Origin of the sequence: Arthrobacter sp. (genome assembly GCF_048266065.1) — a bacterium.
GTDB lineage: Bacteria > Actinomycetota > Actinomycetes > Actinomycetales > Micrococcaceae > Arthrobacter_H.
In genome coordinates this window covers 1-56407 of the sequence record NZ_JBLXAH010000004.1, presented here as the reverse complement: position 1 = coordinate 56407, position 56407 = coordinate 1, and the positions used below count along the sequence as shown (strand labels likewise).

At 68.0% G+C, this 56407-nt stretch carries 51 protein-coding genes (1 of these 51 cut by a window edge); 28 read left to right on the top strand and 23 right to left on the bottom strand.

Annotated features, from left to right (window positions below):
• Window positions 1–588 carry the 5' portion of an enoyl-CoA hydratase/isomerase family protein gene (locus ACN0TP_RS07750; protein WP_417218276.1) on the bottom strand. Its footprint begins 513 nt before the window's first position, so 588 of the gene's 1101 nt are visible here — the first part of the coding sequence; it begins with the start codon at window positions 586–588; its stop codon lies beyond the left edge, outside the window.
• 137 nt (window positions 589–725) lie between these two features.
• On the opposite strand from ACN0TP_RS07750, the gene ACN0TP_RS07745 reads away from it, so the two are divergent.
• From ACN0TP_RS07745 to ACN0TP_RS07725, 5 genes are all read left to right on the top strand, one after another.
• A complete protein-coding gene (locus tag ACN0TP_RS07745) occupies window positions 726–1931 on the top strand; it encodes a thiolase family protein (RefSeq protein WP_417218275.1) in 1206 nt (401 codons plus the stop codon).
• 12 nt (window positions 1932–1943) lie between these two features.
• A complete protein-coding gene (locus tag ACN0TP_RS07740; RefSeq protein WP_417218274.1) occupies window positions 1944–2618 on the top strand; it encodes a 3-oxoacid CoA-transferase subunit A in 675 nt (224 codons plus the stop codon).
• Window positions 2615–3271 carry a 3-oxoacid CoA-transferase subunit B gene (locus ACN0TP_RS07735; protein ID WP_417218273.1) on the top strand — a complete coding sequence of 219 codons (657 nt, stop codon included), beginning with the start codon at window positions 2615–2617 and terminating at the stop codon, window positions 3269–3271. Before ACN0TP_RS07740 ends, ACN0TP_RS07735 begins: the two co-directional genes overlap by 4 nt.
• Before the next feature lie 124 nt (window positions 3272–3395).
• Window positions 3396–4220, top strand: coding sequence for an IclR family transcriptional regulator domain-containing protein (locus ACN0TP_RS07730; protein WP_417218272.1), 825 nt, complete (start codon window positions 3396–3398; stop codon window positions 4218–4220).
• A gap of 152 nt (window positions 4221–4372) precedes the next feature.
• Window positions 4373–5560: an SH3 domain-containing protein gene (locus tag ACN0TP_RS07725; RefSeq protein ID WP_417218271.1), complete on the top strand. Its 1188-nt coding sequence runs from the start codon at window positions 4373–4375 to the stop codon at window positions 5558–5560.
• 45 nt (window positions 5561–5605) lie between these two features.
• Here ACN0TP_RS07725 and ACN0TP_RS07720 read toward each other — a convergent pair whose 3' ends face one another.
• From ACN0TP_RS07720 to ACN0TP_RS07710, 3 genes are all read right to left on the bottom strand, one after another.
• Window positions 5606–6532 carry a LysR family transcriptional regulator gene (locus ACN0TP_RS07720; RefSeq protein WP_417218270.1) on the bottom strand — a complete coding sequence of 309 codons (927 nt, stop codon included), beginning with the start codon at window positions 6530–6532 and terminating at the stop codon, window positions 5606–5608.
• Between the two features lie 50 nt (window positions 6533–6582).
• Window positions 6583–6864, bottom strand: coding sequence for a hypothetical protein (locus ACN0TP_RS07715; protein WP_417218269.1), 282 nt, complete (start codon window positions 6862–6864; stop codon window positions 6583–6585).
• A 136-nt stretch (window positions 6865–7000) separates the two neighbouring features.
• Window positions 7001–7993 carry an LLM class flavin-dependent oxidoreductase gene (locus tag ACN0TP_RS07710; protein ID WP_417218268.1) on the bottom strand — a complete coding sequence of 331 codons (993 nt, stop codon included), beginning with the start codon at window positions 7991–7993 and terminating at the stop codon, window positions 7001–7003.
• Window positions 7994–8103: 110 nt separating this feature from the next.
• On the opposite strand from ACN0TP_RS07710, the gene ACN0TP_RS07705 reads away from it, so the two are divergent.
• Window positions 8104–8739 carry an ArsR/SmtB family transcription factor gene (locus tag ACN0TP_RS07705; protein WP_417218267.1) on the top strand — a complete coding sequence of 212 codons (636 nt, stop codon included), beginning with the start codon at window positions 8104–8106 and terminating at the stop codon, window positions 8737–8739.
• Entirely contained in the window at window positions 8736–8993 is a 258-nt protein-coding gene (locus ACN0TP_RS07700; RefSeq protein WP_417218266.1) for a hypothetical protein, read from the top strand. The genes ACN0TP_RS07705 and ACN0TP_RS07700 overlap by 4 nt, the downstream gene beginning before the upstream one ends.
• Window positions 8994–9011: 18 nt before the next feature.
• Here the strand turns inward: ACN0TP_RS07700 and ACN0TP_RS07695 are convergent, their stop codons facing one another.
• Together ACN0TP_RS07695 and ligM are read right to left on the bottom strand one after the other, a co-directional pair.
• Window positions 9012–9635: a PadR family transcriptional regulator gene (locus ACN0TP_RS07695; protein ID WP_417218265.1), complete on the bottom strand. Its 624-nt coding sequence runs from the start codon at window positions 9633–9635 to the stop codon at window positions 9012–9014.
• Window positions 9636–9728: 93 nt separating this feature from the next.
• Complete coding sequence (ligM, locus tag ACN0TP_RS07690) at window positions 9729–11135, bottom strand: vanillate/3-O-methylgallate O-demethylase (RefSeq protein WP_417218264.1); 1407 nt, start codon at window positions 11133–11135, stop codon at window positions 9729–9731.
• Between the two features lie 276 nt (window positions 11136–11411).
• Here ligM and ACN0TP_RS07685 point away from each other — a divergent pair, with 276 nt between their 5' ends.
• Window positions 11412–12389, top strand: a complete 978-nt coding sequence (locus ACN0TP_RS07685) for an ABC transporter substrate-binding protein (protein WP_417218263.1) — start codon at window positions 11412–11414, stop codon at window positions 12387–12389.
• A gap of 48 nt (window positions 12390–12437) precedes the next feature.
• On the opposite strand, the gene ACN0TP_RS07680 is transcribed toward ACN0TP_RS07685, so the two are convergent.
• A complete protein-coding gene (locus ACN0TP_RS07680) occupies window positions 12438–13304 on the bottom strand; it encodes a methylenetetrahydrofolate reductase (RefSeq protein WP_417218262.1) in 867 nt (288 codons plus the stop codon).
• Window positions 13305–13531: 227 nt separating this feature from the next.
• On the opposite strand from ACN0TP_RS07680, the gene ACN0TP_RS07675 reads away from it, so the two are divergent.
• Complete coding sequence (locus tag ACN0TP_RS07675; RefSeq protein ID WP_417218261.1) at window positions 13532–14521, top strand: ABC transporter substrate-binding protein; 990 nt, start codon at window positions 13532–13534, stop codon at window positions 14519–14521.
• A gap of 91 nt (window positions 14522–14612) precedes the next feature.
• Here ACN0TP_RS07675 and ACN0TP_RS07670 read toward each other — a convergent pair whose 3' ends face one another.
• Both ACN0TP_RS07670 and ACN0TP_RS07665 read right to left on the bottom strand, forming a co-directional pair.
• Window positions 14613–14816 (bottom strand): cold-shock protein, encoded by a 204-nt coding sequence (locus ACN0TP_RS07670; protein WP_343901574.1) that lies wholly within the window; start codon window positions 14814–14816, stop codon window positions 14613–14615.
• A 251-nt stretch (window positions 14817–15067) separates the two neighbouring features.
• Window positions 15068–16657, bottom strand: a complete 1590-nt coding sequence (locus tag ACN0TP_RS07665; RefSeq protein ID WP_417218260.1) for an MFS transporter — start codon at window positions 16655–16657, stop codon at window positions 15068–15070.
• A gap of 113 nt (window positions 16658–16770) precedes the next feature.
• Here ACN0TP_RS07665 and ACN0TP_RS07660 point away from each other — a divergent pair, with 113 nt between their 5' ends.
• Window positions 16771–17313 carry a TetR/AcrR family transcriptional regulator gene (locus ACN0TP_RS07660; protein WP_417218259.1) on the top strand — a complete coding sequence of 181 codons (543 nt, stop codon included), beginning with the start codon at window positions 16771–16773 and terminating at the stop codon, window positions 17311–17313.
• Window positions 17313–18608, top strand: a complete 1296-nt coding sequence (locus ACN0TP_RS07655; RefSeq protein WP_417218258.1) for a CynX/NimT family MFS transporter — start codon at window positions 17313–17315, stop codon at window positions 18606–18608. Before ACN0TP_RS07660 ends, ACN0TP_RS07655 begins: the two co-directional genes overlap by 1 nt.
• Window positions 18609–18615: 7 nt before the next feature.
• Here ACN0TP_RS07655 and ACN0TP_RS07650 read toward each other — a convergent pair whose 3' ends face one another.
• Window positions 18616–19158, bottom strand: coding sequence for a DUF1697 domain-containing protein (locus ACN0TP_RS07650; protein WP_417218257.1), 543 nt, complete (start codon window positions 19156–19158; stop codon window positions 18616–18618).
• A 46-nt stretch (window positions 19159–19204) separates the two neighbouring features.
• On the opposite strand from ACN0TP_RS07650, the gene ACN0TP_RS07645 reads away from it, so the two are divergent.
• Complete coding sequence (locus tag ACN0TP_RS07645; RefSeq protein ID WP_417218256.1) at window positions 19205–21208, top strand: prolyl oligopeptidase family serine peptidase; 2004 nt, start codon at window positions 19205–19207, stop codon at window positions 21206–21208.
• Entirely contained in the window at window positions 21205–21525 is a 321-nt protein-coding gene (locus ACN0TP_RS07640) for an acylphosphatase (protein WP_417218255.1), read from the top strand. Before ACN0TP_RS07645 ends, ACN0TP_RS07640 begins: the two co-directional genes overlap by 4 nt.
• Here ACN0TP_RS07640 and ACN0TP_RS07635 read toward each other — a convergent pair.
• On the bottom strand, window positions 21522–22892 hold the full coding sequence (locus ACN0TP_RS07635; RefSeq protein WP_417218254.1) for an NAD-dependent succinate-semialdehyde dehydrogenase: 1371 nt from the start codon (window positions 22890–22892) through the stop codon (window positions 21522–21524). The genes ACN0TP_RS07640 and ACN0TP_RS07635 overlap by 4 nt on opposite strands.
• Window positions 22893–23011: 119 nt before the next feature.
• On the bottom strand, window positions 23012–24709 hold the full coding sequence (locus ACN0TP_RS07630; RefSeq protein WP_417218253.1) for an ABC-F family ATP-binding cassette domain-containing protein: 1698 nt from the start codon (window positions 24707–24709) through the stop codon (window positions 23012–23014).
• A 143-nt stretch (window positions 24710–24852) separates the two neighbouring features.
• Between ACN0TP_RS07630 and ACN0TP_RS07625 the strand changes: the two genes are divergently transcribed.
• On the top strand, window positions 24853–25362 hold the full coding sequence (locus ACN0TP_RS07625) for a ferritin (protein WP_417218252.1): 510 nt from the start codon (window positions 24853–24855) through the stop codon (window positions 25360–25362).
• Here ACN0TP_RS07625 and ACN0TP_RS07620 read toward each other — a convergent pair.
• The 4 genes from ACN0TP_RS07620 to ACN0TP_RS07605 form a co-directional block, all read right to left on the bottom strand.
• Complete coding sequence (locus ACN0TP_RS07620) at window positions 25359–25739, bottom strand: RNA-binding S4 domain-containing protein (RefSeq protein WP_417218251.1); 381 nt, start codon at window positions 25737–25739, stop codon at window positions 25359–25361. The genes ACN0TP_RS07625 and ACN0TP_RS07620 overlap by 4 nt on opposite strands.
• A gap of 12 nt (window positions 25740–25751) precedes the next feature.
• A complete protein-coding gene (locus ACN0TP_RS07615) occupies window positions 25752–26906 on the bottom strand; it encodes a glycerate kinase (protein ID WP_417218250.1) in 1155 nt (384 codons plus the stop codon).
• Window positions 26907–26970: 64 nt separating this feature from the next.
• Window positions 26971–28086: a CdaR family transcriptional regulator gene (locus tag ACN0TP_RS07610; protein WP_417218249.1), complete on the bottom strand. Its 1116-nt coding sequence runs from the start codon at window positions 28084–28086 to the stop codon at window positions 26971–26973.
• A 9-nt stretch (window positions 28087–28095) separates the two neighbouring features.
• Window positions 28096–28881 carry a DeoR/GlpR family DNA-binding transcription regulator gene (locus tag ACN0TP_RS07605; RefSeq protein ID WP_417218248.1) on the bottom strand — a complete coding sequence of 262 codons (786 nt, stop codon included), beginning with the start codon at window positions 28879–28881 and terminating at the stop codon, window positions 28096–28098.
• Window positions 28882–29168: 287 nt separating this feature from the next.
• Here ACN0TP_RS07605 and ACN0TP_RS07600 point away from each other — a divergent pair, with 287 nt between their 5' ends.
• The 8 genes from ACN0TP_RS07600 to ACN0TP_RS07565 all read left to right on the top strand — a co-directional run bounded on the left by ACN0TP_RS07600 (window position 29169) and on the right by ACN0TP_RS07565 (window position 41702).
• Window positions 29169–30530, top strand: a complete 1362-nt coding sequence (locus tag ACN0TP_RS07600; RefSeq protein WP_417218247.1) for an ABC transporter substrate-binding protein — start codon at window positions 29169–29171, stop codon at window positions 30528–30530.
• Between the two features lie 20 nt (window positions 30531–30550).
• On the top strand, window positions 30551–31462 hold the full coding sequence (locus tag ACN0TP_RS07595; RefSeq protein WP_417218246.1) for a carbohydrate ABC transporter permease: 912 nt from the start codon (window positions 30551–30553) through the stop codon (window positions 31460–31462).
• The gene (locus ACN0TP_RS07590) at window positions 31459–32391 is read left to right on the top strand and encodes a carbohydrate ABC transporter permease (RefSeq protein ID WP_417218245.1); all 933 of its coding nucleotides are present in this window, start codon (window positions 31459–31461) and stop codon (window positions 32389–32391) included. Before ACN0TP_RS07595 ends, ACN0TP_RS07590 begins: the two co-directional genes overlap by 4 nt.
• Before the next feature lie 9 nt (window positions 32392–32400).
• Complete coding sequence (locus ACN0TP_RS07585) at window positions 32401–35562, top strand: glycoside hydrolase family 2 TIM barrel-domain containing protein (RefSeq protein WP_417218244.1); 3162 nt, start codon at window positions 32401–32403, stop codon at window positions 35560–35562.
• A complete protein-coding gene (locus ACN0TP_RS07580; protein ID WP_417218243.1) occupies window positions 35559–37676 on the top strand; it encodes an alpha-galactosidase in 2118 nt (705 codons plus the stop codon). Before ACN0TP_RS07585 ends, ACN0TP_RS07580 begins: the two co-directional genes overlap by 4 nt.
• Entirely contained in the window at window positions 37673–38833 is a 1161-nt protein-coding gene (galT, locus tag ACN0TP_RS07575; RefSeq protein WP_417218242.1) for a galactose-1-phosphate uridylyltransferase, read from the top strand. The genes ACN0TP_RS07580 and galT overlap by 4 nt, the downstream gene beginning before the upstream one ends.
• Window positions 38830–40047: a galactokinase gene (gene galK, locus ACN0TP_RS07570; protein WP_417218241.1), complete on the top strand. Its 1218-nt coding sequence runs from the start codon at window positions 38830–38832 to the stop codon at window positions 40045–40047. Before galT ends, galK begins: the two co-directional genes overlap by 4 nt.
• A 335-nt stretch (window positions 40048–40382) precedes the next feature.
• Window positions 40383–41702 carry a short-chain fatty acid transporter gene (locus ACN0TP_RS07565; protein ID WP_417218554.1) on the top strand — a complete coding sequence of 440 codons (1320 nt, stop codon included), beginning with the start codon at window positions 40383–40385 and terminating at the stop codon, window positions 41700–41702.
• Between the two features lie 155 nt (window positions 41703–41857).
• Here the strand turns inward: ACN0TP_RS07565 and ACN0TP_RS07560 are convergent, their stop codons facing one another.
• The 5 genes from ACN0TP_RS07560 to ACN0TP_RS07540 all read right to left on the bottom strand — a co-directional run bounded on the left by ACN0TP_RS07560 (window position 41858) and on the right by ACN0TP_RS07540 (window position 47806).
• A complete protein-coding gene (locus ACN0TP_RS07560) occupies window positions 41858–42787 on the bottom strand; it encodes an AEC family transporter (protein WP_417218240.1) in 930 nt (309 codons plus the stop codon).
• 78 nt (window positions 42788–42865) lie between these two features.
• Window positions 42866–44194, bottom strand: coding sequence for an enolase C-terminal domain-like protein (locus ACN0TP_RS07555; protein WP_417218239.1), 1329 nt, complete (start codon window positions 44192–44194; stop codon window positions 42866–42868).
• Entirely contained in the window at window positions 44191–45798 is a 1608-nt protein-coding gene (locus tag ACN0TP_RS07550; protein ID WP_417218238.1) for an aldehyde dehydrogenase (NADP(+)), read from the bottom strand. Before ACN0TP_RS07550 ends, ACN0TP_RS07555 begins: the two co-directional genes overlap by 4 nt.
• A 40-nt stretch (window positions 45799–45838) precedes the next feature.
• Window positions 45839–46786, bottom strand: coding sequence for a 5-dehydro-4-deoxyglucarate dehydratase (kdgD, locus tag ACN0TP_RS07545; RefSeq protein ID WP_417218237.1), 948 nt, complete (start codon window positions 46784–46786; stop codon window positions 45839–45841).
• A 90-nt stretch (window positions 46787–46876) separates the two neighbouring features.
• Window positions 46877–47806, bottom strand: coding sequence for a LysR family transcriptional regulator (locus ACN0TP_RS07540; RefSeq protein ID WP_417218236.1), 930 nt, complete (start codon window positions 47804–47806; stop codon window positions 46877–46879).
• 149 nt (window positions 47807–47955) lie between these two features.
• Here ACN0TP_RS07540 and ACN0TP_RS07535 point away from each other — a divergent pair, with 149 nt between their 5' ends.
• The 4 genes from ACN0TP_RS07535 (at window position 47956) to ACN0TP_RS07520 (ending at window position 51516) form a co-directional block, all read left to right on the top strand.
• Window positions 47956–48927, top strand: a complete 972-nt coding sequence (locus ACN0TP_RS07535; protein WP_417218235.1) for a tripartite tricarboxylate transporter substrate binding protein — start codon at window positions 47956–47958, stop codon at window positions 48925–48927.
• Between the two features lie 76 nt (window positions 48928–49003).
• Window positions 49004–49561 (top strand): tripartite tricarboxylate transporter TctB family protein, encoded by a 558-nt coding sequence (locus ACN0TP_RS07530; RefSeq protein WP_417218234.1) that lies wholly within the window; start codon window positions 49004–49006, stop codon window positions 49559–49561.
• Between the two features lie 24 nt (window positions 49562–49585).
• On the top strand, window positions 49586–51118 hold the full coding sequence (locus ACN0TP_RS07525) for a tripartite tricarboxylate transporter permease (protein ID WP_417218233.1): 1533 nt from the start codon (window positions 49586–49588) through the stop codon (window positions 51116–51118).
• The gene (locus ACN0TP_RS07520; protein WP_417218232.1) at window positions 51115–51516 is read left to right on the top strand and encodes a universal stress protein; all 402 of its coding nucleotides are present in this window, start codon (window positions 51115–51117) and stop codon (window positions 51514–51516) included. Before ACN0TP_RS07525 ends, ACN0TP_RS07520 begins: the two co-directional genes overlap by 4 nt.
• A gap of 183 nt (window positions 51517–51699) precedes the next feature.
• Here ACN0TP_RS07520 and ACN0TP_RS07515 read toward each other — a convergent pair whose 3' ends face one another.
• Both ACN0TP_RS07515 and ACN0TP_RS07510 read right to left on the bottom strand, forming a co-directional pair.
• A complete protein-coding gene (locus tag ACN0TP_RS07515) occupies window positions 51700–52389 on the bottom strand; it encodes a FadR/GntR family transcriptional regulator (protein WP_417218231.1) in 690 nt (229 codons plus the stop codon).
• A gap of 61 nt (window positions 52390–52450) precedes the next feature.
• Window positions 52451–53584, bottom strand: coding sequence for an L-talarate/galactarate dehydratase (locus ACN0TP_RS07510; protein ID WP_417218230.1), 1134 nt, complete (start codon window positions 53582–53584; stop codon window positions 52451–52453).
• Between the two features lie 341 nt (window positions 53585–53925).
• Between ACN0TP_RS07510 and ACN0TP_RS07505 the strand changes: the two genes are divergently transcribed.
• Together ACN0TP_RS07505 and ACN0TP_RS07500 are read left to right on the top strand one after the other, a co-directional pair.
• The gene (locus ACN0TP_RS07505) at window positions 53926–55272 is read left to right on the top strand and encodes an MFS transporter (RefSeq protein WP_417218229.1); all 1347 of its coding nucleotides are present in this window, start codon (window positions 53926–53928) and stop codon (window positions 55270–55272) included.
• Window positions 55273–55307: 35 nt separating this feature from the next.
• Window positions 55308–56375 carry a lactonase family protein gene (locus ACN0TP_RS07500; protein ID WP_417218228.1) on the top strand — a complete coding sequence of 356 codons (1068 nt, stop codon included), beginning with the start codon at window positions 55308–55310 and terminating at the stop codon, window positions 56373–56375.
• Window positions 56376–56407 lie beyond the last annotated feature (32 nt).

Genomic DNA, 56407 nt, shown 5'->3' with positions numbered 1-56407 from the left:
ATCGGCGGCACCCATGGTGGAGGCGGTGAGGGCAAGATGTTCGCCGAGCCGGCCCGGGGCCAGCCCCAGCAGGTGGGTGCCACCGACGTCGGGGGAGTAGCCGATGTGCGTTTCCGGCATGCCGATCGCCGAGCGGGGCGTGACGATGCGGACCGATGCATGGCCGGCCAGGCCGACCCCTCCGCCCATGCACAGGCCTTCCATCAGCGCCACGACGGGTTTGGGGTAGGTGGCGATCAATCCGTCGAGTTGGAATTCCTCGGCCAGGAACGAGAGGAACTCATGCTGCTTGCCGGTGGTGATGGCGGTGTGGAAGGCCAGGATGTCGCCTCCGGCGCAGAATCCGCGGTCCCCGGCACCACGCAACACCACGATTCCCACCGACGGGTCCTCGCGCCAGGCCCCGAGCCTCCGGGTCAGCTCGGTGACCATGGGGCGGGTGAGGGCGTTGATCTGGTGGGGACGGTTCAAGGTCAGCAGGCCCAGGCCGTCCACGACGTCGGCCAGGACATGGTCCTGCTCGGCGGTTTCCTGTTCCGTCGACTCCGTCATGGTTGCCCGCCCCTTCATCATGCTGTCCTGTCCCATTCAATGACGCTACTCCCGCGCCCCCGGGCAAGCCAGCCGATCCGCCGGAGTTCCCCATTGTGTCGCGCGAGACAACACGCTAGAGTTCAATATACGAACTTAAGTTCATTCAGTGAACATTTGATGGCGGGAGTCCCATGCAACAGGCCTACATTTACGACGCGGTACGCACCCCGTTCGGCAAGATCGGCGGGGCGCTGTCCTCGCACCGGCCCGACGATCTGGCCGCCCACATCGTCAAGACCCTGGTGGGCCGGTCCCCGGATCTGGACGTCGAGCAGATTGACGAGGCCATCTTCGGCAACGCCAACGGCGCCGGCGAGGAAAACCGCAACGTGGCACGCATGGCCACCCTGCTGGCCGGACTCCCCGTCTCCCTGCCGGGCACCACCGTCAACCGGCTCTGCGGCTCATCCCTGGACGGCGCCATGATCGCCTCCCGCCAGATCAATGTCGGCGACGCCGACCTGATGCTGCTCGGCGGCGTCGAATCCATGTCGCGTGCCCCGTGGGTCCTGCCCAAGACCGAACGCCCCTTCCCGATGAACAACCTCGAACTGGCCAACACCACCCTGGGCTGGCGGCTGGTCAACCCCGAAATGCCCGGGGCCTGGACCGTCTCCCTGGGCGAGGCCACCGAACAGCTGCGCGAACGCGAGGGCATCGGCCGCGAACGCCAGGACGCCTTCGCGGCCCGCTCCCACCAGCTGGCCGACGCCGCCTGGAACGCCGGGCACTATGACGACCTGGTGGTCCCCATCGAGCCGAACACCCGCAAGGGCGTGCGCCTGGACCGCGACGAGACCATCCGCCCCGCCTCCACCCCCGAATCGCTGGCCGGCCTGCGCACCGTCTTCCGTTCCGAGGACGGCACCGTCACCGCCGGCAACGCCTCCCCGATGAACGACGGCGCCTCAGCCGCCTGGCTCGGCAGCGAGAAGGCAGCGGGCCTGCTGGGCCGTGAGCCGCTGGCCCGCATCGCGGGACGCGGTGCCGCCGCCCTGGAACCGCAGTACTTCGGGTTCGCACCGGTCGAGGCCGCCAACCGGGCCCTGGCCAAGGCGGGGATCGGCTGGGAGGATGTCTCCGCCGTCGAACTCAACGAGGCCTTCGCTGCGCAATCGCTGGCCTGCGTGGATGCGTGGGGCATCGACGAGGAGATCGTCAACGCCTGGGGCGGCGCCCTGGCCATTGGCCACCCCCTCGGCGCTTCGGGCCTGCGGATCCTCGGCACGCTCGCCCGGCGGCTGCAGGCCTCCGGCCAGCGCTGGGGCGTCGCCGCCATCTGCATCGGCGTCGGCCAGGGCCTGGCCGTCGTCCTCGAAAACACCACCAGCAAGTAAAGGGGTACCACCGTGGCACCACGTATCGCCACCAACGCCGCCGATGCCGTCTCCGGCATCCACGACGGCGCCACCGTCCTCATCGGCGGGTTCGGCAATGCCGGCCAGCCGATGGAACTGATCGACGCCCTGCTTGAATGCGGGGCCACTGACCTGACGGTGGTGAACAACAACGCAGGACAGGCCGACGCCGGATTGGCACTGCTGATCAAGGAACGCAAGGTCAGCAAGGTCATCTGCTCGTTCCCGCGCCAGTCCGACTCCTGGCACTTCGATGAGGCCTACCGGGCCGGGGAGATCGAGCTCGAACTGGTCCCGCAGGGAAACCTGGCCGAACGGCTGCGCGCCGCCGGTGCCGGGATCGGCGGGTTCTTCACACCCACCGGTTACGGCACGCTGCTGGCCGAGGGCAAGGAGACCCGTGAGATCGACGGCGTCGGCTACGTGCTGGAGACGCCGATCAAGGCCGATGTCGCCCTCATCAAGGCGTTGACGGCCGACGAATTCGGGAACCTCGTCTACCGCAAGACCGCCCGCAACTTCGGCCCCGTCATGGCCACCGCCGCCGCACAGACCATTGTCCAGGTCGAGCAGATCGTACCGGTCGGCGGGATCGACCCGGAGGTCGTGGTGACCCCGGGCATCTACGTCGACACGGTCGTCCAGATCGCAGGAGAGAACAAATGAGCACCTACACCTCCACCGACGCGGCACTGACCCGCGATGAGATGGCAGAACTGGTCGCCGCCGACATCCCCGCCGGCGCCTTCGTGAACCTGGGCATCGGCCAGCCGACCAACGTCTCCAACTACCTCACCGCCGACCAGGGTGTCACCCTCCACACGGAGAACGGCATGCTGGGCATGGGCCCGGTGGCCACCGGGGACGACATCGACGGCGACCTGATCAACGCCGGCAAGATCCCCGTCACCGAACTCCCCGGGGCCAGCTACTTCCACCATGCCGATTCCTTCGCGATGATGCGCGGCGGACACCTGGATGTCTGCGTCCTGGGTGCCTTCCAGGTCTCCGCAGCAGGCGACCTGGCCAACTGGCACACCGGTGCCCCCGGGGCCATCCCCGCCGTCGGCGGTGCCATGGACCTGGCCATCGGCGCGAAGTCCACCTGGGTCATGATGGGGCTGTTCACCAAGGCCGGGGAATCCAAGCTGGTCGAGGCGCTGAGCTACCCGGTCACCGGGCTCGGCTGCGTCTCGCGGATCTACACCGAGTCGGCGATCTTCCTCCTCGAGAACGGCACGGTCACGGTCCGCTCCACCCACGGCATCTCGTTCGAGGAACTCGCCAAGCGGTTGCCGGTGGGCCTGCAGCGGGCCTGACACCGCCTCCGGGGTCGTGCCGCGCCCACCGGCCGGCCCCGGAACCGCCCGCACCACCGCCACCTTAGGATGGTGGGGTGCCGCGCGATGCCCGCGGTGCCGCGCACCCTGTCGGAAGGACACCATGGAGCACGACGTGCAGACGCCCCCGGGCACCCCGACCACCGCAGCGGGCGGCCAGTACGTGCAGTCGCTGGCCCGCGGGCTGGACGTCATCCGCGCCTTCGACGCCGAGCACCACTCCATGACGCTGACCGACGTCGCCAAACGCACCGGCCTCTCCCGGGCGACGGCCCGCCGTTTCCTGCTGACCCTCGCCGAGCTGGGCTATGTGCGCACCGACGGAAAGCACTTCGAGCTGACCGCCCAGGTCCTGCAGCTCGGCTACGCCTTCCTCTCCGGCCACACGCTGACGGAGCTCATCGAACCCGTGCTGGAGGAGCTCTCCTCGCGGCTGAACGAGTCGGCGTCCGCTTCCGTGCTGGACGGAGCCGATGTCGTCTACATCGCCAGGGTCCACACCCGGCGCATCATGCGGGTCGGCATCGCGGTGGGCAGCCGTTTCCCCGCGTATGCGACCTCCATGGGCCGGGTGCTGCTGGCCCACCTTGATCATGCGGCCCTCGACGCCGCACTGGCAGCCCGCCCGTTGGAGGCGCTGACGCCGACCACCCTCACCGATCCCTCGGCCCTGCGCCGCGAATTGGCAGCCGTCCGGGACCAGGGGTGGTGCCTGGTGGACCAGGAACTGGAAGTCGGGTTGCGCTCCATCGCCGTTCCCGTGATGTCGCCCGACGGCACCGTCGCCGCTGCGCTGAACGTCTCGATGAGCACCATGCCGGGCGCCGCTCCCGGCGGCGGAAACCGCGCCGAGGAGGCCATGGAGGTCCTGCCGCACCTGCAGGACGCGGCCACCCGGATCGAAGAGGCCCTGCTCGCCCGACGCTGACGACCGCCGTCGTCCCTCCGGCTGCCTTCCGAAGGCTGGTTTGGCCGCCGCGTTCGGGTTACAGTCTCGGTATCCAGCCGGCGCATGCTGCCCGGGATGCCGCCAAGCCGCGGTGCCGGTTCGGTCCGGTCACCATAGCGGGGGAGCATCGCATGTCGATCCGAAGCCAACTCTTCGCCCAGGGAACCGCGGCGTCCGTGGCCCTGGCCCTGGTCGCCGCCGGTGGCGCGCCACCGGCCTCCGCTGCGGGACACCCGGCCGCCTCACCGCCCGCGGCGATCGCCGCGTCGGTCGTGCCGCTGGTGGTGCCCACCGCCTCAGTGACCCGATACGCGAAGACGACGGCGAACCTGAACCTGCGTCGCGGTGCCGGGACGCGGTATTCGTCGCTGGGCGTCATGAAGAAGGGCGCCGTGGTGGTGCGGACCGGGAAGACCTCGGGGGCGTGGTGGCAGGTGCGGTACGGCGGCAAGACCGGCTGGGCGTCCTCGACCTACCTGCGTGCAACAGGCACGACGGCAGCGGCCACGCCCCGGCCCTCCACGGGCAGCTCGACGCGCTGGTTTGCCGGGACCCAGGCCCTGTACACCCGACCGACGTTCGCCTCGAAACGGCTGCAGGCCTTCACCAAGGGCATGAAGGCCACCACCTTGCGGACCTCAGGCTCCTGGACCTATGTCCAGGCACCCGGCAGCAGGGGTTGGATCCCCACGCGTGACCTCTCGAAGACCGCCACGCGCTACACCGGGTCCACCGTCCTTCGCTCCAGCAGCTACCGCTGGACCCGTTACGCCTCCAACGTCCGCACCGGCGGATCGACCTCGACGAGGAGCCTGGGGGTGGTGCCGGCCGGTGAAATGATGCCCAGGCTCTCCGGGCGCAACGGGTGGACGCGGGTGAAGACGTCCAAGGGCGTCGGGTGGATCAAGAACACGTTGCTGACGAACCTCGCAACCCAGGCGCCGCCACATCTGCAGCCGGTAACCGCGAAGATGATCAAGAAGGTGAGGGCCGCCTACGGGCCGACCTTCGGGTCGGTCGGGACGTTGCGCAATGGTTCGATCGGCCACCGGCTGGGGACGGGATCCGACTTCATGATGCGGGGATGGAACTCGGCGTCGGGCATCCGCCATGGCAATGCGCTCGCCGCCTACCTGGTCAGGAACCGCGCCTCCCTCGACATTGACTACCTCATCTGGAGGGACAGGATCTGGCTGCGGCAGGACGGGCAGTGGGGGCCGTATTCGAAGGGCGGTTGGGGGCGGCACCTGAACGCCCGTGGTTGGAATGCCACGACCATGCACTATGACCATGTCCACGTGGAAACCCTGGTGGACTGACCAGCGCCACAGGTGTCGACGGCGGAAGCGCAAACGCGCCGCCGGTCAGGGGGCGATGCTGATCTGGCGGAGTTCGGCGGCCAGCCGGTCCATGAAAACGTCCACCTTCGGGCTGCGGGTATGCCCGATCTGGAGTGCGAAGATGCTGCGGGCCAGCCTGATCTCCGGAACGTCCAGCACCACCAGCCCCGAGGGTTGCTGCTGCATGGCCAACGCGGGGACGAGTGCGGCGCCCAGGCCGGTGGAGGCCAGATGCAGGGAGGCATTGAAATCGTCGCAGTGCGCGACAATGCGGGGGTGCAGATCCAGCGAGGCGAACAGCCGGGAAATCACGGTCGCGTCGGAGGTTCCCGGGTGGTGCATGATCCACGGCATGTTCGCCAGCTGGTCGGCTTCGACCCGTGCGCCGTCGGCGAACTTCCAGGACGCCGGGACCACGACCCGGAAGTCGTCATCCCCGAGCCATTGCCGGTCCATCGTGCCCGGCCACCCCAAGCCCGTTTGGCCGACCTGGAAGACCAGGGCCAGGTCGAGTTCGTTGCCGGCCTGCAAGCTGGCGATGGTCTGGTGCGGTTCGCCCACGCTGACGCGCAACCTGATGCCCAGGCCCGCCCAGTCCTTGGCTCCCAGCAGGCGAGGGAGGGCGAAGGTGGCCAGGGAGGGGAAGATGCCCAACCGGAGTTCCTGGGTGGCGTCCACGTCGGCATCACCGGCCGTCGTCGAGCTGGCGGCGAGGAGTGCATCGATGTCGGTCAGGACCTTGCGGGCGTGCCGGGCCATGGTGGCCGCCGCCGCTGTTGGTTCGATGGCCCGGGCGGAACGGCGGAACAGTTCCACGCCGGTGTCCCGTTCCAGGGCCGTCATCTGCTGGGAGACGGCCGAGGCCGTGTAGCCCAGGGGGACGGCGGCCGCGGCAAAGGAACCGCGGGCGATGACCTCCAGGAGCGTGCGGAGGTGCACGGGGTTGACCATCAGCGCTCCTGGTTGTCGGCGTGGAGAACGGAAAGTCCTCCTAGGCCATGTTAGTCCTCGTCGTCCTCGTCTTCCCTGGACGCCCGTTCCTCATCGTCGAGTTCCCATTGAGACGCCAGTGTCTCGTTCTCGGAATCCGAATCGGCGTCGTCGTGTTCCTCGAGGTCGTCCTCCACGAGATAGCTATGCCGCCGCAAGGGGTCGATGCGGTTCATGGTCTCCGGGTTGTCGGAGGAGCCATCCTCGGGTGTTCCGTAGCGGCCGTCCTCCGGCTCGTCGAGATCGTCCTCGGGGGCTTCATCGAAAACCGTATCGTCGTAGATGCCGCTCATGGTCTTTGCCCTCCTGCTCCGCGTGCCGGGCCGGATGCCCGAGGCACGTCTGACACCACCAGCGTAGGCCGGTACCCGGCACTTGGGAACGGGCAGCTGCCGGACCGTGTCGCGGGGCGGACGGTCCGGCCGCGGATCAGCCAGCCAAGCCCATGGCCTGGGCCGTCAGCCGGACCGACGCCAGCCGTTCGGCAGGATCCGATGCGTTGTGCACGGTGATCAATTCATCGGCATGGGCGCTGCGGGCGAAGCCCTCGAGGTACTCGCGCACCGCATCGGGGGAGCCGACGGCCGTGTAGGCGAGCATCTTCAGGATCTGTTCCCCGGCGGCGGACTCCATCAGCATGTCGATCTCTGGTTCGGTAAACGGTGTCTCGCGTCCGCGACCGAGGAAACTGGAGACCCTGTCACGGCGGACCTGCTCCATCTGGACCTGTGCCTGCTCATTCGTCTCGGCAGCCACGACGCCGACACCGGCGATCACGTGCGGCTCGGAGAGCTGCTCGGACGGCTGGAAGTTGTTGCGGTAGGCGGCCACTGCGGCGTGCAGGGCATCGGGTGCGAAATGGGAGGCGAACGAGTAGGGAAGTCCGAGCTGGGCGGCGAGTTGGGCGCCGAACAGGCTCGAGCCCAGGATGTAGATCGGCACGTTGGTGCCCGTTCCGGGGTAGGCATTGACCGTGGGGATGCGCGAGTTCCCGGTGAGGAATCCCTGCAGTTCCAGGACATCGTGGGGGAAGGAATCCGCGGCTGCCGGGTCGCGGCGCAGGGCGCGGAAGGTGGCCTGGTCGCTGCCCGGAGCCCGTCCGAGACCCAGGTCGATGCGTCCGGGGAACAACGTCTCCAGGGTCCCGAACTGCTCGGCGATGACCAGCGGGGAGTGGTTCGGCAGCATGATGCCGCCGGCGCCCAGGCGGATCGTCGAGGTCTGCGCTGCGATGTGCCCGATGAGGACCGAGGTGGCGCTGGAGGCGATGGAGGCCATGTTGTGGTGCTCGGCGTACCAGATGCGCGAGTAGCCTGCCGCCTCGGCCGTGCGGGCCAGTTCGACCGACTCCCTGAAGGTGTTGGCGATGGTGCTGCCGGCCGGAACCGGGGCGAGGTCAAGGAGGGAAAGGGGGATGTTCACATAGGCGACAACCCGTCGTCGTGCACAATCATTCCCGGTTCCGAAAACTGCAAAGAACTTATTGCAAAGAATCTCTTGCAAAGGATTCTTTGCAGTCGTACGGTATCCATATGGAACCGCTCGAAGACTCCCGCAAGCATGCCGGCAGGCCCCTCGGCCTCCCGGCGTTGAAGGCCCTGAGCCATCCGCTGCGGCTGCAGCTGTTGGAAATGCTTTCGCGCTACGGGGCGCAGACCGCCAGCGGGCTGGCAGAACGACTCGGCGAATCCAGTGGTTCCACCAGCTACCATCTGCGCCAACTGGCCAAGCACTCGCTGGTCCGGGAGCTGCCGGACCGGGGCAATGGCCGCGAACGTTGGTGGGAGCGGCCCCCGGGTCCGATCGCGCTGGGTCCAAACGTCATGGAATCAGACGCCGCCACGCTGTCGGCGGCGAGGATCGTGGCCCGGCAATTCGAGCAGAACCGGGCCCGTGCGCTGGACGACTTCCTCCGTTTTGGCGACGACACCCTGGGACCGGAGTGGATGGACGGTGCCGTGTTGAACACCTCCAACCTGCGACTGGACCAGGGGCAGTTGGCGGAGATCTCCGAGAGGGTGGTCTCGTTCCTGGGCGAAATCGTCGAGGAATACCGCGATGCCGGAGGGCCAGACGCCCGGCCGGTGCAGATGCACTTCAACGCCTTCCCGCTGGTGGACCCGGAACATCCGGCGGCCACCGGTACGAGCCAGGAGAAAACACCATGAACGCCCACACCCTGACAACCAGCGATGCCGCCGTCCGCGAGCTGCGCGCCCTGGAGCCCGACGGCTTTGGCGCGGCGCTCATCGGGGCCGGAACCGCGCTCACCGATTGGGGCGAGCAGCTCACGGCCCGGCGTGCCGCACGGCATGCCGCCCTGCGCTCGGCCCGCGGACGGGACCGTGCCTCACGCCTGCACGACCGCGAGGAGGCGGTGGCCGATGCCCTAGCCGCCTGGCATTCGGGATTGGGCCAGTAGGCGGGGTGCCGCTCTCGGCTACCGCCGGGGCGTCGAGATGTCGGGGGTCGTGGCCGTGCCCCCGTCGTAGAGCTCCTCGATCAGCCGCAGGCCGCGATTGGCCCACGCGATCTCTGCCTCGGCCCGGGCGATGAGCCCCTCGTAGGCGAAGCGCTTGAAGGCCGACGTGCGGTGGCGGTCACGCTCCGGGGTCACCTCGAGCCGGCGGTTCAGCATCGCGCTGGTTCCGGTGTCGATCTCGCGGATCTTGGTCTCCCACTGGCGCAACAGGACCGTGTTGTGCCCAATGTGGTCGCGCATTTGGGTCCGGGCCGCCTCGGGGGTGGCCCACTCCAGGTATGCGGCGCGCAGATGGGCCGGGTCGCGGACCCGGGAGAAGCCCATGGGCTCATTCATCCACGCAGTGAAGGCCTCGGCGCCGGCGGCTGTCACGTGGTATCGGCGCTTGGTCGCGTTCTTGCCCCAGGCGATCTCCTCGCCCTCGACCAGGAGCTCCTTTTCCATCTTGCGCAGCTCGGGATAGATCTGCGAGTCCGGCGCGTACCAGACATGCCCGACGGACTCGCCAAAGAGCTTGTACAGGTCGTAGCCCGTCATCGGCTCCACATTCAGCAGCGCCAGGATCGCATAGCGCAGACTCATGCGCGCCCCTTTCCGTGGTTCGTGAGCCCATCCTATGTGGGTTGGAGCGGGGCGGGCGCCCCGACCGTTGCCGGGCCGCCCACCCTCGCACTGCTACTTCGTGTACCCGGTGCGCCATCCGCCCTTGTAGTCGCCGCGAGCGGCCACCGAATAGGGAACCGGGCTGACCACGACGCGTGCCGTGAACTGGCGGTGGGGTTCGACGGTGGTCTTGGCCGTTCCGCCGTCCGGCTCTCCCCAGACGACCCGCAATTCCGCCCCCTCGGGGATCTGCGGATCAATCGTTGCCAGCGACAGGCCCCGACGTTCATTGGCGCTGTAGCCGGTGAACATCGACAGGCCCACCGTGTTTCCGTCGGCGTCGATCACCCGGTCGTAGTTCGACGAGCCGTAATTGGCCAACGGCAGGTCGAAATACTTGTACGGCTCCTGCTCGGTGTCCAGCACGGAGGTGAGGATGGTGCCCAGGTCCTCGGCATCCCAAGCCAGCGTGACCTTGCGGCGTTGCGTGGACGGGTCGATCTTCTCCAAGGCCTCACGGCCGATGAAGTCGTGGTCGAATTTCACGAACGACCCGTAGCCGAGCTCCCACGGGGTGAGGTAGTAGTCCTCGATGTCATCCGAAACGAAGCTGCCGGCCACGGCGTTGACCGCCTCGTAGCTGTCGGCACCGAGCCACTCGCGGTAGGCCCTGAGTTCCTCTCCGGTGTAGATCCCGGGAAGGGGCGAGGGGATCCAGCCGGACTCCAATGTATTGGAGGGGTAGGCCCGGGCGCCCACGGCGAGCATGCCGAACTCCTGGCCGGCTTCGAGGACGGCGTCGCGGATCTTGTCGTACGACCCGTAGGGTCCCCAGATCTCCAGGCCGGGTGCGCCGGCCATCCCGTGTCGCAGGGTGCGGACGGTTTCCCCTGCGATCTGCAGGGTGTCCATGGTGAAGAACTTCAACTGCTCGACGGGGGCTCCGTTGAGCTTCTCGATGATCTTCCAGGCGTTTGGACCCTGGATCTGGAATCGCCAGTAGCGGCGCTGTACGGGTTTGCCCATGGGACGCGATGGCGAGCGGCGGTCCACCTCGATCTTGACGTCATAGCCGCCCGTCTCGCCGTGGTACAGCAGCCAGTTGGCGGCCGGGGCGCGGCCGACGTAGACATATTCGTTCTCCGCTTCGTGGAACAGGATGCCGTCGCCGATGACGTGCCCGCTCGGTGTGGTCGGGACGTATTGCTTGGCCTTGTTGACGGGGAAGTTGGCCACGGAGTTGATCGCCGTGTCCGAGATGAGCTTCAGGGCGTCCGGGCCCGAGATGAACAGGTTGTCCATGTGGTGTGACTGGTCATAGAGGACTGCCGTCTCGCGCCAGGCCCGTTGCTCGCTGCGCCAATTCGTGAATTCGGGAGCGACGACCGGGTAGATGTAGGCGCCCAGCTGCGAGTTGCGCAGAAGTTCGACCGTGCTGTCCGTTGCGTCAAGCACTTCCTGGAGGTTCTGGTGTGTCATGGTGCGGTCCTGTTCCGTCGAGGTGGAATCCGATGGGCCGCGGGTCATCGCGGCCAGGTGTGGCGTGGTTCACTGCCTACCGTCGACCATATGACTATCGACGTAGTTATGTCGAGAGGTCGTCGGCTGCGTCTTCCTGCATGATTTGGCGGATCGTCTCCGCGATGGGCATTCGACCAACGCGACTCCAGCAGGCCTGTGATTTATCTATGCGGGTAGTTAGCATGTGAACCACATCACTCGCCCCGCTTGGGGCCCATCGATCGGAGTTACAGCATGAGCAGGATGAAGTATGCCGTTGCGCTAGTGGCGATTCTCGGACTGACGGCCTGTGGGGGAGGTTCGCCCTCGTCCGGTGACGCGGGGCAGCCATCCGCGGGATCCTCCTTGGAGCAGCTCGAGGTCGGGGTGATCCCGATCGTCGACGTCGCGCCGATCTATCTCGGGGTCAAGGAGGGGATCTTCGAAAAGGAAGGCCTGGATCTGAAGCTCACGCCCGCGCAAGGTGGCGCGGCGATCGTTCCCGCCGTGACCAGCGGGCAGATGGACTTCGGATTCTCCAACATCACCTCGATGATCGTGGGGAGATCCAAAGGGCTCCCCATCAAGATGATGGCGCCCGGGGGCAGCACCACCGGGGACACCAAGGCCGACTTCGCGTCTGTCATGACCAAGCCCGACAGCGGGATCAAGGACATCGCCGGGCTGGCGGGCCACAAGGTCGGGGTCAATACGCTGAACAACATCTCCGACTCCACGATTTCAGAAGCCGTGAAGCAGGCGGGCGGGGACTACACGTCGATCCATTTCGTGGAGATGGCGTTTCCCGACATGACCGCCCAACTGGCCAAGGGCAACGTGGATGCCATTGCCGCCGTGGAACCGTTTGTGACCATGTCCGAGGCGGACGGCAACGTGCCGGTCTTCTCCAACTACGCCGAGCCCGTGGACGACCTGACGGTGGCCGTCTACTTCTCGACGGACCAGTATGTGGCGGAGCATCCCGAGACCGCGGCGAAATTCGTCCGGGCGATGAAGGCCTCGCAGCAATTTGCCCAGCAGAACCCCGAGAAGGTCAAGGCCATCCTGCCCGAATACACCACGTTGAAGCCGGAGGTGATCGAAAAGCTCACCTTGCCGACCTACAACACCGAGGTCAACGAGGCATCCATCCAGCAGGTCGCAGACATCTCCCTTGACCGTGGGCTGATCGAGAAGAAGCCTGACATGGACAAGCTGTTGCCGACCAAGTAGGACCTCCCGGCATGGTGCCGGCGGTGACTGGAGTCCGCCGGCACCGTCCTACGGCCCTGCCTCGAATTCGGCGACCCAGTGTGCGGTGGCCTGCAGGCCGCCGAAGGTGTAGAAGTGCAGGCCGACCTCGCCGTGGACTGCCGGGTCCAATGCGGCGGCCAGATCGGTGATGAACCGGTCGGGGCCGGCGGTGCCCAGGAGGTTGGCGAGGGAAAATCCGTACTTGTGGGCGATGCCTGCGGACGAGGACACCCCGAAGCGACGTGCATAGGTCAGCAGTCTCTTGATGCCGGCGGGGCCCGGCACGCCGATGCGCACCGGGTACCAGATGCCACGACGCCGCAATTCCTGCAGCCAGCTCAGCACTGGAGCGGTGTCGAAACCGAACTGCGTGATGATCGACCCGTCCAGCCCTGCCTCCTGGAGGGCCTTGGACTTCGCCTCCATCGCTTCCCAGAGCGTGGCCTCGTCGATATCGGGGTGCCCCTCGGGATATCCGCCGATGGCCACGGCGCTGATCCCGTGGGCCTGAAGCCGTCCCGAGGTGATCAGTGAGAGTGCATCGGGGAAGGGCCCGAGCGGGGAAGCGGGATCCCCTCCCACGGCAAAGACCTCGTGGACCCGTGCATCGCCGGTCAGCGCCTGGAGGAACTCGTCGAGCTCCGCCACCGATGCCAGTCGCCGGGCTGAAATATGCGGAATGGGCTCAAAACCCGCTGCCCGCACGGCGACAGCGGCCGCGAGGCGCATGGAGAGGTTTTCGTTGCCCAGAAAGGTCACGTTGATCCGCGTTCCCGGAGGTAAGGCACCGGTGGCCTCGGCGAGGGCTGCGTTGACCTTGCCGGTCATTTCAAGGGAAAAGTCACGCACCAGTTCGATGCCGGGTGACGGGTGGGGCGAAGGGGTGGGAGGCATGGTGACGTCCTTAGTGTCGGTCACAACAACATATCTATGTCCATAGTGTTCGTCTAGTGTGGCGACGTTGAAAATAGATGGCATCCTCAATCATTGAAAAGTTCTTGTAAATACGGAGCGGGATGACTATGGTGTGATCCATCACACGTTGCGTCGACGGTCCAGTTCGACGCCGCCAGCACGACCCCGGCCGGGAGCGCCTGCCGGACCGCAACAAGGAGACGAACATGATGAAACTGAGATCAGCAACGGTCGGCTTGGGCTTGGCGGCAATGCTGCTGTTGAGCGGCTGTGGAGGAGGCTCGCCCTCGGGCGCGGCCGATACCGGTTCCAGCGCGGGTGGTGGCGGGGACCTGACGCCGGTGACCGTCGGCGTTCTCTCCATTGCCCCTTCCGTGGCCATGCAGTATGGGATTGATGAGGGGATCTTCGAAAAGCACGGCCTGAAGGTGGAACTGCAGACCGGGCAGGGCGGGGCCGCCATGTTGCCGGCGGTATCGACCGGGACCATGGACTTTGCCGTCGGCAACCCGCTGTCCGTGTTGACCGCGGCCGACAAGGGCTTGGACATGCGCATTGTCACCGGGTACTCGAACTCCAAGGCCGAGGGCGATGACATCAACGGCGTGGTGACCCGGAAGGACTCGGGGATCGACGGATTTGCCGATTTGGCGGGCAAGACCACGTCGGTCAACGCCTTGAAGACCCAAGGCGACCTGACCATCATGGACTCGGCGGCACAGGACGGCGCGGACGCCTCCCAGCTGAAGTTCAACGAGATGGGCTTCCAGGACATGGAGGCCCAGCTGGAACGGGGGAACACCGACGCCATCTGGGTGCCCGAGCCCTTCCTGAGCCGGGCGCTGGCCGACAAGGACAACAAGCTGGTCGGCTATCCTAACCAGGTGGCCATCCCCGGATTGCCCACCATGGTCACCTTCACCAGCGGTACATATGCCGACGGGCAAAAAGAGGTCGTCACGAAGTTCCGCGATGCCATGACGGACACCCTGTCCGCTGCCGAGGCCAACCAGGATGATGCCAAGGCGTTGCTGCCCGATTTCATGGGCATGGACGCCAAGGTGGCCAAGGGCCTGAAGATGGAGACCTGGGACGCTGAGGTTCCCCGTGGCCAGCTCGAGAAGCTGGGCGAGCTGACCGTGGAGTACGACTTCCTGTCGAAGCAGCCGGACCTGGACAAGATCGTCGTCCAGTAGCCAGCCGGACGACAAAAATGGTGGCATCCCCGAGGGGATGCCACCATTTTCAGGTGATCTCATCGGTCCTGTGCAGGACCTGATGGAAAACTTAGACGGCGCGGATGTCCGTGGCCTGCAGGCCCTTCTGGCCCTGGGTCACCTCGAACTCGACGCGCTGGCCCTCTTCGAGGGAGCGGAAGCCGTTGGACTGGATCGCGGAGTAGTGCGCGAACACGTCGTCCGAGTTGTCATCCGGAGCGATGAAGCCGAAGCCCTTTTCAGCGTTGAACCACTTGACGGTACCAATTGCCATGATTGTGTCCTTTCGAGACTGTCCGCAGGGGACGTAGGGGTTGTCACCACCGGACTTGGCGGTGACATGCAGCTACGAGATTTACCGCGAGTCAAAAAGAGACACTCCCCGCGAACGGGGCCTTGACACTGAAATTACTGCGAGAAAACTACGACTACACGTTCCACAATACGCGAGATTGTCGCCATTACCTACCGCGCTGGCGGAATTTCCGGACTTTCACCCCGAAATTTCCCGGAGTTCACCTTCGTTCAGGTGCCCGGACGCCGGCTTCGTCGCTCCGGCCCCGCCCCGTGGCGCACGGTCTTGCCCGTCGCCGGCGAAGCACGCAGGGCCTTCTTGACCACCAGGAGGGCACCGAGCATGAGGGCCGCGCCGATCGAAGCGGTGATGGTGACCCCACTGTCGAAGGCGTGGGCTGCGGATTCCAGCAACGCGGTGGCGTGTTCGGATGAAGGGAGCGCACCCGCGGTGTCCATGGCGCCGGCCAGCGTTTCCCGGGCGCGTGCCGCCTGGGTCGGGTCCAGTTGTTCCGGGACCACTATCCCGCTGCTGTAGGCGGCATTGAGGATGCTGCCCAGGATGGCAGTCCCCAGGACGGATCCGACCTCGTAGGCGGTCTCGGAAATCGCTGCCGCCGAACCGGCGCGGTGCGAGGGGACCGCGGAAAGGGCGAGGTCGTTGGAGATCGTTTCCGCCAATCCGACGCCGATGCCCAACACGCAGAAGGCGGCCAGCAGGGCGGGCAGGGAACCCGAGCGGCCAAAGGCGACGACCAGGACGTAGGCCCCGGCGCTGAAGGACAGCCCGGTCATGACGACCGACGACGCGCCGATCCTTTGGACCAGGGGCACGGCGACGAATCCGAAGACCACCGTCAGGACCAGGCCGGGAACCATGAAGAACCCCGCTTCCATGGGGGACAGCCCCGCGATGAGTTGCAGGTGCTGGGCCAGGAAGTAGATGAACCCCATCAACGCGAACACGCTGACCAGATTGACCACCAGGGCAGCGGAGAAGACGGGATTGCCGAAGAGGCGGACATCGAGCATGGGGGCAGAGGCGCGCAACTGGCGGCGGACGAAGGCCAACCCGCAGAGCACCCCCACTGCGATGGCGGCTCCGGCGACCCACGCGGGAGAGTGCCCCGTCGCGGCCTTGATGCCATAGACAATGGGTGCCAGGGTCCCCATGGCCAACACGATGCTCCCGGGATCCATGCGGCCCGGAGCCGGATCGCGGGACTCGGGAATCAGGAACGGGCCCAGCAGCAGCAGCGGAAGCAGCATGGGCACTGCCAGCAGGAAGACCGATCCCCACCAGAAGTGCTCCAGGAGCCACCCGCCGACGATCGGGCCCAAGGCGGCGCCTCCGGAAAACGCCGAGGCCCAGACCGCGATGGCCATCCTCCGCTCGCCGGCGTCGATGAAGATGTTCCGGATGAGCGACAGGGTGGCCGGCATGAGCATGGCCCCGAAGACCGCCATCAACGCCCGTGCGCCAATGAGCAGCGTCGCGTCGGGCATGAAGGCCGCGCCGGCGGAGACCACGGCAAAGCCCACGCCGCCGATCAGCAGCAGCCGCCGGCGCCCGATGCGGTCACCCAGGCTGCCCATGGGCACCAGCAGGGCCGCCAGGACCAGCGGGTACACGTCGATGATCCACAGCAATTGCGTGGAGGTCGGTGCCAGCGCCGTGGACAGGGCGGGGACGGCGAAGCTGAGCACCGTGTTGTCCACGGCGACCAGCAGGACCGGGAACATCAGCACGGCCAGTGCGGCCCAACGGCGGGCGCGTCCTGGCTGGGCGAGTTGGTTCGTGGGGTGCTGCGTGAGGCTCATGGCTTCCTGGGGGCGATGACGGTTTGACCAGAGTAACTGTACCGTCTGGACGGTATTACGTCCATGTTTCACCGATCACCATCGGCCCCGGCAAAAACGTTAGAGTCGGGTGCATGTCCAGACCACCAGCCGCGCGGGAAAAGATCCTCGACGCCTATTGCAGCCTGCTGCGCACCGAAGGGGAGCGGGCGGCCACGATGGACGCCACAGCCGCCCTGGCCGGTGCCTCCAAGGGAGGCCTGCTCTACCATTTCCCCTCCAAGGAAGCGCTCGCCGAGGCGGTGATCGAGCGGCTGCTCGAGGCCGCCCGGCAGGACAACGAGCTGATGGCATCGGCGGCCGAGGGGGCGGCGCGCTACTACGTGCGGACGTCCACGGCCACGGACACCGGCTTCGACCACATCTACCAGGCAGTGGTGCGCCTGGCGGCCGGCTCGCATGCGCCCGCGGTGGCCGCCCTGGACCGGGTCCACGGCGACTGGGAGCGGCTTGTGCGCCAGGACGTCCCGGATCCGCATGCCGCCGAGGCCATCATGCTGATCGGCGAAGGACTGTACTTCCACTCGACCCTGCCCGGCAGCTGGTCACGGTCGCTGGTGGGAACCGACATCGATGCGCTGCTCGACCAGGTCGACCGGTTGAAGGAGGGCAGCTGATGGCGTTCCGCCTGGCACCGCGCCCCTGGAAGGGGCGCATCGCGGCACTGGTGGGCATCATGCTCATGGCCCTGAGCGTGCGTGCCGCCGTCGTCTCCGTCCCGCCCCTGCTGGACCTCATCGGCCCGGAACTGGGGTTCACCTCGTTCACCACCGGCCTGCTGGCCATGCTGGCCCCCATCATCTTTGCCGTTTCCGGGCTGTTCACCCCGCGGATGATCGGGGCCTTCGGGCTCGAACGCACCCTGTTGCTGGCCGTCATCGTGGCCATCATCGGCCAGGGGTGCCGCGCCTTCGTCGGCGATGTGGCCTCGTTCCTGCTGCTCTCGGCGCTGACCATGGTCGGTTACGGCATCGGCAATGTGGTGCTGCCCCCGCTGGTCAAGAAGTACTTCCCCGACAGGATCTCCTCGGTGACCTCCGGCTACGTGACGCTCATCGCCATCGGCACCGCCATGAGCCCCATGTTCGCCGTCCCGCTCGAGCAGGTCTCCGACTGGCGGTTCTCCATCGGCTTCTGGACCCTGGCCAGCGTCGTCGTGCTCATCCCCTGGGCCATCCAGTTCGCCGCGGACCGCCGCCGCCGCAGCGCCGAGGCGGCCGAGCACGCCCGCCTGGCGGCCACCGAGACGCCCGAGCAGACCTCGGCACGGCTGGCCGGCAAGGTCCCCGTCCAGGCGGACCGGCGGATCAACCCCTGGCGCTCCCGGGTGGCGTGGGGCCTGGCGATCTTCCTGGCCGGCAACTCCGGCCAGACCTACGTCTACTTCACCTGGCTGCCGCCCTACCTCATCGGGGAGGGGCTCGACCCGGCAGCTGCGGGCAGCGCGCTGGGCTATTTCGCGATCCTCGGGCTGCCGGTGAGCCTGCTGGTGCCGCTCATCGTGCCGCGGATGAAGCATCCGATCTACGCGGCGGGCCTGTTCATCGTGTTGTGGATCATCGGGCACGCCGGCATGTTCTTCCTGCCCACGCAGGGCACCTGGTGGTGGATCACCTCCGCCGGTCTGGGCCAGGGCACCTTCGCGATGGCGTTGCTGATGATCAACCTGCGCTCGCGCACCACCTACGGTTCGGGGGTGCTGGCCGGATTCAGCCAGGGCCTGGGCTACGCGGGTGCGGCGATCGCGCCGCTGCTGTTCGGCGTCGTGCGCGATGCCACCGGTGGCTGGGCCGCCTCCTTCGGGATGCTCGGGGTCTGCCTGCTGGTGCTCATCGTCGGCGCGGTGATGATCAACGGCCCACGTCAGATCGAGGACGACGCCGAAGCCTCCCGGGTGCCAGCGCGCACCTGAGCCCGGCTCAGGCCCCCAGGCGGACCAGCACCTTGCGCAGCGTGTTCAGGTTCCGCGTCGTCAGCACCGCCTTGTGGCGGGCGCGCCCGATTTCGCGGGCCACCCGGGTCTCCAACGAGCTGCCCCGCGGGACCTGCCAGTAGAGCACCCCGTCGCCCGCGGCGACCAGTTCGCCGGGGGACGGTTCCGGGCAGGCGGCGAGGACCCCGGCCACCGCGTCCGCGGTTGCGGCGAGGAGCACGTAGTCGTGCCGCTGGACGCCGTCGGCCACGGCGGGGAAGGGGTAGGAGGAAACGATCGAGGCCAGCCGCCCCGGCGTCGTGATGATGACCCACGCCTCGTAGCCGAACCGGGCCCGCAGCACCGCCTCGACGTCCGCCTTCACGGCGGTCGGATCGCCGGTGGCCGCGTCGAGGACCACATTGCCGGAGGCCAACAGGGTGGACACATGCGCGTACCCGGCACCGGAGAGCGCCTCGGCCAGGTCCTTCATCGCGATCCGGACCCCGCCGACGTTGATGCCGCGCAGGAAGACGGCGTAGGTATGCATGCGCCCATTCTGCCGTGGCGGCACCGGTTTTCGATACGCTCGGTCCATGACAACCCGTGCCCCCTTTGGTTCCTGGCCGTCGCCGATCACCGCCGCCTCGCTGGTGGCCTCCAGCACCCCCGTGGGGTCCCCGCGCTTCGTGGGCGATTCGATCTGGTGGCTCGAGGGCCGACCGGCGGAGGGCGGCCGTTTCACCGTGGTCGCGGACGGGGAAGCGCACCGCGAACTCGTGCCCGCCCCGTACAACGTGCGCAGCCGGGTGCACGAATACGGGGGTGCCGCGTGGGCCCCGGTCGACGACGGCGCCGGGGACCGGCTCGTGTTCGCGAACTTCGCCGACCAGCGCGTCTACCTGCACACCGGGGACGGCCTGGGCCCGTTGACCCCCGCCTCGGTTCCCGCGGGGGAACCCGGGGCCGACCCGCAACTGCGCTTCGCCGAATTCACCGCCTCCCGGCGCGACGGCGAGGTGCTGGCCGTCTGCGAGGACCACACCGGTGCCGCCCCCGAACGCTACATCGTGGCCATCCCGCTGGACGGCAGCGCCGCCGCCGACGCCGCCGCCCTGCGCCGTGTCACCCCGCCCTCGCGCTTCGTCGCCTACCCCCGCGTCAGCCCGGACGGGATGCACCTGGCCTGGATCAGCTGGGAGCACCCGCAGATGCCGTGGGACGGGACAGTGCTGCACGTCGGGGACCTCGACGACACGGGGATGGTGGGCCGGGTCCGCGACGTGGCCGGCTCCACCACCGAATCGGTCCTGCAACCCGAATGGCTCGACGCCACCACGCTCGCGTTCATCTCCGACCGCACCGGCTGGTGGAACCTGTACGCGCAGGACCTCGACGCCGATGGGACCCGGGCCCTGTGTCAGCGGGCCGAGGAATTCGCCGAACCCCTCTGGCAGATCGGCACCACCTGGTACCGGGTGCTCGACGACGGCAGGATCCTCACGGCCCACGGCACCCACGGCATGGCCCTGGGACTCTTGGACCCGGACACCGGGGCGCTGCGGGACCTTGACCTGCCGCTGACCCACGCACTGCCCTCCGGGGTGCGCGCCGGCACGGGGTCCCCGGGCGCCGGCCTGCAGGTCCTGACCCTGTCGCAGGACACCACCGAAGGGGCGGGCATCCGGCTGGTGGACGTGGACACCGGGACGATCCACACCGTCCGACGGTCCCTGGCGGAGCTGCCCGCCGCCGGCGCCCTGCCCGTCGGGCGGGCCATGGACTTCCCCGGTGACGGCGGCGCCGTCGTGCATGCCAACGTCTACGCCCCGGCGCTCGCCGGCCTCGACGGCCCCGAGGGGGAGCTGCCGCCGTTCGTCGCGTTCGTCCACGGCGGGCCCACCGGGCAGGCACGCATCGGGCTGTCGCTGAACATCGCCTACTACACCAGCCGGGGGATCGGGGTGGTGGACGTGAACTACGCGGGATCCAGCGGGTTCGGGCGGGCCTACCGCGACCGGCTGGCCGGACAGTGGGGCGTCGCCGACGTGGCGGACACGGTGGCCGTCATGCGGGGCCTGGTCGACGCCGGGATCGCCGATCCCCAGCGGCTGGCCATCGAGGGTGGTTCCGCGGGCGGCTGGACCACCCTGGCCTGCCTGACCGACACCGACACGTTCGCCGCCGGCATCTCCCGCTATGGGGTGGCCGACCTGGAGGCCCTGGTCGCCGACACCCACGACTTCGAGGCCCACTACATGGAATCACTGGTCGGCCCGTGGCCGGAAGCCCGGGAACTCTATGCCGAACGTGCGCCCATCAACCATGTCGACCGGCTCGATTGCCCGGTGCTGCTGCTCCAGGGCGACGAGGACCGCGTGGTGCCGCCGAACCAGTCCCGGAAGTTCGCCGACGCGCTGGCGGCCAAGGGGATCGAGCACGCCTACGTGCTCTTCGCCGGCGAGCAGCACGGTTTCCGGAAGGCGGCGAACATCGTCCGCGCCCAGGAACTGTCGCTGGCGTTCTACGCCCACGTCTTCGGGTTCACCGCAGATGTCCCGCCGATCGAACTGACCCGTGGGGCGGGGAGGACCCCATGAGCGTCGGCCATCCGGGGAACGACGACGCTGCCCCCGCGGCCATCGAGGCGTCGGCCATCGAGGCAGTGGCAACCGGGACGGTGCAGGGCGTCGGGTTCCGCTACCGCACCCGGCAGCGGGCCGAGGCCCTGGGCCTGGCCGGGACGGCCGTGAACCAGGCCGATGGCAGCGTGCGGATCACCGCCCAGGGCCCACAGGAGTCGCTCGATGCCCTGGTGGACTGGCTGCGTTCACCGCAGGCGCCCGGGACGGTGGCGCACCTCGGGGTCCGGGCGGTGGATCCGGACCCCGGGGCCACGGGTTTCGCCGTCGGCTAGCGGGTGCGGATGAGCTTGCGGTTCACGAACTCGTCCATCCCGTACTTGCCCAGCTCACGGCCCACGCCGGAACGCTTGACTCCACCGAAGGGCAGCTCGGCTGCGGTGCCGGAGGGCTCGTTGACGTAGACCATGCCGGCGTCGATCTGGTGGGCCACCCGCTGGGCGCGCTGCGGGTCCTCGGTGAAGATCGAGGACCCGAGCCCGAACGGGGTGTCGTTGGCCAGGGCGACGGCCTCCTCCTCGCTGGCGACCTTGAAGATCATCGCCACCGGGCCGAAGAGTTCCTGGTGGAACACGTCCATGTCGGGGGTGACCCCGGTGAGGACCGTCGGCTGGAAGAACGCAGCATCGGCGGAGACCTTCGCGCCACCCACCAACGCGGTGGCGCCCTCGTCGATCGCCGATTTCACCTGCTTTTCCAGGTTGTCGGCGGCGGCCTGCGAGGACAGTGGGCCCAGGAACGTCTTCTCATCGGTCGGATCCGCGGGGGTGATCGCGGAAAGCGAGGCGGTGAACTTCTCGACGAAGTCGTCGTAGAGATCCTCCATGACCACGAAGCGCTTGGCCGCGTTGCAGGCCTGCCCGCCATTGCCCATGCGCCCGTTGACGGCCCGCTTGACCGTCTTGTCCAGGTTCGCGGTGTCCAGCAGGATGAACGGGTCCGAGCCGCCGAGCTCCAGCACGACCTTCTTCAGGTTCCGCCCGGCGACCTCGGCCACCGCGGAACCGGCACGTTCGGAACCGGTCAGCGAGACCCCCTGGATCCGGGGGTCCGCGATCAGCTCGGCGATCTGCTCGTTGGTCGCGAAGATGTTCACGTACGCGCCCTCCGGGGCGCCGGCGTCGCGGAAGACCTGCTCCATCGCCAGCGCGGACTCCGGGCACTGCGGGGCGTGCTTGAGCAGGATCGTGTTGCCGTTCATCAGGTTCGGGGCAGCGAACCGGGCCACCTGGTAGTACGGGAAGTTCCAGGGCATGATGCCCAGCAGCACGCCCAGGCCCTCCTTGCGCACGACGGCGGTGCCCCCGGCGACGACGTCGAGCTGTTCGTCCTCGAGGTACTTCGGGCCGTTCTGCGCGTAGTAGCGGTAGATGGAGACGACGATGTCGATTTCGCCCCGCGCCTGCAGTACCGGCTTGCCCATCTCGCGCGTGATGATCGAGGCGAGTTCGTCCTTGCGCTCCTCATACAGGTCGGCAACCCGCCCGAGCAGGGCCACCCGGTCATCGACGGAGCTGGTGCGCCAGCTGCCGAACGCTGCATGGGCCGCGGTGGCGGCCTCCTGCAGCCCGGCGTCGGTGATGGTCTCGAACTCCTTCTCGACCTGTCCGGTGGCTGGATTGGTGACGGCGTAGATGCTCAACGTGGCTCCTTCGGTGGGGGAACTTCGGTGGGGTGGCCGTGGTCGGCCCAGGGCCACCTGTGTGGCACAGCGTTCTGTGGGCAGTGGCTATTCCCGGCGGGTCCTTCCGGCGCAGCGGTTCAGCGGGCGCGCTCCACCCGGGCCTCGTCCCACACCGGTTCCTCGGTCTCGTAGACGCGGCCGTTGGAGCCGAACACCAGGAACCTGTCGAAGGACTTGGCGAACCAGCGGTCGTGGGTGACGGCCAGGACGGTGCCTTCGAATGCGTTGATGGCCCGTTCCAGTGCCTCGCCGGAGTGCAGGTCCAGGTTGTCGGTGGGCTCGTCGAGCAGCAACAGGGTGGCCCCGGAGAGTTGCAGCAGCAGGATCTGAAAGCGGGCCTGCTGGCCGCCGGAGAGGGAATCGAAGGCCTGCTCCGCCTGCGCGGCCAGTCCGTAGCCGTCCAGGGCCCCGGAGGCCGCCTCGCGCCCCAGCCCGGAACGGTGCTCGTCCCCGCGGTGCAGGATGTCCAGCAGTGAACGGTGCCCCAGGTCGGGGCGGACATGGGTTTGCGCGAAGTAGCCGGGCCGGATGCGGGCCCCGAGCTTCACCGTGCCCTCGTGGGGGACCTCGGCCAGCACGATGTCGGAGACCGGCAGGTGTTCGCGTTCGGGGTCGGTGCCGCCGGCGGCGAGCAGGCGCAGGAAGTGTGATTTGCCCGATCCGTTGGAGCCGAGGACCCCGACCCGGTCCCCGAACCAGATCTCGGTGGAGAACGGCTTCATCAACCCGGTCAGTTCCAGCTTCTGCGCCACGATCGCCCGCTTCGCGGTCCGGCCTCCGCGCAGGCGCATCGTCACGTTCTGCTCGATCGGCAGCGCCTCGGGCGGCCCGATTTCCAGGAACTTCGCCAACCGGGTCTGCGCCGCGTGGTACCGGTTGGCCATGTCGGAGCGGAACGCCGCCTTGTTCTTGTACATGTTCACCAGCTCCTTGAGCTTGGCGTGCTCCTCGTCCCAGCGTTTGCGCAGTTCCTCGAACCGGGCGTTGCGGTCGGCGCGGGCCTCGACGTAGCTGCCGAAGGATCCGCCGTGGATCCAGGCGGAGGCCCCGTTGATGCCCGGCTCCAGGGTGACGATCCGCTCGGCGGCCTGGTTGAGCAGTTCGCGGTCGTGGCTGATGAACAACACGGCCTTCTCGGTCGCGCGCAGCTTGGATTCGAGCCAGCGCTTGCCCGGCACGTCCAGGTAGTTGTCGGGCTCGTCGAGCAGCAGGACCTCGTCGTTGCCGGCGAACAGGGCCTCCAGGACCAGGCGCTTCTGCTCGCCGCCGGAGAGCGTGGAGGCCGGCCGGTGGGCTGCCCGTTCGAAGCTCAGGCCCAACGCCGCCATGCAGACCTCGTCCCAGACGGTCTCGATCTCGTAGCCGCCGGCGTCCCCCCAGTCCACGATGGCCTGGGCGTAGCGCATCTGGGTCTTCTCCTCGGCGGCGGGGGAGGAATGGTCGGTGAGCATGGCGTCCTCGGAGGCCGCCAATTCGGCGGCCGCTGCGGCCAGCACCGGGGGAGCCGCGGAAACCAGCAGGTCACGCACGCTGGACTCGTCACGGACCTGCCCGACGAACTGGCGCATGATCCCCAGCGTTCCGGACAGGCCCACGGTCCCGCCGTCGGACACCAGGTCCCCGGCGATGATCTTGAACAACGTGGTCTTGCCGGTGCCGTTGGGCCCGATCAGGGCCGTCTTGCTGCCGGTGCCGACCTTGAAGGAGACCTCGTTGAGCAGCTGCGTGCCGTCGGAGAGGAAGTAGTCGATCCCGGCAACATCAATATGACCCATCCGGCCAGTCTAGGGGCGATCAGGTATGGCTTCCCAACCCTGCCCACCCGGCGCAACGCCATCGTTCGCTATTGGGTGCCGGGGCGGGTCAGTTAGGCCAAACTCCGGTGACAGGCCCGGAAAACCGCCGTAGATTGGGCCCCATGAAACTTACCGGAGCACTCGAAAAGGCATTCAACGACCAAGTCACCCTGGAGTTGGAGGCGTCCATCGTCTACCGCCAGCTCTCCATCGAGATGGAGGTCCAGGACCTGCCGGGCATCGCCGGATGGTTCCGCGCGCAGTCCCAGGAGGAGATCGTCCACGCCGAGAAGTTCATCGCCCACATGACGGACCGCGATTCCAGCCCGTCCATCGGTGCCATCAAGGCCCCCGGTGTGAAGGCCGGTTCGGTCCGCGACGCGTTCGAGGCCTCCCTGGCCCACGAGGTCAAGGTCTCCGAGGCCATCCGCCACCTCTACCGCCTGGCCCAGGAGGAGGGCGACATCGACGCCCTCCCGCTGCTGAACTGGTTCGTCTCCGAGCAGCTCGAAGAGGAGGCGACCGTGGGGGAGATCATCGGCCGCGTCCGGCTCATCGGCAACGACGGCCCGGGCCTGCTGCGCCTGGACGCCGAACTCGGCTCCCGCCCGGGTGCCGACGCCGAGGCCTAACCGCCCAGCTCGCGGCGCATCCGCTCCAGCTCGCGCCGGTCGCGCTTCGTCGGCCGGCCCGTGCCGCGGTCACGCACCGGGACCAGCAGTGCCGGGGCCTTCGGACGCGCCGGCGTGTGGTCGATGAAGCAGCTGGCGGCGGCCTGCGCCCCGACGCGCTTGACGATGAGCTGGCGCACCTCCAGGATCCGCTCGAATCCCGCTTCGCGCACCCGGATGGTGTCCCCGGGCACGATGACCGCCGCGGCCTTGGCCGGGCGGTCATTGAGCTTGACGTGTCCGGCGCGGCACGCAGCGGTGGCCGCGGAGCGGGTCTTGAAGGCGCGCACTCCCCAGAGCCACGCGTCGATGCGTACTGCCTTGTCCAACGTCTTCATGGTCCCTCGAGACTAGCCGCACCGCCCGGTCCCGAGCCCCAACGCGGCACACGCCTGGGCCGCTGTGTCCTCGATGAGCCGCTCCGCATCGGCCTGCAGCCCGGCCAGCTCGGCGGGTCCCGGGGCAATGGAGAACGCTGCGGTCAGCCCGGCGTCCCGGCAGGCGGCGGCATCGAGCTGGACCGCCCCGGCGATGACCACCACGCGCGTGGTGGCCGCAGCGGTACGGCGCACCGCATCGACGACCTTGCCCCCCAGCGACTGGGAATCCAACCGGCCCTCCCCGGTGAGCACGACGTCGGCACCTGCCAACGCCTGCGGCAGGCCCACCGCCGTGGAGACCAGCTCGGCCCCGGGAACCATGACTGCCCCCAGGACGGCCACCAGGGCCAACGGCATGCCGCCGGCCGCCCCGCAGCCCGGTGAGGCGGCCACCTCCTCAGCCCGGAGCACGCGTGCCAGGTGGGCCAGCCCGCCATCGAGGGTGGCGACGTCCTCGGGTGAAGCGCCCTTCTGCGGGCCGAAGACAGCCGCTGCCCCGCGTGGCCCGCACAAGGGGTTGTCGACGTCGACGGCAATCCGCCAGCGCACCGCAGCGGCCCGGGCATGCAGCCCGGAGACGTCGACGCCCTCGATGGACGCGAGGTCCCCGCCGCCGGTGCCGGTCCGGTGGCCGCCGGCATCGAGGAACCTGACGCCCAGTCCGGCCAGCAGTCCGGCCCCGCCGTCCGTGGTCGCCGACCCGCCGATGCACAGCAGGATCTCCTGGACGCCCGCATCCAGCAGTGCGGCGGCGATGCGTCCGACACCTCGGGTATCGGCGGCCAGCGGCTGCGGGTCGACGTCGGAGACCTGGGGGAGCCCGTTGGCTTCCGCCGCCTCGATGATGCCGGTGGTGCCATCGGCCGAGATGCCGTAGCGGGCAGTGCAGGGCCGTCCCAGCGCATCGGTGGCGTCCACGGTCAGCGGTTCGGTGCCCCAGACGGCGAGCATCGCATCCAGGGTCCCCTCGCCGCCGTCGGCCAGCGGCAACTCGATGATCCGGGCCGCGTCGCCTGCCACGGCGCGTGCTCCGCGGGCCATGGCGGCGGCCGCCTGGGCCGCAGAGGCGCTGCCCTTGAAGGAATCCGGGGCGACGACGATGACGGGAGGCGCTGGGGTGCTCATGGAACAACTCTAGGCGGGGCAGGCACCCGCCGCCATGGTCAAGGTGCCTAGGTTTACCTGATGATCAATCGTCGGATGAGTGCATGTTGTCCATAGTTGATGGTGCGCTGGGGTCTCCGGGTTCTCCGCGGCGGGAGGCGATGGCGGCCAGGTGAAGCGTCTGTGCCTCTGCCGGGATCCGCGGGTCCAGACCGGTCAGCTGCCTGATCCGGTCCAGGCGCTGCATGGCCGTGTTCCGATGCAGGAACAGTTCCCGTGCCGTTTCCGAGACGGATCCGCCGGCCGCGGCGAAGGCCTGAAGGGTGTGCAGGTGTTCGGCGCGCAGGGGTGCCACGCGGCCGGCCAGTGCCGCTGCCGTGGCAGGAGGCAGGCAGGCCACCGAGAGCTCGGCGGCCAGCTCGTCCAGGCGGAGTCTTCCGGAGGCCCCGGGTGCCGGCAGCAGCCGCGGTGCGGCGGCCAGGGCCCCGAGGGCCTGGGCCGATCCGGCCAGTTCGCCACCGGTGGTGCAGGGCCCGCCGTCGAGGATGGCGGCTCCGGCCGGGGCGTCTGCGGGTTCCTGCTCGCCACCGGTGCCCCGCCCCCCGGTGAGGATCCACCACGCGCCGCCGAAGCGGGCGCGGCGATGTGGTGCGCGCGGCGGCGGGACATCCTCCGCCGCGGTGGCGGAGTCCGTTCCGCCGGGGGCCAGGATGGCCTGGAGCCGCCAGGGCGGCGGCAGTTCGGGCAGCCCGGCGGCCAGGGACGCCTCGATCTTCCGGCCCGTCAGTTCCCCGGAGACCAGTCGGGCCAGCAGCTCGCGGTCTGCCGCATCCCGGCGGGCCGCCTCATCCATTTCGCGTTCGCGTTCCAGGAGCAGGACGATTGTCATGACCAGGACCTGTGCCAGCGGGGCCACCCGCTCCGGTGGCCCGGTGACACCCAGGACGCCCACGATCCCGCCCTCGAGCCGCAGGGGCAAGTTGACTCCGGCCCGCTCTGTGGGGGACCCGCCGTCGTGCACGATCCCCGGTTCCCCCAGGGCAACGGCCCGCGCGACGGCGTGGAAGCCGTCGATGCGCGCCGGGTCGGTGGAGGCAATGATCCGACCCGCCGGGTCCATCACGTTGATGTTGAACTCCAGCGTCGGGGCGACCTGGTCGATGACGCGTTGGGCCAGTTCGCGGCTCAGGGGCAGGGGCATGGCGCCAGTTTAGGCGGTGGGTGCCAGCAGCAGGGTCTCGATCGATTGGCGAACGGCCTCCGCCGCCTCGGGTGAGAGTGCGTCGCCGGTGATCAGGATGTCGGCGGCATCCAACGGGGAGATCTGGCACAACCCGGTGATGCCCCACTTGCTGTGGTCGGCGACCACCACCTGCCGGGCGGCGGAGGCCATGAACGCGCGATTGGCCTGGGCCTCGAGCATGTTCGGTGTGGTGAAACCGTCTTCGGCCGTCATGCCATGGACGCCCATGAAGCAGATGTCCACGTGCAGCTGGGCCAGAGCGGCAGTCGCCAGCGGGCCGACGAGTGCGTCCGAGGGGGTGCGGATCCCGCCCGTCAGGATGATGGTCTGGGACGGGTTCTCGGCGCTGTAGAAGACCTCGGCGATCCGTGGCGAGTTGGTGATGACGGTGAGGTCGTCGATCCCGATGCATTGGCCGGCCAGCGCGTAGGTCGTGGTTCCGGAATTCAGGGCGACCGACATCCCCGGCTCGATCAGCCGGGCGGCATGCACCGCCAGGGCCTCTTTCTCGGCCGCGGCCAGGCCGAGCTTGCGCACGAAGCCGGGTTCGATGCTGGTGGCCGACTGCTCCAGGGTGGCACCGCCGTGGACCTTGACGAGTTCCCCCGCCCCCGCCAGGGCGTTGAGGTCCCGGCGGACCGTCATCTCCGAAATGCCCAATTCGTGGGAGAGCTCCGTGACGCGGACCTGGCCGAAGCGGTTCAGTTCTTCCAGGATGTGGCGGTGGCGCTGCTGCGGAAGCATCTCTGCCATGGTGGATGCGCCTTTCGGGGGAAGTGGTGGTCGGCGGGCCATGTTCCGCCAGCATAACCGAGGTTCGAAAATGTGCGGGTTCTCTGATGGTTCCGATCGATGATTTGTCTCGTAAACAACACGATTTACAGAGATTTTCGTCAACTTCTTGCGCTGGGGTGTGGTGCGTGTCATAGTGTCGGGAAGTCAGAATTAGTTGTTTTCTGATCGATATTGAGCGTTTCTCCATCATCCTCGTCGTTGCGCACACGGAAATCCGGGCCGGCGGCACAACCCAAGGAGTCACCGTGGTCCACCACCATCCCCGGCAGGACGGACGCCGTGTCCCGCCCAGCCCCTCCTCGCTCGGCAAGGGACTCAGCGTCCCGGTCAACCGCAGGTCAGTTCTCGGGGGCGCCGTCGGCCTCTCGGCATTGGCCGCCCTCACAGCGTGCGGCGGCGGAGGTGGAGGCGCCAGCGTCAGCGAGGGGACCGGAGACATCACGTTCGGCTCCAACCAGTCGGACGCCGTCCCCAAGGCCGCCTACAAGAAGATCATCGACGGCTTCATGAAGGAATCCGGCTCGAAGGTCACGATCAACACCGTTGACCACAACACGTACCAGGAGCAGATCAACTCCTACCTGCAGGGCGACCCGGACGACGTCTTCAGCTGGTTCTCCGGCTACCGCATGCGCTTCTTCGCCGACCAGGGCCTGGCCGGGGACATCTCCTCGGTCTGGGACAACATCGGCTCGAACTTCAGCGAATCGTTCAAGGCCGCCTCCACGGGAAGCGATGGCAAGCAGTACTTTGTCCCGCTCTCCTACTACCCGTGGGCCGTCTTCTACCGGAAGTCCGTGTTCGAGGACAAGGGATACGAGGTCCCCAAGACGCTGGATGAGATGACAGCGGTCAGCGAGGACATGCTCAAGGAGGGGCTGGCCCCGATTGCCTTCGGCGACAAGGACGGCTGGCCGGGAATGGGCACGTTCGACATCCTGAACATGCGCATCAACGGCTACGACTACCACACCAAGCTCCTGGCCGGGGAGGACTCCTGGGAGTCCGACCAGGTCAAGGAGGTCTTCAACACGTGGACCAAGTTGCTGCCGTACCAGCAGAAGGGCGGCCTCGGACGCGACTGGCAGGAAACCGCGCAGGGACTGCTGCAGAAGAAATCGGGGATGTACCTGCTGGGCATGTTCGTGTCCCAGCAGTTCCAGGGCGCCGAGGGCGGTGACGCCCTGAAGGACCTCGACTTCTTCACCTTCCCCGAGATCAACCCGGACTACGGCACCGACTCCATCGACGCACCCATCGACGGCTTCATGATGAGCGCCAAGACGCAAAACGGCGGCACCGCCAAGAAGCTGCTGGAATTCCTCGGCAGTGCCGAGGCAGAGAAGATCAACGCCGACGCCGACAAGGGCCTGGTCGGTCCGGCCAACGACATGGACACCTCCGACTACACGGAACTGCAGAAGAAGGCGGCCAAGGTCGTCGGCGAGGCCAAGAACATCGCCCAGTTCATGGACCGCGACACCCGACCCGATTTCGCTTCCACCGTGATGATCCCCTCGATCCAGTCGTTCATCAAGAACCCGAAGGACATCAACAACATCCTCAAGGATGTTGAGGCGCAGAAGAAGGCGATCTTCGCCGCCTAGGGCTGCGGGAGGGGAACACCATGAGCACAGTGACACAGAAGGCCCGGCCGCCCAAGGCCCGGAAAGTCCGCAGATACAGCACCACCGACCGGGTGGTCCTGACCCTGATGCTGGGCGTCCCGGCCCTGGTGGTGTTGGCCTTCGTCTGGGGGCCGGCCTTGGGATCGGTGTTCCTCTCCTTCACCCGCTGGAATGGCGTGACAGCCATCCAGCCCATCGGGTTCCAGAACTACGAGCAGATCGCCACGATCTACCCGCCGTTCTGGCCCGCCCTGCGCAACAACGTCATCTGGCTGCTGGTCCTGGCCCTGATCGCCACGCCCCTGGGATTGTTCCTGGCGGTGTTGCTGGACAAGAACATCCGCGGAACCCGCATCTACCAGAGCGTGTTCTACCTGCCGGTGGTGCTGTCCCTGGCCCTGGTCGGTTTCATCTGGACCCTGCTGTACTCCCAGGACCAGGGGCTGATCAACCAGCTGTCCGGGGCTCACGTGAACTGGCTGGGCAATTCCGACATCAACCTGTGGGCCGTGCTGGTCGCCGCCAGCTGGCGACATGTCGGCTACATCATGGTGCTCTACCTGGCCGGATTGAAGGGGGTTGACCCCTCCATCAAGGAAGCGGCCTCCATCGACGGCGCCAACCAGCGCCAGACCTTCTTCCGGGTGGTCTTCCCGGTGCTCAAGCCCATCAACGTCATCGTCCTGGTGGTCACCGTGATCGAGGGGCTGCGGGCCTTCGACATCGTCTACATCATCAACAAGGGAACCAACGGACTGGAGCTGCTTTCGGTGCTGATCACCAACAACATCATCGGCGAGGCCAGCCGCATCGGCTTCGGATCCGCGATAGCGGTCATCCTGCTGGTCATCTCGCTGGTCTTCATCATCACCTACCTGGTGCAGACCTTCAGGAAGGAAGGGACCCGATGAGTGCCGCCACCTTGACCCCCGGCGAACACGACGCAGCGACGTCCCCCGCAGCCGCCACCGGGACCCGGAAGTCCCGGCGCGGCGAGGCCGGGTCGGAGCGCAAGGCACCCCTGCGGCCGGGCCGGGTCATCCTGCACGTGTGCCTGATCCTGTGGGGGGCGATCTGGCTGGTGCCGCTGGCCTGGGCGATCTACACGTCGCTGCGCCCCTACTCCGAAACCGCGGAGAAGGGCTACGTGTCCCTGCCGGACACGCTGAACTTCAACAACTACGTCACCGCCTGGACCCAGGCCGACCTGCCCCACTACTTCCTGAACTCCCTCTACATTGCAGTACCCGCCGTCGTCGTCGTCCTGTTCATGTCCTCCATGGCGGCCTTCGTGCTGGCGCGTTTCAGCTTCAAACTCAACCTGCTCATGCTGATGTTCTTCACCGCGGCCAACCTGCTGCCGCAACAGGTCATCATCACCCCGCTGTACCGGATGTTCCTGGAGCTGGACATCTACAACACCCAGTTCGGCGTCGTGCTCATCAACGTGGCCTTCCAGATGGGCTTCTGCGTGTTCGTCCTGTCCAACTTCATGAAGGCGCTGCCCGACGAACTCGGCGAAGCGGCCCAGGTCGACGGGGCGGGGGTGTGGCGGCAGTTCTACCAGATCATCCTGCCGCTGACCCGCCCGGCGCTGGCCGCGCTGGCCACGCTGGAATTCGCGTGGATCTACAACGACTTCTTCTGGGCCCTGGTGCTGCTGCGCGACGGCGACGCGATGCCGGTGACCAGCGCGCTGAACAACCTCAAGGGCGCGTTCTTCACCGACAACAACCTGGTCGCCGCCGGCGCCGTGATGATCGCCCTGCCCACCGTGGTCATGTTCCTGCTGCTGCAAAAGCACTTCGTGGCCGGCCTGACCCTCGGCAGCAACAAGTAGGGCGGCCCGGTGACCATCCCTGGAACCCCCCAGCTCCCCTACCACCTCGACCCTTCGCCCGGTTCCGGGACCCTTCCCGCCCGCGCACACCTGGACTCCGACCGGCCCGAGGCCAGCCTGGCCGGCACCTGGGGCTTCCGCTACTCGCCCTCGGTCTGCGGCGCGCACCCGGACCCGGCTGCCGAGGACGCCGATTTCCCCGACACCGTCACCGTTCCCGGCCACTGGGTGCTCGATGCCTCCAACGGCCCGCTGGTCATCGGGTCGGTGAACCGGTTCGGCAGTCCCTGGTACACCAACGTCGACTATCCGTTCCCGGTGGATCCCCCCTTTGTCCCCGACGCCAACGGGACCGGGGACCACCTGCGAGAATTCACTGCCGACGAACTCGGCTTCACCACCGAGGTCCTGGACGGGCTGGACCGGATCATCCTGCGGTTCGAGGGAGTGGAATCGACGTTCAAGGTGTGGCTCAACGGCTCAGCGATCGGCCATGCCTCCGGCAGCCGGCTCACCCACGAATTCGACATCACCGACACGCTGCGCCGCGGAGGTGAACCCAACCGGCTGGTGGTCCGCGTCCACGCCTTCTCCGCGGCCAGCTACCTGGAGGACCAGGACCAGTGGTGGCTACCGGGGATCTTCCGCGACGTCACCCTCATCGGCCAACCCGTGGCCGGCATCCGCGACGTCCACGTCGTCGCCGACTACGACGACGGGGCGGGCCACCTGACGCTGGACGTCGACGCCCCGGCGGCCGCCTTCCCGCTGCGCCTGTCCATCCCCGGTCTGGGGGCCACCCACGAGATCACCACGGCCCGGACCGAACTGGACGTCGGCACCGTGAAGGGCTGGACCGCCGAGACCCCCCACCTCTACCCGGCCACGCTGTCCTCCCCGGACGAACGGGTGACCCTGCGCCTGGGCTTCCGCCGGGTCGACATCCACGACGGCGTGCTGCGCGTGAACGGATCCCCGATCCGGTTCCGCGGCGTCAACCGCCACGAGTTCCACCCCACCGCGGGCCGGGCGGTCACCGCTGACTTCACCCGCAGCGAGCTGCAGACGATGAAGCGGCACCACATCAACGCCATCCGCACCAGCCACTACCCGCCGAACCACCATCTGCTGGACCTGGCCGATGAGCTGGGCTTCTGGCTCGTGGACGAATGCGACCTGGAAACCCACGGCTTCCTCGCCGAGCAGTGGGAACGCAACCCCTCCGATGACCCCACCTGGCGGGAGGCCTACCTGGACCGGATCGAACGCACCTGGCGACGGGACGCGAACCACGCCAGCGTCGTCATGTTCTCCCTCGGCAACGAGGCAGGCACCGGAGCCAACCTCGCGGCGATGGCCGACTGGCTGCGTGGGCACGATCCGATGCGCCCCATCCATTACGAGGGAGACCACGACGGCGCCTACACCGACGTGTACTCGCGCATGTATGCGACCCCCACCGAATCCGCCTCGATCCTCGCCGGGGACCCGGTGCCCTCGGCGAGCGCCTCCGGATCGGACCGGATCGCCACCCAGCCGTATGTGTTGTGCGAATACGCGCATGCCATGGGCAACGGCCCCGGTGGCCTGCAGGATTACGAGGCACTCTTCGACGCGCATCCCCGCGCGGCCGGCGGCTTTGTCTGGGAGTACAAGGACCACGGGATCTTGGCCGCCACCGCCGACGGCCGGGCCGTGCATGCCTACGGCGGCGACTTTGCCGAACCGATCCACACCTCCAACTTCGTCCTCGACGGGCTGGTCTTCGCCGACGGGACCCCGAGCCCCGGACTGGTGGAATACGCTGCGGTGATCGCCGGCGTGCGGATCACCGTGGGGGAGGCGATCCTGATCGAGAACCGCCAGGACTTCGCCGACACCTCCCACATCGACTTCAGCTGGCGGGTGGATGCCACCGGCCCCGACCTAGACGCCGCGCCGCTGGCGGAGGGGAGCCTCCAGTTCCCCGGGCTTCCCGCCCGATCGAGCACCACGCTGGAACTGCCCGACGCCGCCCGGCAGCACCCGGGAGCCGTCCTCACCGTCTCAGCGCGGCTGGTCGCCGACACCTGGTGGGCCCCGTCAGGCCATGAGGTCGCCGTGGGGCAGGGCATCATCGACGCGGTGGGTGCAGGTTCCGACCCGACCAGCCCCGCCGGTGCCGCCGTGGCCGCCCCGCAACGCCGGGTGCCGGCCACGGAGCAGGCCACCGCCATCGACCCCCGAACGGTGGCGGGCTTTGACGCTTCCGGGTTGCTGCGGGACTGGGCGGGCCTGGGGCTGGCCGGCCCCGAGCTGCTGGCCTACCGGGCCCCGACGGACAACGATGCGGGGGCCATCGAACCCACCCGCGACCTGCGCCCCGGCGGCGCCGGCACCGTGGGCATCACCGCCCAGGCAGCCCCCGGCTTCGACTGGGACACCTACGCCGGCACGGCACCCGGCCCGGTCATCGCGCTCGCCGAGACGTGGCATTCCGCCGGCCTGCACCGGCTCCAACGCCGCACCGTGTCCACCGGTGGCGACGCGGCCACCCTGCTGGCAACCCACCGCTACGGCGCCCCGGCGCTACCCTCCGGTTTCACCGCCGACCTGCACTGGAGCGCCGTCGACGGTGGCCTGCGGCTGCGGGCCCGGCTGGAGGCGCTGCAGGATCCGGGGTTCCCGTTGGCCCAGCTGGGGCTGGGCTTCACCCTGCCGGCGGACGCGCTGGCCGATGAGGGCCCCGTCGAGTTCACCGGCGCCGGACCCGGGGAGTCCTACGCCGACTCGCAGGCCGGCGTGCGCTTTGGAATCCACCGGCTGCGGGTCCGTGACCTGCGCACCGACTACCCCCGGCCCCAGGCCAACGGACGCCGGGGCCACCTGCACGGGGTGGACCTGGCGCTGTCCGACGGCAGGACCCTGCGCCTGCGGGTGATCGAGGGGCCGCCGGATACCGGCTTCACCCTCGGCCCGTGGAGCCAGCAGGAACTGGCCGCCGCCGCCCACCCCACCGACCTGCCCGAACCCACCGCGTGGCATCTGGGCATCGACGCCGGCCAACACGGGCTGGGCAGCCGCTCCTGCGGCGTCGACGTTCCCGCCCGGGATTCCCTGACCTCCAGCCGGGCAGAGCTGGTCATCGACTTCGCCCTGCTGGGCACCACCGCCTGGGAGGGCACCGCATGAGTCTTGTATCCCTGGCCGGCCACGGCGTGGCCCTGATCCTGCAGACCACCGGGGTCCCCGCCGTCGTGCATCATGGCGCCGATCCCGGCCCGTTGCCGGAGCACGAATCCACGGGACCGGTGCTGCATTCCAACTACGACCACCCGCTGGCGATGCCGCTGTGGCCGCAGGCGGCGAACGGCTGGTCCGGCACCCCGCTGCTGGAAGGCGGGCGCGGAGGGGCCGACACCTCGGCCCGGTTCGCGGACCCCGAGGTGTCCGTGGAGGAGCAGCGGCTGGTGCTGCGGGCCACCGATGACGACGCCGGACTGGAGCTGGCCACGGAGGCCGAGCTGTTGCCCGGCGGGCTGCTGCGCGTGCGCCACACCGTGTCCAACGTCGGCGCCCCCGGCTACGAGGTGCGGGCCCTGAACGCGATGCTGCCCGTGGGCCCGCAGGCCACCGAGGTGCTCGACACGGCGGGGCGCTGGTCCCGTGAACGGTCGGTCCAGCGCCTACCGTTCGTGGTGGGCACACACACCCGCACCGGACGCCATGGCCGCACCGGCCACGACGCCCCGCTGCTGATGGCCGCCGGAACCCCCTCCTTCGCCCACCGGCGCGGGGAGGTCTGGGCGCTGCACTTCGGCTGGAGCGGCAACAGCACGGTGTTCGCCGAACGCACCGCCACCGGCACCCGCGCCCTCGGTGCCGGGGAACTGACCGGACCCGGGGAGATCGTGCTGGACACCGGCGACTCCCACACCTCACCGTGGGCCTACCTGGCGTACTCCGCCGACGGGCTCGACGGCATCGCAGCCCGCTTCCACACCTACCTGCGCTCGCGCCCCGGCCACCCGCGCCGGGAGCGGCCCGTGGTGCTGAACACCTGGGAGGCCGTGTACTTCCGCCACGACCTGAACGAGCTCACCTCGCTGGCCGAATGTGCCGCGGAGGCCGGGGTGGAACGCTTTGTGCTCGACGACGGCTGGTTCGGCTCCCGCCGCGACGACACCACCGGGCTCGGCGACTGGACCGTGTCCACCGAGATGTGGCCCGACGGGCTGCAACCGCTCATCGCCAAGGTCAACGAGCTGGGCATGGAATTCGGGTTGTGGGTCGAACCCGAAATGACGAACCCCGACTCCGAGCTGGCCCGCAACCACCCCGACTGGATCTGCCGGGCGCGCGGTGACCGGCTGGCCCCCACCTGGCGGAACCAGCACGTGGTGGACCTGACCCGGCCGGACGCCTACTCCCACGTGTTCGGCTCCCTGCACGCGGTGCTCGCCACGGCCCGCGACGCGGGGACACCGATCACGTTCCTCAAATGGGACCAGAACCGCGACCTGGCCGACGTGGCCTCCGCCGGCAGCCCCTCCCAGCACGCCCAGACCCTGGCCGCCTACCGGTTGATGGACGACCTCAAGGCGGCCCACCCCGGGCTGGAAATCGAATCCTGCTCCTCCGGCGGCGGGCGCGTGGACCTGGGGGTGCTCGAACACACCGACCGGGTGTGGGCCTCGGACTCCAACGACGCGCTGGAGCGCCAGCACATCCAGGAGCTGACCCAGCAGGTGCTGCCCCCGGAACTCGTCGGCCAGCACATCGGCCCCTCCACGGCCCACACCTCGGGGCGCACCCACGCGTTGGCCTTCCGCGGGATCACCGCCCTGTTCGGGCACTTCGGGATGGAATGGGACATCCGCGAGGCCACGGGAGCGGACCGGGACACCCTGCACGAACTCGTCAGGCTCTACAAGGACCACCGGGCGCTGTTGCACTCCGGTCGCCAGGTCCGTGCCGACCTCGCCGACGACGCCTTCAGCCTGTACGGGACGGTGGCGGCCGACGGCCACGAGGCACTGTATGCCTTCTGCCTGCTGCGCTCCAGCGAGGATGCCGGGCCGGGGGCGATCGCGTTGCCGGGGCTCGACGCCGGGACCACCTACCGCGTCTCGGTGGTCCTTCCCGGGAACGAAGCAGGAACCTATGCCGAACGCGAGGCCCCGGGGTGGGTGGCCGACGGGTTCACCGCGACGGGCGCCTACCTGTCCACGGTCGGCCTCATGCTGCCCGCCCTGAACCCCGAGCGGGCCATCCTGCTCCATGCCGAAGCCCAGGAGGCATCGTGAGCGACACCGTGGCCGACACCGAGCAGCAGGCGGGCGCCGGGACGCCGCGCCAACCGGTGCGCGGGCGCATGGCCGATGGCCGGGAGATCCTGTACTTCTTCGACGCATCCCACCGGCACGCGGACTTCGCGGCACCGGAAGACCTGCGGACGCTGCCGGGCCGGCCACCGGCTGCCGAATTGCGCAGGGATGCACTGACGGGGGAGTGGGTGTCCTTCGCCGCCCACCGGCAGACCCGCACTCACCTTCCACCGGCCGACGAGTGTCCGCTGTGTGCCTCCACCGCGGACCGCTCCACCGAGATCGCGGCGGCGGACTACGACGTCGTCGTCTTCGAGAACCGCTTCCCCTCCTTCGGGCCCCACCAGCAGGACCAGGTCCTGGGCACCGGGCTGGGGGCCACCTTTCCGGCGCACGGGCGGTGCGAGGTCATCGCGTTCGGTGCCGCCCACGACGATTCATTCGGCGACCTGCCCGTGGAACGGGCCCGCACCGTCGTCGACGCCTGGGCCCAGCGCACCGGCGAACTCTCGGCACTGCCGGGGATCGAACAGGTCTTCGCGTTCGAGAACCGCGGCGCCCAGATCGGGGTGACCCTCCACCACCCGCACGGCCAGATCTACTCCTACCCCTACATCCCGCCCCGGACGCTGGCCCAGCTGGAACAGGCCCGCAACCACCGGGCCGTGACCGGACGCAACCTGATGCAGGACGTGCTGGACTTCGAAATTGCCGACGGTTCCCGGATCGTGGAACATGGCGAGCACTTCACCGTGTTCGTCCCGTTTGCCGCCCGCATGCCGATCGAGGTGCACATCGTCCCGAACCGCCACATCGCGGACCTGGCCGGTCTCACCGCCGCCGAACGGGCCGAACTGGCCGAGGTGTACCTGCGCCTGATCCGCGGGGTGGACGCCCTCTACTCCACGCCCACCCCGTACATCGCCGCCTGGTTCCAGGCACCCACCCGCCACCCGGACGCCGGCGAATTGCGCCTGCACCTGCAGCTGACCTCCCCCCGCCGGGCCGAGGACAAGCTGAAGTACCTGGCGGGATCGGAAGCGGCGATGGGTGCCTTCATCGGCGACGTCACCCCCGAATCCACGGCGGCCCGGCTGAGGGACGCCATCCAATCGGTGAAGGGAACCCCCGCATGAGCCGGCAGCACGACGCCGATGCCCCCGGGGCCGGGCGCGTGGCGCTGGCCTTTGGCGAACTGTTCGGATCCGCATCCGACGGCGTGTGGGCCGCCCCCGGACGCGTGAACCTCATCGGCGAGCACACCGACTACAACGAGGGGTTCGTGCTGCCCTTCGCGCTGGGACACACGGCCCGGGTCGCCGTCGCGCTGCGGCCGGACGGGCCTCCCCGGCTGCGCGCCGCGTCCCTGCAGGGCGCCGACCCGGCAGGAACCGGCCAGGCGGCAACGGCCGGACGGATCGCCGAAGCCGGGCTGGGGCAGCTGGAACCGGCCGCCGTCGAACCCTGGGCGCGCTACGTGGCGGGCATCATCTGGGCGCTGCAGCAGCGCGGCCACCACGTACCGGGGGTGGACGTCCTGCTCGATTCCGACGTGCCCTCCGGTGCGGGGCTGTCCTCGTCGGCGGCTATCGAATGCGCGGTCGCCCTGGCCCTGGACGAGCTGCTGGACCTGCGCATTGCCCGGCAGGAGCTGGTGCTGCTCTGCCAGCAGGCGGAAAACGACTTCGTCGGCGCCCCCACTGGCATCCTGGACCAGTCGGCATCGCTGCTGGGGGCCGCCGGGCACGCCCTGTTCCTGGACTGCCGCAGCCGCGAGGCACGGCAGGTCCCCCTGGACCTGGCCGAACACGGCCTGGCGATCCTGGTCATCGACACCCGGGTCGCCCACGCCCACGAATCCGGCGGCTACAAGGACCTGGTCGCCGCCTGTCGCCGCGGGGCCGCTGCATTGGGCGTCCCGGCGCTGCGGGATGTGGGAACCGAACGGTTGGCCGAGGCCCGGCGGATCCTGGATGCCGGCACCTTCCGCCGGGTGCGCCACATCGTGACCGAGAACCAGCGCGTCCTGGACACGGTGGCCATCCTGGACAGCGACGGCCCCCGGGCGATCGGCCCGCTGCTGGATGCCAGCCATGCCTCCATGCGTGATGACTTCGGGATCTCCTGTGACGAACTGGACGCCGCGGTCGAGGCGGCCCAGCAGGCAGGATCCCTGGGGGCACGCATGACCGGCGGGGGTTTCGGCGGATCGGCCATTGCCGTCGTCCCCGTCGAGGACGCCACGGCGGTCGCTGCGGCGGTGCGCCACCGGTTCGCCGCCGAGGGGTACCTGGCCCCCGACCTCTTCGTGGTCGAGCCAGGCGACGCGGCACGGCGGATCGACAGGTAGCCGGCCCGTCAGCGGACAGGCGACCAGCGGACAGACGAAGGGCCCCGACTTTGGGGGAAAGCCGGGGCCCGATTCATCACTCGCACCTTCAATGAGGTACTTACGACTGTAGGGGCCCAAGCTTGACAGGGGCTGTGAGGGCCGTGGGGAATCCCTGCGAACCACGCCACCGGGCGCCGCGCGATCCGCGCGGACGCCCCGAAGACAGGGGTTCCCAAGTCAGCGGCGCCTGCGCGGTAATGTGGTCGGGATCACCCACTCCTTCATCCCGCGAGGTGTTTTCCGTGCAGAGCCGCACCGAAACCGCGAAGCAGGGCACGCCGATTTCGCGCGCCATGCGTCCGGTCAACCAACTAGTTGAAAAATTCATCCCCTCGGCACTCGTGTTCGCCATAGTGCTGACCTTCATCGTCGCCATTCTGGCGCTGACCCTGACCGGCTCCTCCGCGGTGCTGGTCGTCAAGAGCTGGGGTGACGGGTTGGCCGGGCTGCTGGCCTTCATCACCCAGATGGCCCTGGTCCTCATGCTCGGCCACATCCTGGCCAACACGCGCCCGGTGCGCCGGCTCCTCGCCTTCCTGGGGAGCATCCCGCGCACGCCGATTCAGGCCTACCTGTTCGTGTTCGCCGTGGCAGCTGTGGCTTCGTTGATCACCTGGGGCCTGGGCCTGGTGGTGGGCGCCCTGCTGGCCAAGGAGGTTGCCGCCCAGGGGCGCGAACGGGGATTGCGGTTGCACTTCCCGATGCTCGTGGCCTGCGGGTTCGCCGGCTTCGTGGTCTGGCACATGGGGTACTCCGGTTCCGGGCCGCTGACCGCGGCGTCCCCCGACTCGTTCATCGCCAAGCAGCTCGGTGGGCCGCTGCCGATTTCCCAGACGACGTTCTCCACCTGGAACATGATCGCCGCCGTCGCCACCATCGTGGTGGTCGGTTTGGCCCTGTTCCTGGTGGCCCCGCGGCAGGCCGACAAGATCGTGGAGCTGGAGCGCGATGCCCGCGACGGCGGCGTCCGGGTCGTAGAAGACATCGTCACCCCCGCCGACCGGGTCGACGCCAGCCGGCTTCCCACCCTGCTGCTGGGCATCATGCTGGCCGCCTACCTTCTCATCCACTTCGTGCAGGGCGGGACCATCACCCTGGACATCGTGAACTGGACGTTCCTGGCGTTGATCCTGCTGCTGGTGCGCAACCCCTTCGAACTCGTCGCCCTGACGAAGGATGCGGCCTCCAATGTCGGGGAGATCCTGCTGCAGTTCCCGCTCTACGCCGGCATCCTGGGCATCATGGAGGGCACCGGGCTGATCGGGATCTTCTCCGATGCGTTCGTCTCGATCTCCACGCCGCAGACCTTTGGGGTCCTGGCCCTCTTGTCGGCAGGCCTGGTGAACTTCTTCGTCCCCTCCGGGGGCGGGCAGTTCGCCGTCCAGGCGCCCATCATGCTCACCGCCGCCGAACAACTGGGGGTGGACCCCTCCATCCCGATCATGGCGGTGGCCTACGGCGACCAGTGGACGAACATGATCCAGCCGTTCTGGGCGCTGCCCCTGCTGGCCATCGCGGGGCTGAAGATGCGCGACATCCTCGGCTACACCACGATCGTGCTGATTGCCTCCGGGCTGGTGTTCGCCGCAACCTTGCTCATCGTCTCCTGGTAGGTGCCCGGACATGATGAAGGCCCCGGCTTGGGGGAAAGCCGGGGCCCGATTCATCACTCGCACCTTTGAGGTAGTCACCACTCTAGGAAGCGAAGTTGTGAACCAGCTGGGAAAGCGGTGGGGATCCGCTGCCAGTCCCCGTCGTCGACAGGGCCTCAGGTCAGGAGCAGGGCGATGACGCCGATCACCGGCAGGGACAGCATCGAGGACAGGAAGATCACGTCCCGCGCCGCCGTCACCGGCATGCGGAACTGGCTGGCGAACAGGTAGACGTTCTGGGCCGTCGGCAACGCCGCCATGACCACGACGCCGAACAAGGCGGTCCCCGTGACACCGAAGACCAAGTGCCCGATGACCCAGGCCACCGCCGGCATGAACACCAGCTTCACCGCCAACGAGAGCACGACGTCGGGACGCACGGCCCGATCCGTCAGCGGCTTCTGCCCATGCAGGCCCATGCCGAACAGGACCAGCAGCAAGGGGATGGACGCATGCCCGAGCATCTCCACCGGAGTCCACAGGATGGCCGGCGGATGCCACCCCGTCAGCGCGACCAGTGCCCCGGCCGCCGTCGCCACCGTCACCGGGTTGGTGAAGGAACGCAGGATTCCCGCAGCCCAGCCGGGATGCCCGCCGGGCGGTTCGGCCGTCCCGCGGCCGCACCAGGAGAACACCGCCAGGTAGACCGGGGCGATGACCAGCAACTGCGCCAACAACACGGAGACCACCGGCGTCGAACTGCCCACCGCATACAACGCGATGGGCAACCCGATGTTCCCGGCATTCACATAGGAGGACCCCATGGCCCCCACCGCCGTCTGCCGCGCACCGCGGCGCAAAACGAACCTGCCCACCAGGGCGAAGCAGCCGCCGGCCACCGCAGCGGTGAGCAGTGCGATGGGGGTGTAGACCCCGACGACGGCACCGAGGTCCGTCTCGGCCAGCAGGACGAACATCAGCGCCGGGTTGGTGATGTAGTAGATCGCCGGGGTCAGTCCCTTCTGCATCGCCGGGGCATGGCCGGGCAGCAGTGCCGCCGCGCCGAACCCGACGATGATCAGCACCAGCACGATTCCGAAACCCATTAATACGCCGTCCACCGGCCACCTCCACAGCAGGGGGCCGGCAGCGTATCCGCTGCCGGCCCCGTGGTCGCTTCGTCCCTAGCGCATGAGGCAGGGACGTTTCGGATCGAACTGCCATCCGTCGATCAGGAACTGCATGGCCGCCGCATCGTCCCGCGAACCCAACCCGTGTTCCAGGTAGAGCTGGTGGGCCTGCTCCAGGCGTTCCCGGTCGAGCTCGACCCCGAGCCCGGCACGGGCCGGGACCTTGATCTCGCCATCGCGGATCAGCAGCGGATCCCGGGTCAGCCCCTGGCCGTCCTGCCAGATCCAGTGCGTGTCCAGGGCGGTGATCGTCCCCGGTGCGGCGGCGCCGACCTGGGTGAACATGGCCAGGGAGATGTCGAAGTGGTTGTTCGAGTGTGATCCCCAGGTGAGCCCGAACTCGTTGCACAGCTGGGCCACGCGCACCGAACCGGACATGGTCCAGAAGTGCGGGTCGGCCAGCGGGATGTCCACTGCGTTGGTGCGGATCGCGTGGGACATCTCCCGCCAATCAGTGGCAATCATGTTGGTGGCAGTGCGCAGGCCGGTCGCCCGGCGGAACTCGGCCATGACCTCGCGCCCGGAGAACTTGCCTTCCGGGCCGCAGGGGTCCTCGGCGTAGGCGACCACGCCCTGCATGCGCCGTCCCAGCCGGATGGCCTCCTCCAGCAGCCAGCCGCCATTCGGATCCAGGGTGATCCGCGCGTCGGGGAAGCGCTGCTTCAAGGCGACGACGGCGTCGACCTCATCGTCACCGGGCAGCACCCCGCCCTTGAGCTTGAAGTCCTTGAACCCGTAGCGGGACTGGGCGGCCTCGGCGAGCCGGACGATGGCCTCCGCGGTCATCGACTCTTCACGGCGGACCCGTTCCCAGTCGTCCGCGCCGTCGGGTTCGCGCAGGTACTGAAGCGGGGTGGCGTCGGGGTTTCCCACATAGAAGAGGTAGCCGAGCATCGGGACCGCGTCGCGTTGCTGGCCGTCACCGAGCAACTCGGCCACCGGGACGCCCAGGGCCTGTGCGTGCAGGTCCAGCAGTGCAGATTCGACGCCGGTCACCGCGTGGACGGTGGTGCGCAGGTCGAAGGTCTGCAGGCCGCGGCCTCCGGAGTCACGGTCGGCGAACTCGGTGCCGATGCTGCGCAGCAGGGACCGGTAGCGGGCCACCGGCTGGTCCTGGATCAGCCGGCCGGCCTCCTCGATGGTCGCGCGGATCTTTTCCCCGCCGGGGACTTCGCCCAGGCCGGTGCGGCCTTCGGAGTCGGTGATGATCACGACGTTGCGGGTGAAGAACGGCCCGTGGGCCCCCGAGAGGTTGAGCAGCATCGAGTCGCGGCCGGCGACCGGGACGACCTCGAGGGAGGCGATGGTGGGGGAGGCGCTCATGCGTTGCCCCCGGCCAGTTCGATGCGGCCGTCGATGCGGCGGTTCAGCTTCCACGGGTTGGCGTCCTGCAGGGGGGCCGGGAGCAGGCCATCGGGCAGGTTCTGGTAGGCGACCGGGCGCAGGAAGCGCTCGATGGCCAGGCTGCCCACCGAGGTCGTGCGGCTGTCGGAGGTCGCCGGCGACGGGCCGCCATGGACCATGGCGTGGCCGACCTCGACACCGGTGGGCCAGCCGTTGGCCAGGATGCGGCCGACCTTGCGCTCGAGGACCGGGATGAGGGAACCGGCCAGTTCGTGATCGGCTTGACGCAGTTGCAGCGTGGCCGTGAGCTGGCCCTCGAGCCGTTCGGCGGCCTCGGTGAGTTCGCGGGCATCTGCGTAGCGGATCACCAGGGAAGCGGCGCCGAAGATCTCGTCGTGCAGGACCTCGTTGGCCAGGAACGTCTCGACGGTGGTTCCGTAGACGGCCGGTGCCGGCGCGTTCTCGGTGGCACCCTGTTCGCCCCGGCCCACGAGGTCGACGCCGGTCTGGGCTGCCAGGGACTGGACCCCGCTGTGCCAGGACTCGGCGATGCCGCTGGTGAGCATGGTCTGGCCGGCCGAGCCGGTGACGGCACCGGAGATGGCGGTGACGAAGCGGTCCCCCGCCTCCCCGGCGGGGACGAACACCAGGCCCGGGGCCGTGCACAACTGGCCCGAGGAACCGGTCACCGAGGTGACATAGGCGGCGGCGAGGGCATCGACGTCGTCCTCCAGGGCGCCCGGGAAGATGAAGACCGGGTTGATGGAGCTCATTTCGGCGTACACCGGGATCGGCTCCGGGCGGGCCGCTGCGGCGGCCACGAGGGCGAGGCCGCCGGAGCGTGAACCGGTGAAGCCGACCGCCTTGATGGCGGGGTCGGTCACCAGTGCCTGGCCGATGCTGCGTCCGGGACCGTAGATCAGCGAGAAGACCCCGGGGTGCAGGTTGAACTCGGAGACGGCCGCGGTGATGGCCTGTCCGACCAGTTCGCTGGTGCCGGGGTGGGCGTTGTGGGCCTTGAAGACCACGGGGCAGCCGGCGGCCAGGGCGGAGGCGGTGTCGCCGCCTGCCGTGGAAAAGGCCAGGGGGAAGTTGCTGGCGCCGAACACCGCGACCGGGCCCAGGGGCAGGTGGCGCTGGCGGATGTCCACGCGCGGCATCGGGGCGCGGTCCGGCTGGGCGGGGTCGACGCGGACGCCGCGGTGGTCCCCGATGCGCACGACGGTGGCGAACAGGCGCAGCTGGTTGGCGGTCCGCGAGATCTCGCCGGTCAGGCGGGCCTGGGGGAGGCCGGACTCGGCCATGGCACGCTCGATGATCGCCGAGGCGTTGGCCTCGATGTTCGTGGCGATCTGCTCCAGGAACCGGGCGTGGGTGTCCGGATCCAGGGTGCTGAAGGAGGCGAAGGCCTCGTTGGCTGCCGACGTCGCCGTCGCCAGCTGGTCGGCATCGATCAGCGTGTAGGCGGGTTCGAGGGCCTCGTTGGTGGAGGGGTTGAAGCCGTTGACCGTGTCGCCGTTTCCTGCGGTACCGTGGCCGGCGATGATCGAGTGGCCGTGAAGAGTGCTGGTCTGTGTGGGCATCAGCGGTGCTCCCTTGCTGGTTCGGTGGTCGGTGGGCGGATCAGGCGGTTTGCGCGGCCGGCACGCTGGGGCGGACGCCTGCAGCTGTGATGAGCGCATCCAGATCGGCAAGGTCCTGCTCGTTCAGGTCCTGCAGGGGGGTGCGCACCGGGCCGTTGTCGCGGCCGATGGCCTTCAGGCCGCCCTTGACGATGGAGACGCCGTAGCCCGCGGCGCGGTCGCGGATGTCGATGTAGGGCAGGACGAAGCGGTTGAGCTTTTCCGTCACCGCCGCGTGGTCGAGGTTGCGCACGTCGCGGTAGAAGTCCAGGGCGAACTCCGGAACGAAGTTGTACATGGCCGACGAGTAGGTGCTCATGCCCAGCTGCAGCAGCGGCAGGGCGAAGGTCTCGGCCGTGGGCAGGCCACCCAGGTAGAACAGGCGGTCGCCGTTGCGGGAGTAGACGCGGGTCAGGTGCTCGATGTCGCCGGTGGCGTCCTTGAAGCCGATGAAGTTCTCGTGGCGGGCCGCCAGGTTGGCGACCGTTTGCGCCGAGTAGATCGCGTTGGCGCGGTTGTAGACGATGACGCCGATCTTCGTGGCGGCGCAGACCCGGGACACGTGGGCCTCAAGGCCCGCCTGATCGCATTCGGTCAGGTAGGGCGGCAGCAGCAGCAGGCCCTCGGCGCCTGCGGCTTCGGCGTCCTGTGCGTTGCGGATGGCCTGGGCGGTGGAGCCGCCGGCCGAGGCCAGCACGGGAACGCGGGAGCCGGCTTCCTCGACGGCCATGCGGACCACGCGGGCCGATTCCTCGACGGTCAGGCTGAAGCCCTCACCGGTGCCGCCGGCCGCAAAGAGGCCCGCGACCCCGAAGCTGGACTGCCAGGAGAGGTGGCTGCGGTAGGCGGTCTCGTCGATCTCGAAGTTGGCGTCGAACGCGGTGACGGGGAAAGACAGCAGGCCGTCCTTGAGGGTGGCGGCAAGTTCGTGGGGGGTGTAGGTGGCCATCGGTATCTTCCTTTGGGTTGTGCCGCTGATGCGGCGCACGGTGGGCTATTGGTTCCACCCTAGGGAGCGTCGATGATGCCTGTCCAAGCCCTATTTTGTATTGATTGATGCACTCCGGGCATTGTCCGCGGGGCGGCGTGATCCATCGAGGTGCGTGCCCTCGAGCAGGCGGTGGAGGGCAGGGTTGGGTGAGTCGCGCATCCAGATGGCGTGCAGCTCGACCAGGTCCGGGGCGATGTCCGCCAAATGCAGGTGGGCGACGCCGTCGATGCCCAGCAGCTGGGACGATTCGGGGACGAATGCCACTCCGCGGCCGGCCCCCACCAGGGCCACCATGGTGAGGATCTGGCTGACGGTGTGCACGACGTTGGCGTGGGCCACGGGGATGTGGCGCACCGCGAGGTCGTAGAAGTAGCGGGCGCTCGTGGGCGAATGCATGATCAGGGGAACGCCTTTCAGGTCCTGGGTGGCCACCGGGCGTTTGAGGGCATTGAGCGGATGGTCAGTGGGCACGGCCAGCATCAGGTTCTCGGAGAAGAGCAGCTGGGATTCGAAGGTCTCCGTGTCAAAGGGCGGGCGGGCCAGGCCCAGGTCCAGGTCGCCGTCGCGCAAGGCGGCGACCTGCTCGCCGGTCACGAGTTCGCGCAAGTCGATGTCGACGTCCGGGATGACCTCGGCTACCTGGGTCAGCAGGGGGCCGAGCAGGCTGTATCCGGAAGCCGCCGTGAAGCCGATGCGCAAAACGCCCGAACGGCCGGCGGCAATGTTCCGCGCGGTGAGCGGGGCCCTGTCGGCGGCAACCGCCAATTTCCTCGCTTCACGCAGGAACGCCTGGCCCGCTGCGGTGAGGGCCACCTTGCGGTTGGTCCGCTCCAGCAATTCGACGCCGATGGCCCGTTCAAGCTTCTGGATCTGGCGGCTCAGTGGTGGCTGGGTCATGTTGAGCCGTTCGGCGGCGCGGCCGAAGTGGAGCTCCTCGGCGACCGCGATGAAGCTGCGTGCCTGGTCCAATGTGAACATGATGCCTTTCGGGTATTACACAATGCAGCAATGGGCTTGGACTTGCATCGTACTGTGCTCTTAGGCTCGTAGCCCAGTTGAAGGTGACGTCCTTCACACCACCGGGCCGACCGGACCCGGACCGCACGATCATCACTAGGAGCACCCCCGTGAACATCAAACCCCGTCGCCGTGCCGTCCTGGGCCTGACTGCCTGTGGCGGAAACGTCGGCGGCAGTTCCTCGTCCGGCGACTTCCCCTCCAAGCCCATCACCCTGACCGTCGGCCAGGCCGCCGGCGGCTCCACCGACCTGATCGCCCGCGCCGTCGCCGACGGCGCCGGCAAGGACCTGGGGGTGTCGATGCCGGTGGTGAACAAGCCCGGGGCCAACGGTGCCCTGGCCACCCAGGAAGTCGCGGGCAAGCCGGCCGACGGCTACAACCTGATCCTGCTCAACGCCTCGCTGATCACCATCACCCCGCTGGCGGTGTCCGAGAAGGAAAAGGTCAACCTCGATGACCTCGATGTCCTCAAGGGCCTGTCCCAGGACGACTACGTCATGGTTGCCAGCAAGGCATCCGGGCTGAAGTCGCTGGACGATTTGAAGAAGAGCACGAAGAAGCTGTCCTTCGGCACCACCGGGGTGGGCACCGGATCACAGCTGGCCCAGGCCCTGCTGCTCAAGCAGGCCAAGATCCAGGGCACCGAGGTTCCGTTTGATTCCGGATCCCCCGCACTGGCCGCCGTGCTCGGCAACCAGGTGCAGGTCTCCACCATCCAGCTCGGTGAGGCCAAGTCGCAGATCGACGCGGGCAAGGTCACCCCGTTGCTGGTCTTCTCCTCCGAACGCAACCAGTTCCTGAAGGACGTGCCGACGGCGGTGGAGTCGGGCTATGACATCCCCGTCTCGCAGTACCGTGCCATTGCAGCACCCAAGGGCCTTCCGGCCGAGGTCAAGGACCGCCTGGTGAAGTCCATCGACGCGGCACTGGCCTCTGATGCCTACAAGTCCTTCAACGAGAAGAACCTCCTGACCCCCAAGGAGACCTCAGGAGACGAAGTCGTTTCCGATTGGAACGGGCTGGCCGCGAAGTACAAGGACCTGACCGCCAAGTACGACATCTCGCTCACCAGCAAGTAGCAGCGGACGGGAGCCCGGCTCCCCCCGCCACCCCGCCCCGCGGCCCAGGCCGCGGGGCATGACCAAAGGCTGATTCATGAATAGTCCCACCTCCACGGAGCCGGACGCCCCCGCGGGGGGCGCGGACGAGCCGATCTCCGGACCGCTGACCCCCGATGAGCTCGCCGCCCAGTGGGAGGACGACGCCCCGCCGCCGTCCGGCCCGGTGGCCAACCTGGCCGCCTCGGTGGTCGCCCTCATCATCGGGGTGGGCGGGATCATCCTGTCGGTCGGCCTCGGCCTGGGCGATCCGGCCCACCCGAAGCCGGGGACCTGGCCCCTGATCGTCAGCCTGGTGATCACGGTCCTCTCGCTGGTCCAGATGCTCATCGGACGGCAGGGCGGGCGCGACGGCGAGAAGTTCTCCCACCTATCCTGGTTCGCCGCCATCGGCCTGGTCACCCTGGTCGGCTTGGTCGCGGCCATGCCCGTGGCCGGATTCGAGATCCCGTCGGTGTTGCTGAGCTTTGTCTGGATGAAGTTCCTCGGCGGTGAATCCTGGCGCGGCGCCACCCTGTACTCGGTGCTGATCGTGGCCGCCTTCTACGCCATCTTCATCCTCGGCCTCGGCACCTCGATTCCCCACCTCTTCTAGCGCCGGCGTAACCAAAGGTTTCCCATGGACTTTTTTGAACCAGTTCTCAACGGCTTCGGTGTCGTTCTGGACCCCACCAATTTGCTCTACTGCCTCGTCGGCGTCGTCATCGGCATGCTCATCGGCGTGCTCCCGGGCCTTGGCCCGGCCGCCACCATCGCCATCCTGCTGCCGTTGACCTACGGGATCGAGCCCGTCACCGCGATCATCATGCTGGCCGGCATCTTCTACGGTGCACAATATGGAGGCACCATCACCTCGGTGCTGCTCCGCCTACCCGGTGAAGCCAGCTCGGTGGTGACCGTCTTCGACGGCTACATGCTGGCCAAACAGGGCAGGGCCGGAACCGCGCTAGGCATAGCCGCGATCGGCTCGTTCATCGGCGGTACCGTGGGCATCATCGGGCTGACGTTCCTGGCACCCATCGTTGCGGGATTCGCGCTGGACTTCGGGCCACCCGAATACACGGCCCTGGCCCTGGTCGGCATCCTGCTGGTGGCCACCATCTCCAATGGAGCGAAGGTCAAGGCGCTCATCGCCGCGGCCTTCGGCCTGCTGCTGGCCACCGTCGGACGGGATGTGTTCACCGGTGCCGAACGGTTCACCTTCGGGAATATCAACCTCGCCGACGGCATCGACTTCGTCCCCGTCGCCATGGGCCTGTTCGGCCTCGGCGAGATCCTCTACAACCTGGAAGAACGCCACCGTGCCGCGGCGGCACCGGCCAAGGTGGCCAACGTCTGGCCCTCCCGCTCGGACCTGAAGCAGTCCGCCGGGGCCATCGGCCGTGGCTCGGTGCTGGGGTTCTTCCTGGGCATCCTGCCCGGTGGCGGTGCGACCATCTCCTCGATGGCTGCCTACGCCATGGAGAAGAAACGTGCCAAGGACCCCTCGCGCTTCGGGAAGGGCGCCATCGAAGGCGTCGCAGCACCCGAAACCGCAAACAATGCAGCCGCCACCAGCTCGTTCATCCCGCTGCTGACCCTGGGCATCCCGGCCAACGCCACGATGGCGCTGATGTTCGGTGCCCTGCTGATCCAAGGCGTCACCCCCGGACCGCAGCTGGTCTCCGAACACCCGGACCTGTTCTGGGGCGTGGTGAACTCGATGTACATCGGGAACATCCTGCTGCTGATCATGTCGATTCCGCTGGTCGGGCTCTTCGTGCGCATCCTGCGCGTCCGTGCAGCGATCCTGGCGCCCATCACGGCGCTGATCACCATGCTGGGCGCCTACACCATCAACAATTCGATGTTCGATGTTGCCCTGGTGGTCTTCTTCGGTGCAGTGGGCTACCTGATGAAGAAGTTCGGATTCGACCCGGGGCCGCTGGTCCTGGCCTTCGTCCTGGGCTCGCTGCTCGAATCCTCGCTCCGGCGCTCGCTGCTGGTGCTCAACGGCGATCTGGGCGGATTCTTCACCCGCCCCATCTCGGCCGTCCTGCTGGTCGTCTTCGTCGTCGTCGCCGTGTGGCCCATGGTCAAGACGGGCCTTGAGCGCAGGAAGTCGGCAGCCAAGAACGGTTCCATCCCCGAATACGAAAAGGAAAACGCATGAGCATCCTCGTTGGATATGTCCCCACCCCCGCCGGGGAAGCCGCGGCCACCGAAGCGGTGGCCGAGGCGAAGAGGCGCGCTGAGCCGTTGCTGGTGGTGAACTCCGTGCGTGAAGGAGCCCTGGTCGACAAGTCAGCTGCCGCGCCGGAAGACCTGGAGCGGATCCGTTCGTTGGCAGCGGATGCCGGCGTGGAGCTGACGGTGCTGGATTCCACGCATCGCGATGACCTGGCCGAGGAGCTGCTGGAGCTGGCCATCCGCCACGATGTGAGCGTGATCGTCATCGGACTGCGCCAGCGCACGCAGGTCGGCAAGTTCATCATGGGGTCGCATGCGCAGCGCATCCTGCTGCAGTCCGATCGCCCGGTGTTGGCCGTGAAGGCTTCCGCTCGGGACTGATCGGTTCCGCGACATGTCGGCGGTGCGGCCCTGTTGGTGAACGGGCCGCGCCGCCGTTTGCCATGCATGGATCGAGCCGGAGTCTCGGCGCGGTGCAGCATCGACGCACGGCCAGGACCTGCTGGCCCGAGCCGACCAGCGGGCGGAAGGAGGGGCACCGGCACCGGCCCCAGAACCGGTGGGTCAGGCGCCGCTACCGGCCTCGAGCCGGCGACGTGAGTTCACCAGATGGGTGCGCATCGCCGCCGCGGCGGCCCGGGGATCCTGGTCCTCGATGGCGGCGAACACCGCGTTGTGTTCGGCCATCACATCCCCCAGCCGATGGGCATCCGCGGTGCCGGGAGCCAGGCGATGGCGGGGCATCGAGATCATGGCTGGGCCCAGCCCGTCCAGCACATCGGAGAAGTACGGATTGCCGCTGGCCCGGGCGACGCCCTGATGGAAGGCAAAGTCGCAGGAGAGGGCTTCCGAGGGTGACGTGCCGGCCGCGCTGAAGGCCAGCAGGGCGCTGCGGAGGACCTCCAGGTCCCGGGGTTTCCGGGCCCCGGCGGCCAGGGCGGCAGCTTCCGATTCGACACCCATGCGGAAATCCAGCAGGGCGCGGCGTTCGGGCAGGCTGCGTGCCGGACGGGGGCCGGTGCCGCCGGGGGGATCTGGCGGTGGGGTGAGGGCGAAACTTCCGCTGCCGCGGCGCGTGTGGACGAGTCCCTCGGCCTGCAGGCGGGTGATCGCCTCGCGGACGACGGTCCGGCTGACCGCATGGGCGGCGATCAACGCGGATTCGCTGGGCAGCTTGTCGCCGGCGGCGATTCGTCCCTCGATGATCTCCCGGCGCAGATGCTCGACGAGGGTGCTGGTCAGGTTTGGACTCATGGTAGCCATCGTCCCACGCAGGGCGCCGTCTGCCGGCGTCCTGCGTGGGACGATGCCAGGCTCAGGAGCGGCCGAACTCGGCCGTCTTGGTCGTCCATCGACGTGCCTGGTCGCTGAGGCTGATGCCCAGGCCGGGGCGGTCCGGCACCACCATGCGGCCATCGACGGTTTCCAGGCGTTCGTTGAAGAGGGGATCGAGCCAATCGAAGTGCTCCACCCAGGGTTCGCGCGGATACGTGGCCGCGAGGTGCAAGTGGATTTCCATGGCGAAATGCGGAGCCAGATCCAACCCGGCCTGGTCGGCCAGTGTTGCCAGGCGCAGGAATTGGGTGTTGCCGCCGACGCGCGGGGCGTCGGGCTGGATGATGTTGCAGGCCCGGGCGGCGATCAGACGCTCGTGCTCGGCGACGGAGGCCAGCATTTCGCCCGTGGCAATGGGGGTGTCCAGTGCTGCGGTGAGTGCTGCATGCCCCTCGGCGTCGTAGGCGTCCAGGGGCTCTTCGATCCACGTCAGGTCGAATTCCTCCAGGCGCCGGCCCATCCGCAGTGCGGTGGCCCGGTCCCATTGCTGGTTGGCATCGACCATCAGAGGCACGTGGGGGCCGATGTGCTCCCTGACGGCTGCGACGCGACGCAGGTCCTCGGCGCCGTCGGGCAGCCCGACCTTGATCTTGATGCCGCCGATGCCCTCCTCGAGCGAGCGGGTGGCCTGCTCGGTCACCTGGGTGATCGAGGCGTTGAGGAATCCACCCGAGGTGTTGTAGGTACGCACCGAGTCGCGGTGGGCCCCGAGGAACTTGGCCAGGGGAAGTCCGGCACGCTTGGCCTTCAGGTCGTAGAGGGCGATGTCCAGGGCGGCCAGGGCCTGTGTGGCGACCCCGGAGCGGCCAACCGAGGCCCCGGCCCACAACAACTTCGTGTACAGCTTGGCGATGTCATTGGGATCCTCTCCGAGCATGACGTCGGCGACCTCGCGGGCATGGGCATATTGGGCTGGTCCGCCCGCGCGCTTGGAGTACGAGAACCCCAGGCCCTCATGTCCTTGCTCCGTGGTGATTTCCGCAAAGAGGAAGACGACCTCGGTCATGGGCTTCTGCCGACCGGTGAAGACCTTGGCATCGGAAATCGGGGTCGCCAGCGGGAGGGCGGCGGTGGAGAGCTTGACGTGCCGGATGGCGTCGGGCGTGTAGGGCATGGGATTCCTTTGGTGGATGACGTTCGCCAATAATATAAGTCAATAACTTGTATGACAAGTAATATTCATCATTTGGCCCATCCGCTCGGCTTACAGCCGCTAAATTTCCCAGAGCCGCTCCGGGGTAATGACTAGAAATCCGTGGATGCACCCAAGTCAGCGGCCGGGAGTAAGGCTGGGATGACTCGTCATGTTTTTTGGGTATCGCAACATCCCAAATGGGGCTTGGACGAGCATTGTGTGAGCCGCCTAACGTCGTTTTCGCACAGCACGCCTCATGCGTTGTTGCCCGACCTGCTCGGGCACGACGTGGGCAGCAGACAAGAGAAAAGCGATTCCCCATGACACAAAAACTACAAGCGCCCGCGCCCGGCACCACCTCCGAGGGCGAACGCGCCAGCCTTCGTAAAACGCTCTTTTCCAGTTGGTTCGGCACTTCCCTTGAATACGTGGATTTCCAGCTATACAGCCTGGCCGCGGCCCTGGTTTTTGACAAGATCTTCTTCCCGCATCAGAGCGCCGGCGTTGCCCTGATGGCCAGCTTTGCAACCTACGGAGTTGGCTTTCTCGCTCGTCCTGCCGGGGCGTGGTTCTTCGGACGTCTTGGAGACATTGTCGGACGCAAGAAGGTCCTGATCCTGACAATCACGCTGATGGGACTCTCCACGGCTGCAATCGGCGTGCTGCCCACTACCGAACAGGCCGGGCTGGTGGCCCCGGCGCTATTGGTCTTCCTGCGCATCGTGCAGGGCTTCGGCGCCGGGGCGGAACTTTCGGGCGCGTCGGTCATGCTTGCCGAGGCTTCCCGTCCCGATAACCGTGGCTTCATCGCCTCCCTCGTGGCACTGGGCACCACGCTCGGCAATATCGCCGCGTCCGGCGTTTGGGTGCTGATCGTGGCATTGATGCCGGAGGACACCCTGTTCAGCTGGGGCTGGCGCCTGCCGTTCCTGATGAGCCTGCTGGTCATGGTCGCGACTCTATGGATGCGCCGGAACATGAAGGAGAGCCCGGTCTTCGAGGAGGTCGAGGCCATGCGAGTCGAAGAAGAACATGAGGCCGTGGCCATCCCGCGGCAGCGTTTCTGGAGCAAGAGCTTTTTCCTGGTCATGTTCCTGCGCTTCGGTGAAAGCGGCAACTCGCAGCTGTTCCAGGGATTCCTCATCGGCTACGCAGGCACTGTCCTGATGATGGACAAGTCGGTGGGCACCATGGCCCTGTTGATCTCCTCCGTTTGCGCGTTCGCCACCGTGCCGCTGATCGGCCGGTTCTCTGATCGGTTCGGTCGTCGAATCACCTACCGTCTGCTGGCTGGATTCCAGCTCCTGCTCGCCTTCCCGGCTATGTTCGCCTTGCAGTCCAAAACAGATGCGGCGGTCATCGTGGTTATCGTCTTGGGCAACGCCGTAGGATCGCTGGGCATGTTCGCCGCGCAGTCCGCCTACGCTGCGGAGCTGTTCGGCTCACGAAGCCGTTACCAGAAGCTCGCGGTGGCCAAGGAAATGGGAGCCATCGTCTCCGGCGGTGTTTCGGCATTCATCGCGGCAGCTTTATTGGTCCTGTTCGACAACGCGTGGTGGCCGATCGCTGCCTTGATAGCGATGTACTCCGCCGTCGCCTTCATCACGACCTTCCTGGCCCCGGAGACCCGTGGGCGTGACCTGACGCTCGCTGAGGACGCGGCCTGAGCGCCGCCGTCGGCCGCCCCGTTCCCCTTTCGCAGATGGCCGGAGCAAGTTTGGTCTACGTTGCGTGCTCCGAGGAGGGCACGGTCGACAGTCTTCTGCTGGGGCCGGAGGGGACATTGACGCACCTTGATCGGCTCCATGGCACGGCCGCCGTACGGGCCCTGACGGTGGATCCGCAACGAGGGGTGCTCTACACCGCGCAGAACACAGTCCCGCCGGTGGCACGGGCCTTTGGAATCGAGGCCTGGACAGGGCGCCTTCGCCCGTGGGGGGCCGCGGAATTGCCCGAAACCACAACCTACCTCTGTATCGATGATAGGCACCGGCGTCTTCTCAGCCCCAGCTACCAGGGCGGGGTGATCGTGGAAGTCGCCCTGACGCAGGAAGGCAATGTCGCCGGGCCCGGGAAGACTGCCTGTGCGCCGGGGCCGCAAACGCATTGTGCAGAGCCCAGCCCCGATGGGCGTCAGGTCTATGCCACGTCCCTGGGGACGGACCGGATCGTGTGGTGGGATCAGGCTTCTGGTGGGGCGGGCGTTCCGACCGGACAAACGGTTGTCTCCCCGGGGTCCGGGCCCCGCCACCTGCGCTTCAATGCGTCGGGTAACCGCGTTTATGTGCTCAACGAGCTTGCAGGCACCGTCGATGTGTTCCGCCGTGACGAGGCCAACGGTGATCTCACGCTGGTGCAGTCCGTGGGATCGATTCCTGCCTCCTGGAGGATGCCAACTGGCATCATCCGCACCCCCGACCGTGTGGTGGAAGGACAGAAGGTCTGGTGCGCCGACCTGCAGTTGTCCTCAAGCGGGCGCTACCTCCATACAACGGACCGTGGCAGCAGCACCATCACCACGTTCTCCGTTGACCCTCAGACGGGGATCCTGGAGTTCATCGCAACCACGGCAACGGAAGTTCAGCCCCGGGGGACCGCAGTGACATCTGACGGTAGATTCCTACTCGTCTGCGGGGAGCTCTCCGACGCAGTCACGGCGTACCGCATCGATCCATCGACGGGCAGCTTGGAAGCGACCGGAAGGGCACCAACCGGTCGTGGTCCATTGTGGATGCTGACGCTTCCAGTCGGGCGGGCCGAGTACACCTAGGTGCGTGGGTCGGTAGTCGTTTGATGCCGGCC

Coding starts and splice junctions, on each gene's coding strand:
- ACN0TP_RS07650 (WP_417218257.1), bottom strand. CDS start 19,158: ATGCATACCTACGCCGTCTTCCTGCGCGGCATCAACGTCGGCGGGGTC.
- ACN0TP_RS07645 (WP_417218256.1), top strand. CDS start 19,205: ATGACAACCCGTGCCCCCTTTGGTTCCTGGCCGTCGCCGATCACCGCC.
- ACN0TP_RS07590 (WP_417218245.1), top strand. CDS start 31,459: ATGAGTGCCGCCACCTTGACCCCCGGCGAACACGACGCAGCGACGTCC.
- ACN0TP_RS07515 (WP_417218231.1), bottom strand. CDS start 52,389: ATGAGTCCAAACCTGACCAGCACCCTCGTCGAGCATCTGCGCCGGGAG.
- ACN0TP_RS07560 (WP_417218240.1), bottom strand. CDS start 42,787: ATGGGTTTCGGAATCGTGCTGGTGCTGATCATCGTCGGGTTCGGCGCG.
- ACN0TP_RS07630 (WP_417218253.1), bottom strand. CDS start 24,709: ATGGGTCATATTGATGTTGCCGGGATCGACTACTTCCTCTCCGACGGC.
- ACN0TP_RS07685 (WP_417218263.1), top strand. CDS start 11,412: ATGAGCAGGATGAAGTATGCCGTTGCGCTAGTGGCGATTCTCGGACTG.
- ACN0TP_RS07520 (WP_417218232.1), top strand. CDS start 51,115: ATGAGCATCCTCGTTGGATATGTCCCCACCCCCGCCGGGGAAGCCGCG.
- ACN0TP_RS07615 (WP_417218250.1), bottom strand. CDS start 26,906: ATGAGCACCCCAGCGCCTCCCGTCATCGTCGTCGCCCCGGATTCCTTC.
- ACN0TP_RS07660 (WP_417218259.1), top strand. CDS start 16,771: ATGTCCAGACCACCAGCCGCGCGGGAAAAGATCCTCGACGCCTATTGC.
- ACN0TP_RS07720 (WP_417218270.1), bottom strand. CDS start 6,532: ATGGTCAACCCCGTGCACCTCCGCACGCTCCTGGAGGTCATCGCCCGC.
- ligM (WP_417218264.1), bottom strand. CDS start 11,135: ATGACACACCAGAACCTCCAGGAAGTGCTTGACGCAACGGACAGCACG.
- ACN0TP_RS07670 (WP_343901574.1), bottom strand. CDS start 14,816: ATGGCAATTGGTACCGTCAAGTGGTTCAACGCTGAAAAGGGCTTCGGC.
- ACN0TP_RS07530 (WP_417218234.1), top strand. CDS start 49,004: ATGAATAGTCCCACCTCCACGGAGCCGGACGCCCCCGCGGGGGGCGCG.
- ACN0TP_RS07565 (WP_417218554.1), top strand. CDS start 40,383: ATGCGTCCGGTCAACCAACTAGTTGAAAAATTCATCCCCTCGGCACTC.
- ACN0TP_RS07540 (WP_417218236.1), bottom strand. CDS start 47,806: ATGTTCACATTGGACCAGGCACGCAGCTTCATCGCGGTCGCCGAGGAG.
- ACN0TP_RS07695 (WP_417218265.1), bottom strand. CDS start 9,635: ATGAGTCTGCGCTATGCGATCCTGGCGCTGCTGAATGTGGAGCCGATG.
- ACN0TP_RS07505 (WP_417218229.1), top strand. CDS start 53,926: ATGACACAAAAACTACAAGCGCCCGCGCCCGGCACCACCTCCGAGGGC.
- ACN0TP_RS07510 (WP_417218230.1), bottom strand. CDS start 53,584: ATGCCCTACACGCCCGACGCCATCCGGCACGTCAAGCTCTCCACCGCC.
- ACN0TP_RS07745 (WP_417218275.1), top strand. CDS start 726: ATGCAACAGGCCTACATTTACGACGCGGTACGCACCCCGTTCGGCAAG.
- ACN0TP_RS07700 (WP_417218266.1), top strand. CDS start 8,736: ATGAACGCCCACACCCTGACAACCAGCGATGCCGCCGTCCGCGAGCTG.
- ACN0TP_RS07665 (WP_417218260.1), bottom strand. CDS start 16,657: ATGAGCCTCACGCAGCACCCCACGAACCAACTCGCCCAGCCAGGACGC.
- ACN0TP_RS07625 (WP_417218252.1), top strand. CDS start 24,853: ATGAAACTTACCGGAGCACTCGAAAAGGCATTCAACGACCAAGTCACC.
- ACN0TP_RS07730 (WP_417218272.1), top strand. CDS start 3,396: ATGGAGCACGACGTGCAGACGCCCCCGGGCACCCCGACCACCGCAGCG.
- ACN0TP_RS07555 (WP_417218239.1), bottom strand. CDS start 44,194: ATGAGCGCCTCCCCCACCATCGCCTCCCTCGAGGTCGTCCCGGTCGCC.
- kdgD (WP_417218237.1), bottom strand. CDS start 46,786: ATGGCCACCTACACCCCCCACGAACTTGCCGCCACCCTCAAGGACGGC.
- ACN0TP_RS07595 (WP_417218246.1), top strand. CDS start 30,551: ATGAGCACAGTGACACAGAAGGCCCGGCCGCCCAAGGCCCGGAAAGTC.
- ACN0TP_RS07620 (WP_417218251.1), bottom strand. CDS start 25,739: ATGAAGACGTTGGACAAGGCAGTACGCATCGACGCGTGGCTCTGGGGA.
- ACN0TP_RS07705 (WP_417218267.1), top strand. CDS start 8,104: ATGGAACCGCTCGAAGACTCCCGCAAGCATGCCGGCAGGCCCCTCGGC.
- ACN0TP_RS07680 (WP_417218262.1), bottom strand. CDS start 13,304: ATGCCTCCCACCCCTTCGCCCCACCCGTCACCCGGCATCGAACTGGTG.
- ACN0TP_RS07580 (WP_417218243.1), top strand. CDS start 35,559: ATGAGTCTTGTATCCCTGGCCGGCCACGGCGTGGCCCTGATCCTGCAG.
- ACN0TP_RS07715 (WP_417218269.1), bottom strand. CDS start 6,864: ATGAGCGGCATCTACGACGATACGGTTTTCGATGAAGCCCCCGAGGAC.
- ACN0TP_RS07655 (WP_417218258.1), top strand. CDS start 17,313: ATGGCGTTCCGCCTGGCACCGCGCCCCTGGAAGGGGCGCATCGCGGCA.
- ACN0TP_RS07725 (WP_417218271.1), top strand. CDS start 4,373: ATGTCGATCCGAAGCCAACTCTTCGCCCAGGGAACCGCGGCGTCCGTG.
- galK (WP_417218241.1), top strand. CDS start 38,830: ATGAGCCGGCAGCACGACGCCGATGCCCCCGGGGCCGGGCGCGTGGCG.
- ACN0TP_RS07640 (WP_417218255.1), top strand. CDS start 21,205: ATGAGCGTCGGCCATCCGGGGAACGACGACGCTGCCCCCGCGGCCATC.
- ACN0TP_RS07735 (WP_417218273.1), top strand. CDS start 2,615: ATGAGCACCTACACCTCCACCGACGCGGCACTGACCCGCGATGAGATG.
- ACN0TP_RS07610 (WP_417218249.1), bottom strand. CDS start 28,086: ATGCCCCTGCCCCTGAGCCGCGAACTGGCCCAACGCGTCATCGACCAG.
- ACN0TP_RS07675 (WP_417218261.1), top strand. CDS start 13,532: ATGATGAAACTGAGATCAGCAACGGTCGGCTTGGGCTTGGCGGCAATG.
- ACN0TP_RS07525 (WP_417218233.1), top strand. CDS start 49,586: ATGGACTTTTTTGAACCAGTTCTCAACGGCTTCGGTGTCGTTCTGGAC.
- ACN0TP_RS07605 (WP_417218248.1), bottom strand. CDS start 28,881: ATGGCAGAGATGCTTCCGCAGCAGCGCCACCGCCACATCCTGGAAGAA.
- ACN0TP_RS07500 (WP_417218228.1), top strand. CDS start 55,308: ATGGCCGGAGCAAGTTTGGTCTACGTTGCGTGCTCCGAGGAGGGCACG.
- ACN0TP_RS07550 (WP_417218238.1), bottom strand. CDS start 45,798: ATGCCCACACAGACCAGCACTCTTCACGGCCACTCGATCATCGCCGGC.